This is a genomic window from Streptococcus sp. HMSC072D03, from assembly GCF_001812855.1.
In the GTDB taxonomy this organism is placed as follows: Bacteria; Bacillota; Bacilli; order Lactobacillales; family Streptococcaceae; genus Streptococcus; species Streptococcus salivarius_D.
Genome location: NZ_KV810607.1, coordinates 1 through 51,505 on the forward strand (window position 1 = coordinate 1; position 51,505 = coordinate 51,505).

Below are 51,505 nucleotides of genomic sequence, written 5' to 3' on the forward strand. Positions count from 1 at the left end.
GAAAGTATGCACTTAATTTGACAATTCAAGATCTAAAAAAGCAGTCCATATTGGACTGCCTTTAGGGGTTATTGTTGTTCCGTTGAAGAGCTGCTTGGCTCGGATTCACCCGAACTTGAGCTAGAGCTTGATTCGGATTCAGCAGGATGTAGCTCCTTGTAAGATGGGGTCTTGAATAGATCAGCTGTTGATTTATTGCCTTTTTGCTTGTAGAGGCTAGTTGATTTATCTTTCAGCTTTTTGTTGATCTGTTTCAGTTGATCCATCTGTTTAGTGTAGGAAATTTTGCTAGAATCAACAGGTTTCAAACCATTTGGTGTATAGAAACGAAGGAGGTCACCTGTTTGAACGGCGTCACTCATTGAAAGCTGAGTGGCTACTGCCTTACGAATGGCTTCGTTATCCTTTTTAGTCGTTTCATCAGGGTTGGTAATTTCTTCCCCTGTTTGAGTATTATAGAGTCGACCAGAATAGCTAGTGTATTGAGGAGTAACATATTGACCTGAGGTTCTAAATGCGACAATTTGCTTGTTATCAGGAGATAGGAGGTCTTGTCCCATCTGGATATATGAGCTAGTGTCAACACCAAGAATGTGAAGAAGAGTTGGAAGGGCATCGACCTCACCGCCAAAGGTGTTAGAGATGCCACCACCAGTATATCCTGGAATATGAATCATGTAAGGAACACGTTGAAGCATGGCCTTATCATAGTTTGACCAAGTTTCAGGGTTCTTACCGAGAAGTTCAGCAAGATTGCTGCTTCGTGTATCTGAGATACCATAGTGGTCACCGTACATGACAATAATTGAGTTGTCGTAAAGACCAGTTTCCTTAAGGTAATCAAAGAAGTCTTTGATTGCTGAGTCAAGATAGTTAGCTGTTGCAAAATATCCGTTGACTGTTTCGTCTTTTGTTTCAGCGAGTGGGAAACCTTGTTCCTTTTCATCGCCTGAGAGTGAAGTGTATGGGTAGTGGTTAGATACTGTAAGGTATTTAACGTAGAAAGGTTGTTGCATTTGTTCCAGATATTTGATGGAATCTGGGAACATGTACTTGTCATTTAGACCATACTGGAAGGAGTTTTCATCAGTTTTTTCAGTGAAGGCTGATGAGTCAAAGAAGTAATTATAACCCCATTGTTTATAGGTATTATTACGATTCCAGAAGGATCCAGTGTTTCCGTGGAAAACAGCTGACGTATAGTCACCTGTTTGAGCTAGGATAGATGGTGCCGCATAGGCTGTATTGGTACCACCATAGTTTACCATGTATGATCCTGTACTTAGTCCAAAGAGAGATGTTTCCATCAAGGTTTCAGCATCAGAAGTTTTCCCTGATTTAACTTGGTGGAAAAAGTTTGAAAAGGCTAGCGTCTCGTTTGAGTGGTAGATGGAATTGATGAATGGAGTAACCTCATAGTCTTTACCGTCTACTTGGAGCTTGTAGTCTATGAGGAACTGTTGAAAGCTTTCCAAGTGAATAACAATGACGTTTCTTCCTTTAGCAATGCCATAATACTTAGGATCAGGTGCTGCGTAATGCTCTTTAACGTAAGCTTCAACCTTTTTCATATCCTCAGCTGTTGCAGATGAACGAGCCTGTGAGGCCTGATAAGTTAAGTTACCAGAATAGGCTGTGAAGAAGGGAAGTCCCATAGCACGAACAATATAGTTATTTGAGAAACCACGTGTCAACAACTCGCCACGGTTAACTTCCGCTAAGAAGAGGTTAACTGAGAGAAGGAGTGTCGACAGTGCAGTGACGGCAAAACTAGCTCGTTTGTTAAATGGCTTGCTGTCCATCTTAAGCTTCTTCCTGAAACCAGCATAGATGAAGAAAGGTACATCAATCAGGTAGAAGAGATAGCTTGGCTCAAGAAGGTTCTTGGCGGAGTCTCCTAGTCCTGCTGCTGAACTAGAACTTGCTAGTATGGTATTTACAGTGATGAAGTCTGTAAACTCTCCAAAGTAAATCACATTAGCAATAAGTAAGAGGTTGAGGATGACATAGATAGCAATGGTAATACTATAAAAGAAACGTCGTTTCTTGAAGTATAGTCCTAAACCTAGAAGCATTAATCCTAGTGGAATAGGGTTAATCAGCGAAAGCATAACCTGATATCTGCTTTCCAACTCAAGATTAATGTTGACGTAATAAGCGAATATGGTTTTTAGCCAGTAAAAGAAGAGTAACAAGAGGATAAATCCAAGTCTTGATGAAACTCCTTTCCAAAAGGCTTCATTAATTTTTTTCAAAGTAATACTTCCTTTGATTCTATATTATCTTAATCATTATACCAAATAAGATAATGACTCTCAAAAATTTACTGCCATTGAGTGTGATATTCCTTGACATATAATTGATAAAATCTAGTTACGAAACAGAAATAATAGCATTTTTTTGGTATAATAGTAACATGAGTATATTGACGGTAAGTCCCTTTGCGGAGAAAAAAATCAAACAAGGAAAACAGCTTCTTTTAGCGGAAGATTTTCCAAATATAACTGAAAATAATCAGTTGGTTTACCTTTATAGCCAGTCCAAAGATTTTTTAGGAACGGGCTATTTGTCAAGTCAAAATAAGGGGATAGGATGGTTTCTGTCCCCTAATAAAGAAAAATTGACAGTGACTTATTTTCAAGGACTTTTTGAAAGGGCTAAGGCCAAACGTCAATCCTATTATGATAATGAGTTGACGACAGCTTTTCGTCTTTTCAACCAGGATGGTGACGATTTTGGTGGTCTCACTATTGATCTATATGGCGATTACGCCCTCTTTTCATGGTACAATGCCTTTGTTTATTCCTTGAAGGATGTTATTGTAGAGGCTTTCCAAGCGGTCTTTCCTGAGGTTTTGGGAGGCTATGAGAAAATTCGCTTCAAGGGTCTTGATTTCGAATCAGACCATCTTTTTGGGCAAGAGGCGGCCGATACCTTCACCATTTTAGAAAATGGGGTAACTTATGAAGTTTTCCTCAATGATGGGCTAATGACGGGGATTTTCCTTGATCAGCATGAAGTGCGTGATGGTTTAGTTAATGGCCTAGCTTTGGGTAAATCAGTTCTGAATATGTTCTCCTATACGGCAGCTTTTTCAGTTGCTGCGGCTATGGGGGGAGCGGTTGAAACGACATCGGTTGATTTGGCTAAGCGTTCACGTGAATTATCGACGGCTCATTTTGAAGCTAATGGTTTCAGTATGGGCAATCATCGCTTGGTCGTGATGGATGTCTTTGATTATTTCAAATATGCAAAGAAAAAAGGCTTATCTTATGACCTTATCGTCATTGATCCGCCAAGCTTTGCTCGAAATAAGAAACGCACCTTCTCAGCAAATAAGGATTACCACAAGTTAATTGCACAGAGTCTTGATATTTTATCAGAGCATGGGACAATCATTGCAAGTACCAATGCTGCTAATATGACCGTGCAACAGTTTAAAAAACAACTGCGTAAGGGCTTGGGAGATGTTTCAGCGGACTTCGTTAACCTGCAACAATTACCAGCGGATTTTACCGTCAATCCTAATGATCCAACATCAAATTATTTGAAAGTATACACAATAAAGGTAAATAAATGAAAATTGTAGTTCCGATTATGCCAACTAGTTTAGAGGAGGCACAAGAGCTTGAACTGTCTCGTTTTGAGGGGGCAGACATTATAGAATGGCGTGCAGATTTTTTAGATAAGGATAGTATCTTAACGGTTGCTCCAGCTATTTTCGAGAAATTCGCAGGCTTTGAGATTGTCTTTACCATCCGTACGACGCGTGAGGGTGGCAAGCTTGAGTTAACGGATGCGGAATACGTCGCACTAATTAAGGATGTAGCTGCTATCTATTCGCCAGATTATATTGATTTTGAGTATTTCACACGTAAGGCTGTCTTTGACCAAATGCTCGAATTTTCAAACTTGGTTTTGTCTTATCATAACTTTGAGGAGACACCTGAAAACCTTATGGCACTTTTATCTGAGATGGCAAACTTGACACCAAGAGTGGTAAAGGTGGCGGTTATGCCTAAGCATGAGCAGGATGTTATTGACCTTATGAACTTCACACGTGGTTTCAAGGCCTATAATCCTGAACAAGAGTTTGCAACTATATCAATGGGTAAACTTGGTCGTATGTCACGTCTTGCTGGCGACTTGATGGGTTCATCATGGACCTTTGCTAGTCTTGATAATGCCAGTGCTCCAGGACAAATTAGTCTAGCAGATATGCGTAGAATTAGGGAGATTTTAGATGCAGATTGATGGACACACACGCCTAGCAGCTGTTGTCGCCAATCCCATCAAGCACTCTATTTCGCCATTTATTCATAATTCGGCCTTCGAAAAGACACAAGTTAATGGTGTTTATGTGGCCTGGGAGATTCCAGAATCAGACCTAGCCGAGACAGTTGAAAATATTAGACGTTACAACATGTTCGGTATCAACTTGTCGATGCCATATAAGGAAGCAGTCATTCCTTTTTTGGATGAGATTAGTCCTGCAGCTCAACTGATTGGTGCTGTCAATACAGTTGTTAATCGTGATGGTCATTTGATTGGTCATAATACGGACGGTTTTGGTTTCTTTGCTAGTCTAAAGAACTTTAGCCCTAGAGACGCTCATCTGATGATTTTGGGTGCTGGTGGTGCCGCTAAAGCTATTGTGACGCAGGCAGTTCTTGATGATGCAAAAAAAGTCAGTGTCTACGTTCGCCCTCAGTCATTGGATAAGGCAAAAGAAAGTTTTAAGTCCTTACTTGAACAGGCAACTTGCCAATTGGAGTTTCATGCTTTAAATGATTTTGAGTATTTTCAAGAGGAACTAGGCCAGGCTGATTTATTGGTGAATGCGACGAGTGTTGGGATGGATGGCGAATCCTTGCCCATTCCTACAGACACAAAATTTCCTAAGGGACTCTTGGTTGCTGATATCATTTATCAGCCTTTTGAAACACCTTTCTTGGCCTTGGCTAGAAAACAGGGAATCGAGGCTGTAAATGGACTTGGCATGTTGCTTCATCAAGCAGCAGGTGCCTTTAAATTGTGGACCGGCAAGGACATGCCAACAGACGCCATTTGGCAGGAATTAGAAAATATTTACAATAGCTAGGAGGGGACGACTATGAAACTAGAGGTAAATTTAACACATAACCCTTATGACATTATTATTGAAAAAGGAGCCCTTAAGACCGTCGGTCAATGGGTGAAGTCACTTTGGGAACCACAAAAGATTGCACTTATCACGGACAATCATGTGGGGGCTCTATATGCAGAAAAAGTTAAGCTTAGCTTGGAGCACGAAGGTTTTGAGGTAGTCGTTTTTGATTTCCTAGAAGGTGAAGCAAGTAAAAATCTTAAAACTGTTAATAAGGCTTATGAGTTTTTGATTAAGAATGGCATGACTCGTAGTGATGGCATTCTTGCTCTTGGTGGTGGCGTTGTTGGTGATTTGGCAGGCTTTGTCGCTTCGACCTATATGCGTGGCATTCACTTCGTTCAGGTTCCAACTAGTCTAACTGCCCAAGTGGATTCATCTATTGGTGGTAAGACAGGTGTGAACACACCATTTGCTAAAAATATCGTGGGAACTTTCGCTCAGCCTGATGGTGTCTTGATTGACCCTAATGTCCTTGAGACACTTGGTAAACGTGAATTGATTGAGGGTATGGGTGAGGTTGTCAAATACGGTTTGATTGATGATCCTGAGCTTTGGCACTTGCTTGAAAGCATTGATGGTTCAGTTCACAGTATCCTAGAAAATTCAGAAACTATCATTTATCGTTCATGTAACGTTAAGCGTAAAATTGTGGTTGAAGACGAGTTCGAAGGTGGCGTCCGTATGTATCTAAACTTTGGTCATACGATTGGGCATGCCGTTGAACAAACAGCTGGTTACGGTAAAGTCATGCACGGTGAAGCGGTGGCTATCGGAATGGTTCAGATTTCACGAGTTGCTGAGGAAAAAGGCCTCATGCCTAAGGGGATCACACGTCAAATTGCTGAGATGTGTGTCAAATTTGGCTTGCCAGTAGACTATGAGCCATGGCGTGTTGAGGAGCTTTATACAGCTCTCACACATGACAAAAAAGCCCGTGGTAATAGCATTAAGACGGTTATCGTTCCAGAGATTGGTAAGGCAGCTATCAATCAAATTCCTTTAGTTGAAATGAAAGAGTACTTGGAGAAATAAATGAGATATTTAACAGCAGGTGAGTCTCACGGCCCACGTTTAACAGCAATTATCGAAGGTGTTCCAGCAGGTCTTCCCTTGACGGCTGAAGATATCAATGGCGATTTGAAACGTCGTCAAGGTGGCTATGGTCGTGGTGGCCGTATGAAAATTGAGTCTGATAAGGTTGAAATCACTTCTGGTGTTCGTCATGGGAAAACAACAGGGGCTCCAATCACCCTTCATGTTATCAATAAGGACCATCAAAAATGGTTGGATATCATGGCTGTGGAAGATATTGAGGACCGTTTGAAAACCAAACGTAAAATCACTCACCCACGTCCAGGACATGCTGACTTGGTTGGTGGAATGAAGTACCGTTTCGATGACTTGCGTAATTCATTGGAACGTTCTAGTGCGCGTGAGACAACTATGCGTGTGGCAGTAGGTGCTGTCGCTAAACGTATCTTGGCTGAGCTTGATATTGAAATTGCTAACCATGTTGTTGTCTTTGGTGGTAAGGAAATTGATGTGCCTGAGAATTTGACAGTCGCTCAAATCAAGGAATTGGCTCAACAATCAGAGATTTCAGTTGTTAACCAAGAACGTGAACAAGAAATTAAAGATTACATTGACCAAATCAAAAAAGAGGGAGACACAATCGGTGGTGTCGTTGAAACTGTTGTTGGCGGCGTCCCTGTTGGTCTTGGTTCTTATGTCCAATGGGATACCAAACTTGATGCTAAGATTGCTCAAGCTGTTGTATCCATCAATGCCTTCAAGGGTGTAGAATTTGGACTTGGTTTCAAGGATGGCTACCTCAAGGGCTCTCAAGTAATGGACGAGATTCTCTGGAATGAAGAGGACGGCTATACACGTCGCACTAACAACCTTGGTGGTTTTGAAGGTGGTATGACCAACGGGCAACCGATTGTGGTCCGTGGGGTTATGAAACCTATTCCAACCCTATACAAGCCATTGATGTCAGTAGATATCGAAACACATGAACCATACAAGGCAACAGTCGAGCGTTCAGATCCAACGGCCTTGCCTGCAGCGGGTGTCGTTATGGAATCCGTAGTCGCTACAGTCGTAGCCAATGAAATCTTGGACAAATTCTCTTCTGACAACATGGAAGAATTGAAAGAAGCGGTAGCACGTCACCGTGACTATGTGAAAAACTTTTAAGCAGCATCAGACAATAGATGGGAGTAGTAATGAGTAAGAAAACTATTTATATCGCAGGATTGGGCTTGATTGGTGGCTCCTTGGCCTTAGGGATTCAAAGGGACCACCCTGATTATGAGATTCTTGGATATAATCGCTCTGACTATTCTCGAAATATTGCACTTGAGCGTGGCATCGTTGACCGTGCAACAAGTGATTTCAAAGAATTTGCTCCCCTCGCGGATGTTATTGTCCTTGCAGTGCCAATTAAGCAAACGGTGGCCTACTTGAAGGAGTTGGCTGACCTGGATCTCAAAGATGATGTCATCATCACAGACGCAGGGTCTACTAAGTTGGATATCGTTGAGGCAGCTGAACGTTACCTAACTGGTAAAAATGTTCAGTTTGTGGGTTCTCACCCTATGGCTGGTTCCCATAAATCAGGGGCTATTGCAGCTGACGTGACACTTTTCGAAAATGCCTATTATATTTTCACACCGACGAGTCTAACAAGAGAGACAACTATCCCTGAACTTAAGGACATCTTGTCAGGGCTTAAGTCACGATTTGTGGAGATTGATGCGGCTGAACATGACCGTGTAACCAGTCAAATCAGTCATTTTCCACATCTTTTGGCTTCTGGTCTTATGGAGCAAGCTGCTGACTACGCGCAGGCTCACGAGATGACCAATCACTTTGCGGCTGGGGGCTTCCGAGATATGACCCGTATTGCAGAAAGTGAACCTGGCATGTGGGCTTCCATTCTCATGACCAATGGGCCAGCTGTTTTGGATCGTATTGAAGATTTCAAAAAACGTTTGGACCATGTGGCCGACTTGATTAAGGCTGAAGATGAGAATGCCATTTGGGAGTTCTTTGACAACGGTCGTAAGAAACGTAAAGAGATGGAAATTCACAAAAAGGGTGGCGTGGAAAGTGCCTTCGATATTTTCGTGGATGTGCCTGACCGAGAAGACGTTATCCTTAGCATTATGGAATTGCTACGAGGAACGTCTTTGGTTAACCTTCGTATTAATGAGGAAAATCGTGAGGATATTCACGGTATCCTCCAAATTACTTTTAAAAATGAAAAAGATCGTACACATGCTAAGACTGTTATTGAAGCCAATACGGATTATCATGTGGTGATCGCCTAGGAGAATAAAATGACAAATATTTATGATTTAGCAAATGAGTTGGAACGTGGCATTCGTGCCCTTCCTGAGTACAAAACTTTGGTAGAGAAAAAAGAAGCAATCGCAGCTGATGCTGAAGCTAGCGCTCTTTTCAAAGAGTTTACTGATTTCCAAGAGGATTTCTATGCTAAAATGCAAGCTGGTACAATGCCAACTGCAGAAGAACAAGCAGCTGTTCAAGAATTAGGTCAAAAAGTAGAAGCTAATGCACTTTTGAAAGAATACTTGGCTGCACAACAAGGTTTGTCTGTTTATTTGAATGATATTGAACGTATCATCTTCAAACCTTTGCAAGAATTGAATAGTTAATCAAAGAGGGTGTGTCAATTGACAGGCCCTTTTCTGCATTCAAAAGAGATTGTCTAAGGAAGAAGCTAGAAATATTAAGGAGGAAAATGATGAGTCGTAAGATTGGAATTATTGGTATGGGAAATGTTGGAGCTGCAGTAGCTCATGGAGCAATTGCTCAAGGCTTGGCTGATAGTTATGTCTTTATAGATATCAATGAGAAGAAGGCCGAGGCAGATGCCCAAGATTTTAAGGATGCTATGGCAAATCTACCTAGCTATGCAAACATTGTTGTCAATGATTATGCAGCACTTGAAGATGCTGATGTGATTATTTCATCTCTTGGAAACATTCAGTTACAGCATAATGCTGGTGAGGACCGCTTTGCTGAATTTCCATTTACTCGAGAAGCCGTTTATCAGGTTTCTCAGGAACTTAAAAAATTGGATTTTAAAGGCATACTCTTGGTTATCTCGAATCCTGTAGATGCTGTATCAGCCCTCTATCAGGAATTCACAGGCTGGCCAAGAGAACGTGTGATTGGGACAGGGACTCTACTCGATACTGCGAGAATGAAGGCGGCGGTAGGAGATGATTTATCAGTCAATCCAAAATCAGTATCTGGCTACAATCTTGGCGAACATGGGAATTCCCAATTTACTGCCTGGAGTCAAGTCAAGGTTAAAGGGCAAGACATTACAGAATTGACCAGCGAAGAAGAACGTCAAAATCTCTTTATGGCTTCCATGAAGGGTGGTCATAAGGTTTTTTATGGTAAGGGCTATACTTCATACGGTATTGCCAGTGCTGCTCTTCGTTTGGTGACTATTATCCTTTCGGATGCTCAAGAAGAAGTGGCAGTATCAAGCTATCAAGAAGCCTATCAAACCTATCTTGGCTATCCAGTTATTTTAGGACGTCAAGGGGTGGCTGCTCCCGTTCACTTGTCTTTGTCTGCTGAGGAAAATCGTCTTTTGGAGGAGTCTGCTAACTTGATTCGGAACCGTGTTCAAGAAGCAGTTGCCTTTCTAAGAGAAAAGTATGGCAATACAAGCGAGTGAATATTTTGACAATTCAGTCTATGGTTAGGCTTTCAAATATGGTATAATGGGAATAACTATAAAATTTTTAGGAGTAACCTATGAAACTAGAAACCAAGGCCCAAGGTCTTCATGGCAGCTTGCGCATCCCTGGTGACAAGTCAATCAGTCACCGTTCGATTATGTTCGGAAGTCTTGCCAAAGGTGTGACAACTGTTCGTGATATTTTACGAGGTGAGGATGTCCTCTCAACTATGCAGGTCTTCCGTGATTTGGGTGTGACTATCGAGGATGACGGTGATGTGGTTCGCATTCACGGTGTTGGTTTTGATGGTCTCAAGGCTCCTCAAAACAAGTTGGACATGGGGAACTCTGGAACATCGATTCGTTTGATTTCAGGTGTGCTTGCAGGTCAAGATTTTGATGTGGAAATGTTTGGAGATGATTCCCTTTCAAAACGTCCGATGGACCGTGTGACCATTCCATTGCGTCAGATGGGTGTAGAGGTTTCTGGTCAAACAGACCGTGATTTGCCACCATTGAAAATGCACGGTAGCAAGTCCCTTAAACCTATTCATTACCAATTGCCTGTGGCCTCTGCTCAGGTAAAATCTGCTCTTATTTTTGCAGCTCTTCAAGCTGATGGCGAATCTGTCATCATTGAAAAGGAAAAAACACGTAATCATACGGAAGATATGATTCAGCAGTTTGGTGGTCAGCTTCAAGTAGATGGTAAGGAAATTCGTATTTCTGGTGGCCAAAGCTTTACTGCTCAAGAAGTCGTGGTTCCAGGGGATATTTCTTCAGCGGCCTTTTGGTTGGTAGCGGGACTCGTGGTGCCTAACTCTAAGATTGTCTTGGAAAATGTCGGTATCAATGAGACGCGTACGGGTATCATTGATGTGATCAAAGATATGGGTGGTAAAATTACCCTTTCAGATATTGACCAAGTTGCCAAATCTGCGACTATTACGGTTGAAACTTCAGAACTTAAAGGAACTGAAATTGGTGGCGATATCATTCCACGTTTGATTGATGAACTTCCGATTATCACACTCTTGGCGACACAAGCCCAAGGTAAGACTGTGATTCGTGATGCTGAAGAACTTAAGGTCAAAGAGACCGACCGTATTCAGGTGGTGGCAGATGCCTTGAATGCTATGGGGGCTGATATTGTACCAACTGAGGATGGTATGATTATCACTGGTAAGACGGCTCTTCATGGGGCAGAGGTCAATACCTTTGGAGACCACCGTATTGGTATGATGACAGCTATTGCTGCCCTCTTGGTTCAAGACGGTGAGGTTGACTTGCAACGTGCGGAAGCTATCAATACAAGTTACCCAAGCTTCTTTAGTGACTTGGAAGGATTGCTCAATGGCTAAAGTTTTATTGGGCTTTATGGGAGTTGGTAAGAGTTCCGTCGCCCCATACCTGGATGGTCGTTTCGTTGATATGGATCAGGTCATCGAGGATAAAATCGGCATGTCCATTGCTGATTTTTTTGCAAAAGAAGGTGAAGTAGCCTTTCGTCAGATTGAGTCTGAGACTTTAGAAGAACTTCTCCAAGAGGGAGATGATGTCATTATCTCTACTGGAGGTGGTGTCGTTGTGACTGAGCGCAATCGTCAGCTCTTGGCCAAGAATCGTAAGCATAACGTTTGGCTCCACGCTTCTTTCGATGTGGTCTATAATCGCATTGAAAAGGATACCAAAAATCAACGCCCACTCTTTCTCAATCATTCAAAAGAGGATTTTAAGGCTATTTATGACGGTCGAATGGCACTCTATCAAGATTTAGCAGATTTGGTTGTCACAGTTGATAACCGAACGCCAGAAGAAGTAGCAAGGTTTATCAAATGTATGTAGGTTATTTGGGCCCAAGTGGGTCGTTTACACATAATGCAGCCTTAAAGGCTTTTCCTGAGGCAGAATTGGTTTCATTAGGTACCATTACTGAGGTCATTAAGTCTTATGAAGAGGGACGTGTGGATTACGCGGTCATTCCGGTGGAAAATTCCATTGAGGGCTCTGTTCATGAGAGTTTAGACTATCTCTTCCATCAGGCCGATATTCGTGCTGTGGCAGAGATTGTTCAGCCTATCAAGCAGCAGTTGATGGCGACTAAGCATCATGAGAAGATTGAGAAAATCTTCTCACACCCACAGGCCATTGCCCAAGGGAAAAAATATATTAAACAGCATTTTCCACATGCCAAGATTGAGACAACAGCAAGTACAGCCTTTGCGGCGCGTTTTGTCGCTGATAATCCAGATCAGCCTTATGCGGCAATCGCTCCTCACGCAGCTGCTAAGGAATACGGTCTACAAATATTGGCTAAGGATATCCAAGAGATTGAAAAGAATTATACCCGTTTTTGGGTGCTGGGGAACACTGTTCCTGAGATTCCGCTCAATCAGATTGATTGTAAATTAACGCTGGCCTTGACCCTGCCTGACAATATGCCAGGGGCACTTTACAAGGCCCTATCGACCTTTGCCTGGCGAGGCATTGACTTGACCAAGATTGAAAGCCGTCCGTTGAAGACGGTACTTGGCGAGTATTTCTTCATTATTGATTGTGATTATACAAAGGAAAAGTTGGCTCAGTTCGCTCTTGAAGAGCTAACTGCAGTTGGAATTGGATATAAAATCTTGGGTGCTTACCAAGTCTATGAAATTTAAAGGGAAATCTTATGACCAAATCTAACAATGGGCCGTTTACACATCATGAACGGTTACGTTACAGCTATCTTTTAAAAAATCTTGCTCACCTGAATGGACAGCAGGCTTCAGAATTCAATTATCTACAAGGAAAGTTAGATGCCTATGAAGCTGAGCGGAGGTATCAAGCGCAAAGAGAGGACTATCAAGCAGCGTGGCGCCAGCCTTATGATAATCGTTTTGACTACTATCAAGAGCGTGATTATGAGGCTGCCAATCAGCTAACGGAGGAAGGACTACCCATCTATCGAGAGGAAGTTGCTCAAAGTAAACCTAAACGTAAAAAGGTTCAAAGACAAGCGTCCCCTTCAGCAACGTCGGCTCCAAAGTCCAAGTCGCAAGTAGCCAAGAAGAAGCGACCAAAGAAAAAGAGAAGGCTCAAGAAGGTTGTCAAGCTAGTACTTAGTTGCTTGAGTCTTGGAGTTGTGTTCCTAGTGATAGCCATGGCTTATCAATTTTACAAGGGAACAGACCTTTCTGCTGCGGGTAATAATGGTAAATCCTACCAGCCTGCCATAGTTGAGACCTTTAATGGCAAGGATACCAAGGATGGGGTCAATATCCTTATTCTTGGTTCTGACCAGCGCGTTAGCCAAGAATCTACCGATGCTAGAACAGATTCCATTATGGTGGTCAATGTGGGCAATAAAGAAGGTAAGATTAAGATGGTTAGCTTTATGCGAGACACCTTGGTCAATATCAAGGGGGCCTCAGAAACCGACTATTCTCAGGACTTGAAACTCAATACGGCCTTCAATATTGGTGAGCAAAATAATCATCAAGGGGCAGAGCTCATGCGTGAGACGCTCAAACGAAACTTTGATATTGATATCAAGTACTATGCCATGGTTGACTTTGAAACCTTTGCGACAGGGGTTGATACCCTCTTCCCAAATGGTGTAGAAATCAATGCGAAGTTTGCGACCATCGATGGTAAAAAAGTATCTTCGGTTCAAGTTCCAGATGATTTGAAGATGGACAAGAACGGTCACGTGCCAAATCAAACCATTAAAGTTGGTAAGCAAGATATGGATGGCCGCACCCTTCTGAATTATGCCCGTTTCCGTAAGGATGATGAGGGAGATTATGGCCGTACCAAGCGCCAGCAACAAGTGATGCAGGCTGTCATGAAACAGCTTAAGAATCCACTTAGCCTCTTCAAAGGGCCTGAGGCTTTGGGGAAGGTTTACTCTCTAACCTCAACCAATATGAGTATGACAGACATGTTGGACTTGGGTCTTTCAAATGCCGGTAGTTTCAAAAAAGGTATTAATTCGCAAACCATTCCTTCGGATGGTGATTGGATTGACAGCTATGATTTGTATGGCGGTCAAGGAATTGAAATTGATTTTGACACTTATCAGGCAAAATTAAAAGAACTAGGATTTAGATAAGAAAAGAAGCAGGTTCACACTGAACCTGCTTCTTTTTTGGTATTAAGAGCTTGTATAAGCGCCTTGTATAAGAGTTTTAGAAAATGATAGAGCAAATAGGTCATGATAAGAAGAATAATGACGAACTCTACCTTATAAATCAATTGGGTAGCAAGATTGACTAAACCAAGACTGGTGGTAGCTGCCTTAAAAGCATTGACACTATTGACCAAGGGAAAGCTAAAAGCTGCAAAAAGTGGTATAAAGCCTTTTCTAACCAGTTTTACAAAGAGATTAAGAGCATAGAAAAAGAATACTTGTGAGAATAAAAGTAGGACAAGTAAAATGATAGTTGCAGGTCTTTGATTACTCTTGATTGAGCTGGTAATGAGAAGGGCCAGAGGTGCTGCTAAAATGGCAAGTATAGGCTGATATAGGTGAGGGATGGCTATCTGTCTCATTCTCCATAAAACAAGTGGAAAAAGGGCCAGGGTGGCTAATCCCGTTATACCCAGAATAAGTCCCTTGATGCTAGTAGGAACACTAGCCGGTACTGTCACAAGACTGATAGCAGGGCCAACGTAGACCACGAACCAGCTTGGAAAGACTTGGTTCAAAGATAGGGGGCGCATAAAACGCAGACTGAAAAAAATAATATAGGCAATATAAAGTCCAAGGAGTCCAATCCAAGTCACACTTAAGCCTGTTTGAGCTAGTGGGAGGCGGCTGCCAAAGAGAAAGGCAGCCATAAAGAAGCTAGCAAAGGCCGAAGCAATGACTGGATTTCGCAAATCTTCCCTTACTTGTTCAAATCCAAGAATCAAGCGACCTAGTATAAGTATAAAACCGATACTGGCTAGAAACCAAATGCCCTGAGCAATCAGGGCAAAGTGGCTTATTTGATTGGATAAACTAAAGAGGGCAAGAACTAGACTAGATAGGGCCAAGGGAATTTTCTTAAAAAATACCTTCATTGGTCCACCGGCCTTTCTAGCTAGCTGCAAGAATGTGACGAAGCTGCACCGCACTCGGAGATACAATTGGAAGGAAGACGCCTTCATTCCAACGACGGATAAAGCTTGATTCTGATTCTTTCAAATAGCCACGGCCACCACTAGCCTGAAGTTCGAGGAGCAGGCTGTTGGCTACGACGTCGACAATATCGATACGCAATTGGAAAAGTTCACGTGGTTTGTCAATGAAATAATCGGCATCATTAAGACCTGCAAAGAGTTGGTCTTGGATAGCAAGAAGATTTTCACGTGTAGCTTCAAATTCTTCACGAAGAACGCTACGGTTACTGTTTAGACTAGCTTCAACCTCATCAAGAGAACGTTTGGCCAAACCAAAGGCAAGACCAAATTGGAAACCAAGGAAGTTTGGACGTGTTTTGGCAATATAGTCCGTACCTTCTTTTGAAAGGATCCAATTAGGATCTAACTTAACGTGATCGAAAGTAAGAGAGGCAGTGTTAGCACCCTGAAGGGAAACAAATTCCAAATCTTCAGAACGGCTGAGGCCTTCAGCTTCAGATGGAATAGTGATAATCCAAGGTTGGCTACCGTCTTTAAAGTCAGCAGCAAAGAGAGCAGCGAATTTATCAGAACGTAGGTTAGTCACCCAAGGCAAACGACCATCAAGATAGTAGTCATCGCCTTCTTGACTGATGGTAACATTCAATTCTTCAATATCTGACAAGAATTTGACCGCATTTGACAAGCCAGTTCCACCAGCACGCTCACCGGTATACAATTCTTTCAACCATGTTTCACGAGGGTAAGCATTGTCACTCGCAAGGATATACTCGATGAAAGTACGGTGCCCCCAAGAAATAAAGGAAGCTGTCAAAGAGTGTTGTGCCAATTCATCAAGCACATCAACGACTTGAGTAGGACCACCACCTAGGCCATCAAACTTAGCAGGTACGCCGATTTTAAAGACGTCGTTTTCAGCAATTTTTTCAAGAAGCTGGTCCGCAATGGGTCCAGACTCTTGGTCAATATGGTCAGCGTTGGTATCCAACCAAGTAAGGAATTCTTTTGAAAAATGTGACATAGGCTTAGGTCCTCCTCTAGTTTATCCTTCGGTTTTGAATTAAGCGAATTCTTGAAGTTCAGGGTTAATCGGTGTTTGTGCGAGATTGTTAGCGTAGTTACACAAGCTAGCAAGGCTGACACCCAAGATAACGTCAAGGGCATTTTGAGCAGTGTAGCCAGCTTCCAAGAAGTCATTGTAGGCTTCGTCACCAACAGCACCTTTAGTATTAATCACGGCAATAGTGAATTTAGCAAGGGTATCAAGTTTTGGATCGTCTTCGATTGGTGTACGGTTACGAAGGGCTTCTAAAAGTTGAGGTGTCATTTGGATTTGCTTGATTGAAAAGGCTGTGTGACCTGCCACACAGAAAGCACATCCGTTAGTAACAGCAGCTGTAATTTGAACAACCTCACGTTCAGTTGGTGTCAATGAATTGCGACGGTTGATTTCACCGACAGTACGGTAAGTTTCAAGCGCAGTTGGCGCATTAGCAAGGAGACCAATCAAGTTTGGAATGTATCCCCCATTAGCATCTTTGACTGTTTGAAGGACGTCTTTGACTTCTTCTGGTGCAGTTTCGATTGTATGAATAGTAATATCTGGCATGATTATTCTCCTTTAGATAGAAACGACATCTAGCCAAGTTGCTGAGTCGTTTAATTTTTTGTCATGGACATATGATAGCACTGTATGACTTTTCTGAAAAATCTATATTATTTATGGCCAGCCATAAATTTAATTTATATGTGCTATAATGGAGGATAGTAAAAGGCTTTTGAAGGTATGTTTAAGCCCCATAAAAGTAAAGAAAGTTGAATTATGTTAAATAAAAACGATATTGTAGAAGTTGAAATTGTCGATTTGACACATGAAGGAGCAGGTGTTGCCAAGGTGGACGGCTTTGTCTTTTTTGTGGATAATGCCCTCCCAGGTGAAGTCATCAAGATGCGCGTGCTTAAGCTCAAGAAAAATATCGGCTTTGGAAAGGTTGAGGAGTATGTGACCCTTTCACCAAACCGCAATCAGGACATTGATGCAACCTATCTGCGTTCAGGGATTGCTGATTTTGGCCATATGACCTACGAGGAGCAGCTCAAGTTCAAGCGTAAACAAGTTGTGGACAACCTCTATAAGACAGCTGGTATCTCAGACGTAGAAGTCGCTGAAACATTGGGGATGGAGACGCCTTACGCCTACCGTAATAAGGCGCAGGTACCCGTTCGCCGTGTTAAAGGTCAGCTTGAAACAGGTTTCTATCGCAAGAATTCGCACGACTTGATTCCAATTGAAGATTTTCTCATCCAAGACAAGGAAATTGATAAACTCATTGTCTTTGTACGTGACCTTCTCCGTCGCTATGACCTTAAACCTTATGATGAGAAGGAGCAGACAGGGTTGATTCGTCACTTGGTGGTTCGTCGTGGCCATTATTCAGGTCAGATGATGTTGGTCTTTGTCACGACCAGACCAAAAGTTTTCCGTATTGATCAAATCATTGCTAAAATTACAGAAACCTTCCCAAATGTCGTTTCTATCATCCAAAACATCAACGATAAGAACACTAACGCCATCTTTGGTAAGGAGTTCCGCACACTTTATGGTCAAGACACCATTACAGATAGTATGTTGGGTAATGACTATGAGATTTCTGCCCAGTCTTTCTATCAGGTTAACACCGAGATGGCTGAAAAACTCTATCAAACAGCCATTGACTTCTCAGACCTAAACAGCGATAGCATTGTTATTGATGCCTATTCAGGTATCGGGACAATCGGTTTGTCATTCGCCAAACAGGTCAAGGAAGTCTATGGCGTTGAAGTCATTGAAACAGCCGTCGAAGATGCTAAGAAAAATGCAGAACGCAACGGCATTACTAACGCCCACTATGTGGCTGACTCAGCTGAAAATGCTATGGCCAAGTGGAGTAAGGATGGCATCAAACCAGACGTTATCATTGTGGACCCACCACGCAAGGGCTTGACAGAAAGCTTCATCAAAGCCAGTGTTGCCATGAAACCTGAAAAAATTACCTACGTCTCATGTAATCCAGCAACCATGGCGCGTGATATCAAACTCTATCAAGAATTGGGCTACGAATTGAAAAAAGTACAGCCGGTGGATCTGTTTCCTCAAACGCACCATGTTGAGACGGTAGCACTTTTGTCCAAACTCGATGTCGATAAGCATATAGACGTTGAAATTGAGCTGGATGAGCTTGATTTGACCAGTGCTGAAAGTAAGGCAACATATGCTCAAATCAAAGAATATGTTTGGAATAAATTTGAATTAAAAGTTCCGACATTATATATTGCACAGATAAAAAGGAAATGTGGAATAGAATTACGAGAACATTACAGCAAGTCTAAAAAGGAGAAACAAATTATTCCACAGTGTACACCTGAAAAAGAAGAAGCTATCATGGATGCCTTGAGACACTTCAAAATGATTGAATAGAAAAGAATGACAGCATATGACTTTCTGCATTTATGACATTCCTACTTGGTATAGGAACAGCTATTATTCCTTTCTTGCAAGGTATCAATGAGAAAATAGGCTCAATATAAAGATTGATAGGATCATTTTTATATTTAAAGGAGCGTTGAAATGATTGATAAAAGCAATAAAAAATTTTGGGATAAATTTGCTAAGCTATATGCTCCTTTCATGAAAAAAGACAAAGGAGTATATGATAAAGTTTGCGAATACATTCGTCCTCATTTGAATAAAGACATGGAGGTGCTTGAACTTGCTTGTGGCTCAGGACAATTATCGTTTAATCTTTCAAAGCATACGAAAAGTTGGATTGGCACAGATTTTTCCGAACAAATGATTAAGGAAGCTAAAAAGCGTGGGGAATACGAAAATCTTACATTTGAAACAGCCGATGCAGTAGCATTATCCTATTCGCATGAAAAATTTGATTGTGTGTTAATTGCTAATGCACTTCATATTATGCCTAAACCGGATGAGGCGATGAAAGAAATATATAGGGTGTTAAAACCTAATGGGACTTTGTTCGCCCCCACTTTTCTATGGAAAGAGGGAAAACAAAGAAAAATGATAAAAAGTTTGATGTCTATTTTAGGATTTAAGATGTATCAAGAATGGGATAAAAAGGAATTTGAAGATTTTATTAAAGAATATGGATTTTCAGTAGTTGAAATGAAATTGGCACATGGAGGTCTTGCACCGATTGGTGTGATGATTGCTCAAAAAGTGGCTTAACAGATTCTATTCTTATGATTTAAAAAATTTCATCAAAGTGGTGCAAGGCTTGCTCCATTTGATATTAGGGAACTTAGGGACTTGATGAGTGAAGATGAACTGGAGCTTGATACACTGGGGGATAGAAAAACGGCTCTCTTTGTTATTATCTCTGATACAGATGATACCTTTAACTTTGTAGTATCCATTATGTACTCACAACTTTTTAATCTCTTATGTGATAAGGCAGATGATGTATATGGCGGTAGGCTTCCTGTTCATGTAAGATGCCTTCTTGATGAGTTTGCAAATATCGGCTTAATTCCAAAGTTTGAAAAGCTGATTGCCACAATCAGAAGTAGAGAGATTTCAGCAAGTATCATACTTCAAGCACAATCTCAGTTAAAGGCAATCTATAAGGATAATGCCGATACAATCGTAGGTAACTGTGATAGTACCTTGTTTCTTGGTGGCAAGGAGCAAACTACACTAAAAGAATTGTCTGAAACACTGGGAAAAGAAACGATAGATTTATATAACACATCGGAAACAAGGTCAAATCAAAAGAGCTTTGGTTTAAACTATCAAAAGACAGGCAAAGAACTGATGAGTCAAGATGAGATTACTGTAATGGACGGTAGTAAATGTATCTTTCAGCTTAGAGGTGTCAGACCTTTTCTTTCAGATAAATACGATATTACAAAGAATAAGAACTATAGATTACTTGAGGACTATGATAAGAAGAATTTGTTTGACATAGAAAGCTATATGAAGCGAAAAGGAAAAGGGTTGCCTTTGCCGTGTCCGTCCCAAGAAGGGACCTAAATTAGGGAAGCCTTACCATGTAACAGACAATAAGCTGGATCGTGATTTCCAGGCAGGCAAGCCTATGGAGAAACTTGTCACAGACATCACCTACCTCTATTTTGAAAACTGTAGACTTTATCTATCTTCGATCATGGATCTCTATAATCGTGAAATTGTAGCTTATACCATCTCCGAGTGCCAAGATACGGACTTTGTACTCGACACACTTAATCAACTTGAGCTACCTCAAGGAGCACTTTTCCACAGCGACCAGGGCTCTGTCTACACCTCAAAAGCCTACTATCAGGCTTGTACAGAAAAAGGCATCACCCGCTCCATGTCCCGAAAAGGAACACCAGCAGATAATGCCTGTATCGAATGGTTCCATTCTGTTCTCAAGTCTGAAACCTTCTATCTCCATAAGTGGAGAAACCTAACTAAGGATAGTATAACAGATATTGTTAAAAATTACATCCTATTTTATAATGAAACTAGAATTCAACAGAAATTAAATGACCAGTCTCCTGTAGAGTACAGAAAACTGGTCGCATAAGAGGTTTTTCTCTTGTCCCATTATTGGGGTGCAGTGCCGAGAACAGCAGATAGCCGAAACGTTTGGAAGTAAAAGCGATTGAGAAATCATAGCGTCTTTTTAATTGATAAGGAAATCTACCATATAATTAGAGAAACGATATTGGCAAAGGGTAACGATGGATTTAAGGTGCAGTTAATAATTCAGAATTAGAAATAACGGAGATAGAAAGAGGAGAAAATTATGAATGAAAGAAAAGTATTTAAAGAATTAGATGGAAAAGATTTGATAAATATTGGCGTTTTCACTGCAATATATTTCGTAGTTGTTTTTGCCGTTGCAATGCTCGGGATGATACCGATTTTTTTGGTCCTTCTTACTGTTTTTGTACCACTTGTCGGAGGCGTTATTTTTGAATTATTTTTAACAAAAGTAAAGAAATTCGGAATGATAACAATTATGGGATTCTTATTAGGCTTAATTATGCTGTTAACAGGCATGGGATACATTCCAATTATTACAGGAACATTTTTTGGCTTTTTGGCTGATATTACTTATACAAAAGGAAGATTTACAAGTGCTAAGTTAGCTGTTTTGGCAAATGGCTTTTTTAGTATTTGGTGTTGGGGTAACTATTATGAACTGTTCTTTAACCCAGATGCATATTGGTCAACACGTCAAGTTTATGGAGAAGGATATATTAATGCAGTACGAGCGCTATTTCCTACATATATGGCGCCTGTATTGGTTGCAGTTTGTTTTGTGAGTGGTATATTTGGCGGACTTCTTGGCAGAGTGCTACTGAAAAAACATTTTAAAAGAGCGGGAATTGCGTAATGAATAGGAAATTTTTTAAGCTTGATCCTAGAACAAAACTATTTCTTATTATCATAGCAGCTTTGGTTGTTTTGAGCCGATTAGGTGGAGAAAAATTGTGTGTCTTTCAAGTGATTTTGACAGTTGTACCATATATTTTGCTTTGGGCAGAAAAAGAATATTCATATTGCCTGAAAAGCTTAATAGGGCTGCTGATTAGTTACTGCATTTTATATATTCCTTATGTTTGGGACAATATGTTGGTTGGAACATTGGCTATAGTTGTTGGCAGTATTTTTTCAAGAATGATACCTACAGTAGCAATTGGTTACTATGTGGTAAAGTCGACTAAGATCAGCGAGTTTGTAGGCGGAATGGAAAAAATGCATGTTTCTGAAAAAATAATCATTCCATTGACAGTTATTTTTAGGTTTTTGCCGATGTTAAAAGAGGAATTTCAATCAATAGATGATGCAATGAGAATGCGTGGGATTTGTTTTGGAGGAAAAAAAACATCTAAAGTTTTGGAGTACAAAATGATTCCGATGCTCATTTGTTCAGTGCGAATTGGCGAGGAACTATCAGCAGCAGCTATCACAAGAGGACTAGCTTCAGGAAACAAACGTACCAATATTTGTAAGATTGGATTTGGAATTTTAGATTATGTTTTTTTTGTCTTTTTTGCAGTGGGAATAGCTAGATTAATCATGAGTTTAGTAGGAGTATAAGGATGATTGAGATAAAAAATTGCACAGTTACTTATGCTGCTGAACCAAATCACAGGGTATTGAAAGATATTAGTTTGACTATAGAGGATGGAGAATTTGTTCTCTTAACAGGGGAATCAGGTTGTGGAAAAACAACGATTTTAAGGCTTATGAATGGGCTTATTCCATATTTTTATGATGCAAACGTGGAGGGAGAAATATATATAGATGGTCTCAACGCAGAGCAATCTACTATTTACGATCTGGCAAAGACGAGTGGCACAGTTTTTCAAAATCCAAGATCTCAGTTTTATACCTGTGAGGTAAAAAGCGAGCTTGTATTTGGATGCGAGAATGAGGGAATTCCAGAGGAGGAAATAAATAATAGACTCGGTGAGACGGTTAAAAGATTTTCTATCGAAAAGCTACTAGACAGAGGGATGTTTGAACTGTCTGGTGGAGAAAAACAGCAGGTTGCCTGTGCATCAATAGACATGGAAAAAACCAAGATCATATTGCTCGACGAGCCATCGGCGAATCTTGATTACGAAGCTGTAAAAAGATTAAAGGAACTAATCTCTATATGGAAAACAGAGGGGAAGACTATTATTGCTTCAGAGCATAGGATAGCTTACCTTTGGGAAATGTGTGACAGAACTATTATTATTAATGATGGACGAATAATAAGAAATCTTGATAAAGAAGAAATGAAAAAGATCACGGAGGAAGAGGTAAGAGATTTCGGAATCCGAAGCTTTGTTGAAAGGAACCCTTTTAAGCTTGATATAGATGAAGCTACAGATAGTGATAATATATTAGATTTTAAAAATTATAAATTCAGATATAAAAAGAGCGACAGAATCTTTGAGGCAGATGATGTAAAAATTGCCAAAGGTGAAATTACTGCTCTGATAGGACATAACGGAGCGGGAAAGACCACTTTTTTAAAATGCTTATGCGGTATTAGAAAGTGCAAGGGCGATTTAGTAATAGATGGAAAACCTCTTGATTGGAAGCAACGAAGAATGAAGATGTTTATGATTATGCAGGATGTAAGTCACCAACTATTTACCGATAGTGTATTAGAGGAAGTTCTATTAGGAATGGAAGAAGATAGAGATAATGCCCTTACTATCTTGAAAAAACTAGATTTAAGAATGGTAGAGGAAAGACATCCACTAAGTCTTTCTGGAGGGCAAATGCAACGAGTTGCTATAGCCAGCGCTATAGCTGAAGATAATGATATAATTCTCTTGGATGAACCAACAAGTGGCTTGGATTATAAGCATATGATGGATATATCAGAAATCTTAAAAGAACTTCAATCAATGGGAAAGACGATTATTGTGGCAACTCACGATGGAGAGTTTATCGAAAGTTGTTGCAGTAGAAAATTGATAATTTGAATAATTAAAAAAGGAATTTCCATTTTTTCGGACAAGCATGATATCAAAAAAATAGCACCATCAACAGAGATGATTTCCGATTTTACAATGCCGGAATCAGTGACATAAAGCATAAGTGTAGAAAAATCAATATTTGGAATGATATATTCCGCCCTCCATAGAATATGATTGAATTTCAATCATATTCTATGGAGGGATTTTTTATACACACGATAATTTAAAGCGCTAAGAAAAACAGTTGACATTTAAACTATGAAATGTTACAAATATAATTGATAACCGAATTATCGGTAATCAAATTATCGTAATATCTTGAGGAGAAAGTAAATGTCAAACCGTGATACAAGCATTGATTCAAGGCTTATTGAAAGTGCTCGTAAAGAGTTCATTGAAAAGGGATTTATAAAAGCCGAACTGAAAACGATATGTGAGAATGCAAATATAACAACTGGGGCTGTTTATAAAAGATATAAAGGGAAAGAAGAACTGTTTAGAGCAGTTGTTGAAAAGGCTGTAGCAACTTTAGATAGTTTTGTTTCGGAACGAACAGATGTGGATTTCTCCTCTATGAGCGATGAAGAAGTAAGAAATACATGGATTATGAATGAGAAATACATCTTAGATGTGTTTCGAATCCTATGGGATATTCGAGAAGAATTTGTATTACTTTTAGAAAAATCCGCCGGGACAGTACATGAGAACTTCGGGCATGATTTTGCTTATCGCATGACGCATGCCTATAAGCAATATTATGAAGAGGCAAAAAAGAGAGATATCGCTAAAGCGGAGATTACGGATGAGGAAATGCATGTTCTCTGTACGATATTCTGGACATCTGTTTATGAGCCTTTCATTCATGAAATGTCTTGGAAAGAAATTGAAGAGCATTGCAAAGTTGTATGCAGATTCATGGATTGGAAAAATGCAGTGGGAATAATGGATTAATAAATTTCAGACTGTCGAAAGACGGTTTAAAATAAACAATAGCATTAGTTTGAACTAACTCGAAAGGAGAGCGAAATGTTTAAAAAAGTAGCTCCCTATATGGGAGAATACAAGAAATACACTTTCAGAGCGGTAATGATGATGTGTATTGGAATTGTGGCAAAAATAATGCCCTATTTTTTTCTGTATCAGATTGTTTCACCATTGACAAAGGGGCAATCGATTAGTTTGGAATATGTGATGCTGAGAGTGTTCGGGATACTTTTATCTGAAATCATTTACTCTTTTGCCTATGTGAAAGGACTGATATTTTCCCATATCAGTGCATACAATACCCTAAAAAATTTAAGAATATCTCTGCAGGGAAAACTGGAAAAACAGCCTCTCGGAAATATAGAGAGCCTTGGTACAGGACGTATAAAAAAGGTATTTACAGAAGATATTGATATGATTGAGCTTTTACTTGCTCATGCGATTCCGGAAGGGATTGCCAATATTTTGATTCCGTTTGCCATCCTCGTTCTGATGTTTGCGGTGGATTACCGCTTAGCTTTGCTTTCCTTTATTCCCATTCTCGTAGGGATCTTTGCCATGGGCATGATGATGAAGCAGGGCAACTCGAAGATGGATGCCTACTATGAATCCGCTGCAGTGATGAATAACACGATTATTGAATATGTAAATGGAATGGAAGTGGTGAAGGTATTCAATAAGGACGGCGATTCTTATAAAAGATTTAGAGAAGTCGTAAAGAACTACAGAGATTTTACACTTTTATGGTACAAAGCTTGTTGGCCCTGGATGGCCATGTATTCCAGTGTTTTGCCGAGTCTTTCGCTTTTCATTATTCCGGTAGGGGCATTTTGGGTTATCAGTGGAAGTCTTGCCTTAGATAAACTGATTTTAGTGCTTTGTATGTCTTTCGCAGTCGGTCCGTCTTTTATGAAGGCGATGAATTATGCAGGAAAGTTTCCTCAGCTGAATTATAAAATCACAGAGCTGGAACATCTTATGGATAAACCGGCTCTTAAAGAGGGAAGTGCAAAGTTTAGTGGAGTGAATAGGGATGTTCAGTTTGAAAATGTCAGATTCGCTTATGGAGAGAAAGAGATTCTTCATGGGGTAAGTCTCGAACTGAAGCAGGGAACGACAACCGCTCTGGTGGGAGAATCGGGAAGCGGAAAATCTACACTGGCTAAGCTTTTAGTACATTATTATGACTTGAATGAGGGAAAAATCCGGATCGGTGGACAGGATATCACAGACATGTCTCTGGAAGCACTGAATAATGAGGTCTCTTATGTTTCGCAGGAACAATTTTTATTTAATACAAGTCTGTATGAAAATATTCTTATCGGAAAGCCCGATTCGAAAAGAGAAGAGGTGCTCAAAGCGGCAAAGAGAGCGCAGTGTGATGAATTTCTGAAGAGACTTCCGGATGGAATAGAGACCATAGCGGGAGACGGCGGAAAGCAACTGTCCGGAGGGGAGCGCCAGAGAATTTCTTTGGCACGTGCGATTTTGAAGGATGCGCCAATTATTGTTTTGGACGAGGCTACTGCTTTTATGGACCCTGAAAATGAAGAAAAATTAAATGCTGCTCTTGATGAAATCACAAAGAATAAGACGGTGCTTGTGATTGCGCACAGACTTTCCACGGTAAAAAATGCGGATAAGATTTGTGTGATAAAGGAGGGCAAGTGTATGGCAGCCGATAAGCATGAGAAGCTCTTGGAAGAATGTCCGGAGTATAAGAAATTCTGGGATGCCTCTGTAAGTGCAAGTAACTGGAAGATTAAGGGGGAGAAGGCATGTTAAAGATACTGCATAGAATTGTTTGTATGACAGGAAAATATAGCTCCAGGATTAGAGCTTCGTATCTAACTTCTTTCATCAAGGGGATTATGATGAAGGCACCGTTAATCTTCAGTTTTTTTGCAATCAGTCTGTTTATGAAAGGGCAGATGAATGAAAAGATATGCCTTTATCTCGGAATTGGTCTTGTTATTTGTATAGCGGTAGAAGCTGTTTTTGAACACATCACGAATGTTCTTCAATCCGCAACAGGATATGAGGTGTTTGCGGATATGCGAATGAGACTCGGAGATCATCTCCGGAAACTTCCTATGGGATACTTTACAGAAGGAAATATGGGAAAAATAAGCACGGTTCTATGTACAGACATGGTATTTATTGAAGAGTGCTGTATGGGTGTTTTGTCGGAACTTGTGACTTTTATGATTTCCCAGGGGCTCATGACACTCATGATGTTTGTCATGGATATACGATTAGGGGTTGCTGCATGCGTAGTCATTATTGCCTTTTTCATCGTTGGAAATTGCATGATGAAAACGACTCTTGCGCATTCCAAGACGAAGCAAGAGGGAAGTGAATCGCTTACGGAAGAGGTTTTGGCTTTTGCCGAAGGAATAGGAATTATCAAGTCATTTAATATGCTAGGGGAAAAATCAAAAAGTCTTTCCGCTGAGTTTGATAAAAGCTGTAGGGAAAGTATTGATTTTGAGAAAAGTTATGGGCCGTGGGCGAGGGCTTTATACCTTACTTACGGGATTGGCACATCCTTCATGCTTGCTGTAGCAGGCCTGTTATATGCGAAAGGTGAAATGGCGTCGGACAATATGGTGGGAATGGTATTGTTCTTATTTGATCTATTTATTTCCATAGAGAGCTATTATGGACAAATTACCAGACTTACCGTAACAGCGGCATCTTTAGACAGAATAGAAGAGGTGTTTGAAGCGGAAGAACTTCATGATTTTGCTGATATTGCATTATCTAAAGATGCAGGGGGAAATGATTCTCTTGTTGAGTATAGCGATGTAAGCTTTGGCTATACAGGAAAGAATGTGCTGAATCATATCTCTTTTACTATGAAAAAGGGGGAAATGACTGCTCTTGTAGGACCCTCAGGTGGTGGAAAATCTACAATAGCCTCTCTTCTTGCGAGATTTTGGGATATCAAGGATGGAACGATTAAAGTTGATGGCAAAGATATAAAAAATGTTTCCTTGGGAAGCCTTATGGATAAAATCAGTATGGTGTTCCAGAGGGTTTATCTTTTTAAGGACACGATATACAACAATATCATAATTGGTAGACCTGATGCTACAAGGGAAGAAGTAATTGAGGCTGCAAAGAAGGCAAGATGTTATGACCTTATTATGTCGTTTCCAGAAGGATTTGATACGGTAATCGGGGAAGGCGGAGCATCGCTTTCCGGCGGAGAAAAGCAAAGACTTTCCATTGCTAGATGTATCCTGAAGGATTCGCCCATCGTTATTTTAGATGAAGCAACAGCAAGTGTTGACGCAGATAATGAACGTGCGATACAAGAAGCGATTTCGGAACTATGCAAGAATAAGACGCTTCTTGTCATTGCCCATAGATTAAAGACGATAAAAGATGCAGACCAGATCCTTGTTATATCTGACGGGAAAATCATAGAGCGTGGAAATCACGAGAAACTCATGGAAAAAGACGGTGTTTACGCACATATGGTCTCCGTTCAGGCATCTTAAAAATGCAACATGAGAAAAAAAGAACTGTCCCGTTTTGTACGTGATAAAGCTTATCATTATAGACAAGTCTTTTCAAATCCAGTTTTGGGGTAGGAGCTAATGGAGAGATGTTGATGCATCTAAGTTTGAAATAATAGCTTAGTCAAATTTCACGAATAAGGATTTAGGTATTGAACAAGAGCAGTAATCCAACCTACTTTTAAAGTATCACAACAGCTTAAAGGGTAGCTTGTCTAAAGAGTATCTTGCAGATGTTAGATTGTATATACGGGTGGTGTGCTCCACATAATACATTTGGAGAGAATAGAGAGAAATCCCAGTTTATCTGTCTGATACTTTTTAACGATAGACTTTATCTATCGTTAAAAGGGTTATAGACATGTTCCCACATACAGACATAACTACTTGACGTACTTAGCGAGCACTCGTTTCACGTTGAGTGTGTATGTTTGTTAGTAAAATGTAGTCAAACATCTCGCATTTACATTTCTAGGCGAGACGCTTCAAAGCTCCACCGGAGCTTTGAACTTCCACAAGATGCACCGTGTGGAGTGTGTTTCTCTGCTTAAAATCTTAGAAACCTTTGAACGAAAGGGATAATGAAAAGCCTTGATTGTAAACTGGCCCCAAAAGTTAGATTTTTTCTGTCTAACTTTTGAGGTTATTACAGTTTCAAGGCTTTTTATCGTTAGTCATTTCTATTTTTAGTTTAATACTTTTTCTTTTATATGTTAAAATGTATATACAAAATGTATTTACAAAAGAAGTTGTTAGTATGGCAAAGACACAAGCGGTAAATTTTCGAGCAGATTCGGTATTTTACCAAAAAACGAAAGACATCTTAGCAGATGAAAAAATTACGGTATCAGATGTCCTAAATGCAGCACTTAGAAAAATTGCCAATAGGACAGTTGATGCAAGAGAATTTGTTTCTAGTGATTTTCAGGCTACACAGTATCAAGTGGCTTTTGAGGATTTAAAGAAGGAAATTTTAATCGGGCATCAGGAAATTGCGCAAGGTAAAGTTACTTCTGTAGCCGATGTGAGAAAGGAATTTGGCCTTGATTAAGTTGAAACGCTATCAGGTTTTTCTTGCGGATCTAGCTAAGCAGAACTTACGAGAAATTCATGACTATATCGTTATGAATTTTTATAGCCAGCAAGCTGCAGATGGCAAAGTAGATTTGAATTTGACTGCTCTTGAAACCTTAGAAATATTTCCAGAAGCGTGTCCACTTGTGTCTAGTAGAGGTTATGGTGAAATGACGGACGATGGGGAACCCTATCATTATATGCCAATAGTGAATTATCTCGCATTTTATTATATTGAGAAGCATAGAGTGTATGTTGCCCGTGTACTCAGTGAAAAACAGGATTGGGTGAATATTTTTTTATAAGTAGATTGAGGAACCCCCATGTTAAAATCGAATAAGCTGATTATTTTTTTTAATTTCCCTACCTTTTCTGATGGTCTTTGTTTTCTATTCTCTTAGTGAGCATCCTGGATACAGTGATGATGGGAATTTCGTCAGAAATCATGAGGCTGCTATTAAGAGTGAGATCATCGTACACTTAGCCAAGGAAAATCTGGGTATAGAATCTATCACCTTATTGCCAAATACTGCTAGAGGAGAGTATGATAATGGTGGTGATGTAAGTGGACATTATCATATCTATTTTACAGCCTACATCAATCATAATCGCGAGCGAACGATAAACGTAGAACTATTCTTCCCAGATGCCAGTATTCCACCTTTCACCTTTTTTACTCCCAACCCTTATAAAGACAAGGGCAAAAAGATGTCCAGGGGAATATTGAAGTATCGGAAGAAACCTCTAGATAGTATATAAAAGAAATCACAACGATAGCTACAGAAGTCTATCGTTTTTTTCATTATCAAAAAACTTGTATTTTATCATTTAAAATGATAAAATACGTACAAAATGATAAAAAGGAAAAACAATGAATGTTCAAAAGATAATTTCTATTTTTCAATCGTTTTATATTAATGTAAGTGTTGAAAAAATAGCTTTAACTTTACCAATTAGTTTTGAAAAAAGATTTCAATATGTCCAAATGAAGTTTCATAAGGAGTCATTTTTATTGATTAAAGAAAAGAGAAGAGGAAGTTTAGACTCATTTGTTACTCAAGCTCGTATTATGGGTGAAAAAGCTAGCATGGACGTTATTTTGGTATTTTCAAAGCTATCTGACATTGAAAAAAAACAACTCCTTCAAGCTAGAGTTCCTTTTGTAGATTTCAAGGGAAATCTCTTTTTTCCTCCATTGGGATTAGTATTGAATGCTAATGATGATGTTGCAACATCTAAAGAATTAACACCTAGCGAACAATTAACTTGGATTGCCTTTTTATTGACAAAAGGTCAAAAAGTAGTAGATGTTGATATGCTTTCACAGGTAACTGGACTTCCAAACTCAACGATTTATAGATGTTTGAGGACTTTTAAAGCTTTAGATTGGTTAAATAAGCCAAAAAAACTTTACACCTATACTGCATCAAAGAAAGAATTATTCTTAAAATCAGAGTCCTATTTATTTAATCCCATCAAAAAACGGCTCTTGTTGCCCAATGTAGATCTAGAGAATATAAAATCTGCTTCTAGTCTTCTATACGGTGGTACGTATGCTTTATCCTATTTGACTTTTTTAGCTGAATCGGATGAAAATAGTAGCTATGTCATATCACATAGACAATTCAATAAATTATCCTTGCCATTATCTCAGCATGTTTTAGAAGGCAAGGTATTAGAGATATGGCGATATAGTCCTTTTGTATCTGGATTTTGGAACGATTTTAAAGAAAATCAAGATAGACAGTTTGTAGATCCTATTTCTCTTTATTTGACCTTAAAAGATGATGATGATCCACGTGTGGAGGAAGAGATTGAAGTACTAAAAAATAATATATTACAGTATCTAGGAGAAGATGATGCCAGCTAATACGAAAGCTATTTTTCAAGAAATGTTTGCGAATTTTCAAGACTATTATGTTTTGATTGGAGGGACTGCAACCTCTATTGTATTGGACTCGCAAGGGTTTAAAAGTCGGACAACAAAAGATTATGATATGGTCATCATAGATGAATTAAAAAATAAGGAATTTTATGATACCTTGAATCACTTTTTAGAATTGGGAGAATATCAAGGAAGTCAGAAGGATGAAAAAGCGCAATTATTTCGATTTACAACAAATAAACCTGAGTTTCCTTCTATGATTGAACTATTTAGTATTTTACCAGAATACCCATTAAAGAAGGAGGGGAGAGAAACACCCTTACATTTTGATGAAGATGCTAGTTTGTCGGCCTTATTATTGGATAAGGATTATTATAATATATTGGTGCATGAAAAAGAATCCATTCAGGGATACTCGGTGTTGAGTAATCGTGGTTTAATTATTTTCAAGGCTAAAGCTTGGTTGGATATGAGAGAACGCTCCGCCACTGGTACTCAAGGTTTAAGTAAAGCCATTAAAAAACATCTGAACGACATTACTCGATTAACAGCTCTATTAGTAGGGAGTGAAAAGCTATCAAATATAACCTCTAGTGACACGGTAAAAGCAGATATGCACCGTTTTGTGATAGAACTTGAGTCTGTGATATCAACTATTCCTCAAAATGATGATATTTTGTTGAATCAAAATGAAGTTTTTGAAATTTTGAAAGATTTTCTAGATAGTTAAAATAATTGTAGAAACAATAGTAAAGAGATACAACAAGTATACAAGTTAGCAAGTAAATTTATTAAGTGACAATTAGAATTCATAGAAGGTAACGATGAACAAGATTACTTGTATTTGTTTAGGTGTTAAAGATATGGAAAGGTCAATCAAGTTTTATAGAGATGGCTTAGGATATAAGACTGATTGCAGAGAAAATAATCCGCTGGTATGTTTTTTTTGATACCCTGGGAACAAAGTTTGAACGATTTCCTTTGGAACAATTAGCAAAAGATATTGATGAAAATAATCCACCAAAAGGGAATGGATTTTCAGGAATTACATTAGCCTACAATGTTGAACATAAAGAAGATGTAGAGACTGTAATTGCATTAGTAAGAAAAGCAGGTGGAAAAATTGTAAAAGATCTACAGGAACTTTTCTGTGGTGGTATCACTCGTATTTTTCGGATTTAGATGGATACTATTGGGAAGTTTCATGGGGACCGAATTTTCAATTTGATGAAAATGGATTGCTGAAATTTTGAGGATAAATAGGGAAAGAGTATGCCATAAAGTAAGGTATATTTGATTTTGAAGGAGGTAATCATGGTGAATGAATTTATTGAATTTGTTCGTGAGATTTTTTCCGCAGCAGGTGATATTGTCATAAGATCCATGATGGGCGGATACCTTATATATTTTAACGGTAAGCTGATAGGTGACATTTGCGATAATGAACTATTTTTAAAGAGAACGCCGACATCGGACAAACTTCTTGCAGACTCAGAATTGCGTTATCCGTATGAGGGTTCAAAGACATTGATGTATGCATTCGACAGATTTGAGGATATGGATTTGATTACTGAACTACTGAAAGGTATGTATGCGGAACTGCCAGAAAAGAAACCCAAGAAAGCTAAATGAGACAAACAAGCTTCAGTTTGTTGAACTTAGCAAGGTATAAGTTTCTATGAGATGAAGCCTATAAAACTTGTACGGATGTTGTAGGGTAAGAAAAGAAATTTTCCTCTATACTAAAATAAACTGAAGGAAAGGGGGAATCGAAATGAATATTATCAAGTCGTTTAACGATACGATTGATTATCTTGAAACAGTTCTTGATGATGAAATTGATGAAAAGAAAGTAACTCAGTTATCCGGATATTCGTATTCAATGTTCAGTCGCTTGTTCTCTATTCTGACTGAAACAACGCTTTCAGAATATTTAAGAAGCAGAAGATTGACGGAAGCAGCCGTTATATTAAGAAATACGGATGAAAAAATTATTGACGTTGCTTTCAAATTTGGATATGAGTCATCAGATTCATTTGGAACAGCTTTTAAAAATTTTCATGGATTTACTCCTTCTGAGGTAAGAAATGGAAAACCATTCAAATTAGTATCACGAGTGCAGTTAGCACTAAGTGTAAGAGGAGGAAGAAGCATGAACATTACAATTCAAAAGAAACAAGCATTTACAGTTGCAGGGGTAAATGAACAAAGCATCAATTCATCATTATGTCCGAGTGTATGGAATAAGCTATATAAAAAATATAGCCACGGTGAACTTGCAAGTTTGGGAAGCGATCAAAGTATGGGCGTTTGTCATGATGTGGAAAATTCAAGCACAATAAATTATATGGCTGGTTATATCGTTAATGATGTAGATAAAGCCACAAGTATGGGCTTAGATGTTTTGGAAGTGGAAGAAGCAGAGTATGCAGTTGTAGAATTAGTAGGAAGTGTTCCGGAGTGCATTCATAACGGGTGGAAATATGCAATGGAAGTATTCTTCCCTGAGCATGGCTATATTCATTCAGAAAAACCTGACTTTGAATATTACTATGAAGGTGATATGCACAGCAAAGACTACAAAATGGAACTTTGGATTCCGATAACTAAAGCTTAAAAAACAGCTTGTCGAGCTGGAAAATTCCAGTTTGCCGAGGTAATACCTTTTAACGATAACCTCAAGCTATCGTTAAATAGTTTAGTGGATATGTTTCCGCATACAACTCAACTACTTGATATACTTGGTGTTCACTCGTTCCATGTTGAGGCGGTATCACTACTTGTAAGAGCTGAGGCATCAGCAAAGTAGAAGCAGATGTTCTGCCCATGGGATAGGACTCGTAGAATGAGGAGGGAAACCGACGAAATGATACGGTAAGTCCGAACCGCCGAGTGCATGCCTCTGCTCTTCCGATTTGAGACAGTGAAAAGTAGAAGGGGATGGTATTAGTATCAATCAATGAGTAACAAAGTAACAGCATGATTCGAAACATTTGCTTGTAACTTGCGGAGGAACATCAATATGGATGGAATAACAAAAGATTCTATAAAAACGGCTAGACTAATGAAACAATTATGGCCCCAATTGACCGATAAAGAAGCTATTGATGAAGTAAAAAGATATACGAATGGCAAAAATACTGCAATCTTTACTGAAGTTGAAGGTGACACAATTGTAGGTCTAGCACTATGTTCACTCAGATTTGATTATGTTGAAGGTTGTAAATATAGTCCTGTTGGATTCTTAGAAGGGATTATTGTCGACGAGGAATATCGTTTAAAGGATATTGCTAAAAATCTCTGTACAAAATGTGAGGAATGGGCGAAAAATAAAGGATGTAAGGAATTTGCAAGTGACTGTACTTTAACGAATACGGATTCTATAAGATTTCATCTCAATATTGGATTTCAGGAGGCAAATAGAATTATTCATTTTAAGAAGAAATTATAATTTCAGAACGTGGTCAAAATTTATGTATCTTTAGGAAGTGTGAAAGAATGGACGGACTACGAATTACTTTTCATTAGTTAAGAATATAGTAATGTTGTAAAGTTAATCGAGGAGTTATTGATGGATTTTAGTAGTAAGATAGCTATAAATAAAGGCTGGTCAGATGATAAAAAATATTGTGTGACAGATCAAAATCAGCAAAAATATTTCTTGCGTGTTTCTGATAAGGAGAAGTTAGATTCTAAAAAATTTGAATTTGATATGATGGAGAAAGTAGCTTCTCTTGGAGTTCCAATGTGTAAACCAATTAGCATTGAAGTCTGCGATGACGAAGTATATTCTTTACACGAATGGATAGATGGGAAAGATGCAAGAGAAACCATTTTAACTTATTCGAAAGAACAACAATACACTTATGGACTAGAAGCAGGAAGAATCCTTCAAAAAATTCATTCACTCCCTATAACAGAAGTTCGTGAAGATTGGCAAAGCTTTTTTAATCGAAAAATTGATGACAAAATCTCCAAATACAAAGAATGTCCCGTTCAATATGAAAATGGTCAGATATTCATTGATTTTTTAAATGAAAATCGAGAATTGTTGAAAGATAGACCTCAGGTTTTCCAACATGGAGATTATCATATAGGGAATTTCATGATTGGTGAAGATTGTAAAATTTATATCATTGACTTTGATCGATTTGATATTGGAGATCCTTGGGAGGAATTCAATCGTATTGTATGGTCTGCTCAAGTCTCTCCCTCTTTTGCGTCTGGTATGATAGATGGATATTTTGATCATAAGGTTCCGGATTTATTTTGGAAGCTTCTCGCTATCTATATTCTAAATAACTTAGTTGGATCACTTTCCTGGGCTGTACCTTACGGACCTGAAGAAATATCAGTAATGCAAAATCAAGCTAAGGAAATTTTAGAATGGTATGATGATATGAAGCAAATCATTCCTAGTTGGTATTTGATTGAGAAAAAGGCTTAATAATAAAAGAGTTTAAATATCAATTTGAAAAAATGTCAAGATTATTTGCTCAAATTCAAACACATCTAACTATTTTTAATACAAATGATTTTTATCACTACAGGTTGGAGTGGTACAGTAAGGAGTTTAAATATGAAATTCCATGAATTTGGTGATAAGAATTTGCCTCCTATCTTACTGATACATGGCGGTGGCAGTTCTTGGTGGAATTATCTTCGTCAAGCACGGATCCTATCAGAAGACTACCGTGTTATTCTACCCACTTTGAATGGTCACGGCGAAGAATATCAACTCGATTATATTTCTACGGAAGATTCTGCTTTGGAGATCCTAGACTATGTCAAAGCAAACTGTGGTGGAAAGGTGTTTGCGATCGGTGGCGTTTCACTTGGTGGTCAAATTGCTATGGAGCTTTTGTCCTTAGACAGCGAGATAGCTGAGAAGGCCATCATAGATGGAAGCCTCTGTATTCCTCAACCAAGGTTAGCTAAAATCAGCATCTTTCTAGTTGCTCTATTTGGTAAACTGATGTTCAGTAAATTTTCTTGCAAACTTCAATTAAGCATGATGAACAAACTCTATCCTAAACTGGCTTATCCAGAGGAAATAAAAGCTTATTATTTGGAGGATTTGCCAAGGACACCTATCAAAACATTGGTGACCATTTACAAAACTTATATGGGGCGTTACAAGCTCAAGGACACAATTTCTGCTAGTAAGGCTCAGGTTCTGTATATCTACGGTGAAAAAGAATTAAACGGTGTGAAAGCATCGGCGAAATTATTTCAGCAGCTACATCCAAATACGATCCTTTATGAAGCAAAGGGCTATAATCACGGTTTTTTATCAGCTTACCTGCCTCAAGAGTGGATTGATTTGGTTGAGCCGTTTTTAAAGAGTGATCCATTGGAAATCTGATATGCTGTAAGGAGGAATCTTATGCTAGGAGCAATTGTAGGAGACATTGTAGGTTCTGTTTACGAATGGGGCAATATTAAAACGAAAGACTTTCCATTATTTCGTGAGGATTGTTTTTTCACTGATGACACTGTTATGACCTGTGCTGTTGCTGAAGCTATCATGAACGGTGGTCAGAAGGATGACTTTATTGATGCCATGAAGAAATATGGTAGAATGTATCCCGATGCTGGGTACGGGCCTAGGTTTAATACATGGATTCAAAGCAATGATTGTTCCCCTTATAATAGCTTTGGCAATGGCTCTGCCATGCGTGTTTCTCCTTGTGCTTGGATCATGGATTGTGGTTTCTTTGCAAGAACAGGTACTTGGCCATCTAGTAGAAATCTTGCGAGAATTTCTGCAGAGGTGACTCATAACCATCCAGAGGGTGTCAAAGGAGCTATGGCGACATCTGATGCTATCTTTTTGTGTCGTTATTACTTTGGAGGCTACTGTGGCGACCACGAGCAACCAATCAATGATGATCCGGCAGAATGTAAGAGACGCATCAAGGAATACATAGAGAAAGAGTACGGATATAACCTTTCTCAATCACTCGATGACATTCGTCCTAATTATCATTTCAACGAAACCTGTCAGGATACGGTACCTCAAGCCATCATTGCTTTTCTTGAAAGTACAGATTTTGAAGATGCTATTCGAAATGCCATCTCTCTTGGTGGGGATAGTGATACTCTTGCTGCTATCACCGGAAGTATAGCAGAAGCAGCTTATGGCATACCTGATTAGATTAAAGACAAGGCCTATAGCTATCTTGATGAGCCTTTAAAAGATGTGCTTAGCCGATGGGAGCAAGAAGTTTCAATAACATAACAGAGATTAGATAAAGACAACCAAAAACACTAAAGCGACGAGATAAGTAACAATCTCGTCGCTTTTGCTTAAAAGTTAATGTTGCTATGGATTTATTCAGGCACCTAGTTAGATTTTTGCTGATTCAAGAGGAAGATACAAGTCATTACTGAGATACAGGATACAAGAATCAGATACCAAAGATTTTCAAGACCAAAACCATGATCTAGCATCAAGCGGTATCCCCAAGAAGCGGGGAAAAGACGCCCGATTGCTTGAAGAAAACCAGGTAGTAAGTTGCTAGGAAACATGATTCCTGAGAGCATAATTGAGGGTAAAAAGACAAGTTGCGCTATCATGGTGAGCTTTGCTTGATTTTTTACAGTAAGGCCCAGTATACTTCCGATACTTAACGATACGAAAATGTAGATTGCCAGTGCGAGAAAGAATAGGGGAAGTTGATTCGGTAGACTTGCTTTAAATAAAATTGGAGCAAGTAGTAGGATCAGCATGCAGGTCATCATCAAATGAACAAAGGCAGAGAGAACTATGGTCACTAATCCTATGTGCATAGGCACACCATTTGCTTTATAAATCTTTTTTATGTCGCTTCCGTATGTTTCAATCAAGGAAGGCGGTAAGCCGAGAAAGGCCCCCATGGAAACACTCATGACAATCATTGACTGTATGAGTGTACTACCCATTTCAGGCATAACGGAAGTAAAAATACCACCTATGAGAAGAAAGAAAATAAGCGGTACAATATAGTAAGTAACCAAGAGAGACTTACTTCGTATGTCCAATTTCCACTGTAATGCTAGGCTATATAAGAATCCATTCATTCCGACCCCCTCCTTGCCATTTCGATAAAATGCTGCTCCAGTGTACCACGATCCACCTTAATATCCAATACCTGGATATTTTTCTGTTTGCATTCTTCCAATAATGAAATCAAAGTGTCCTCGATCGTATCTGTTTCAAAAGATTCCTCTCCGTCCCGGGTCTTTAAATGGATGAAATATTTTCTTCCCAACCTGTCTGTCAGTTCTGAAGGAGTACCACAAAAGACAATCTTTCCACTATTCAAAATAGCAATGCGGTCACATAAGGTTTCAACTTCGGCCATATCGTGGCTTGCCAAAACAATTGTCTTGCCCTGTGATTTGAGATTTCGGATTTGTTCATGGAGGGATAGTCTTCCTTCAACATCAAGTCCCGCTGTCGGTTCATCGAGAAAAATAATATCCGGCTTACTGATAAGTGCAAGAGCAAGATGTAATCTTCTTTTTTGACCGGTGGATAATTCTATGTATTGCGACTCCTTCATTTCTTTTATGCCAAGGGCCTTTAGCATAGCATCATCAATGTATGTATGATTCCATTTTGCAAAGAGCTTTATGGCTTCCATTGGTTTGATGTGGGCGGGTAGAGAGGAGGACTGTAGTTGAATTCCGGTTTTCCCGTTTACAACGATAGTGCCTTCGTCATATTTTCTCAGACCTTCGATACATTCAAGCGTTGTTGTTTTACCAGCTCCGTTCACTCCGAGCAAAGCAAAGATTTCTCCTTGTTTGATTTGAAAATCGAGACCTCTAAGAACCATATTGCTACCATAACTTTTCTTTAATCCAGAAACCTCTATTGCGTCTTTCATGCTTCTACCTCCTCAAAGGGATTGGTTCCAAGTCTTGAAAAATAGACTTGTAAAGCAGGTCCTAAATAATCATTGACGATTTTTTGTTTTTCTTCCCAAGCGTTTGTAGCGATGCCAATATTCCCAATCTCCATCAACTTAGGAAGCATGCTCATATCACCATTTGTAAACTCCATAATCAAGCTCCAGTATTCTTGCACAACTTGTTGGCTTTGTTCGCTTTCAACTGGCACGTTTTCTTTTTGAAGCTCCACGATTTGATCACTTAGTCGGTTCAACCTATCCATAAAATCTTGCCCGCTTTTTTTGTCAAATCGACTGCGTATCTGGTCGAGCGTATCATCATCAAAGCGCTTAATGAGAGAGTAGGCGTCATTCTTCATCTGTAGATTGACAATAATGTCTGCATATTTCTTAAAATTGACCGTTTGTATTTGTAAAACTTCTGCCTTTAACTGCTCTATTGCGACCAAAGAATCCTTGAGTTGTTCTATATTTTTACGAAGAACATCTGCCTGCTCTGTAAGAGCTTTAGCAACATCATCAGGTGTTTTTAAAGAGATCAAACGGCTCTTTATATCCTTGAGAGAAAAGCCCAGTGATTTTAAAGATAGAATCTGATGGAGTAGCACTATATCTTTATCGGTATAAAGCCTGCGACCTCCCTCACTTTCTGCCGATGGGGAAAGTAGCTTCTCTTTATCGTAATATTGTAGAGTACGGATGGTAACGCCCATTTTCTTAGCAAGTTCCCCAACTGTCATAAATCCTTCCGGAATTGCTCTATATTTAGCCATAATTACTCCCCTCCTCATACCTATTATACATCGTTACGTAACGTCATGAACAAGATTATTTTAAAATAATTTGATTGAAAAAGACCTTTTCATTTTCGAGAAAAGAAATAGAGGTAATAGATAAAATGAAGCATGTGACAAAATATTGACATAATTCCTACCCTTTAGAATATTATTGATGAGTATGTGTCATGATTTAGAAAAGCAAAGCACAATTACAAGATGATCAATAGCAAACACAAGGTGATAGACAGAACAATCTATCACCTTTTTCTGTCAAAACTATTTATCAACAGTTATGAACTCAGCTTTCTTATCTATTGCAACTTATATTCGGTGAAAGAAGAATCTATTTTTCACTTGAATCCCTTCTCTTTCGTATGGTAGAATGTATATACAAATTGTATGTACAAAGGAGAGGTAGAAATGGCAAACACGAAAGCAGTGAATTTTCGCGCAGATGCGATGTTTTATCAGAAAACAAAAGAAGTACTTGCAGATGAAAAAATTTCTGTGTCAGATGTCCTGAATGCAGCACTTCGAAAAATTGCCAACGGGACTGTGGATCCAAGAGAATTTGTTTCAAGTGATTTGCAGAACACGCAGTATCAAGTGGCCTTTGAGGACTTAAAGAAGGAGATTTTAGTGGGGCACCAGGAAATTGCTCAAGGAAAAGTCACTTCTGTAGCCGATGTGAGAAAGGAATTTGGTCTTGACTAAGTTGAAACGCTATCAGGTCTTCCTTACAGATAGAGCTAAGCAGGACTTGCGAGAGATTCACGACTATATTCTTGTGAATTTTTATAGTCAGCAAGCTGCAGATGGCAAAGTCGATTTGCTATTAAGCGCTCTTGAGACCCTAGAACTGTTTCCAGAAGCATGTCCTCTGGTATCAAGCCGGGGGTATGGTGATATGACAAATGATGGAAAACCCTATCGTTATATGCCAATAGAGAACTATCTCGCATTTTATTATATGGAGAAGCATACAGTGTATGTTGCTCGTATCCTAAGTGCAAAGCAGGATTGGGTCAAGATTTTTTATAAGTAGGATGAGGAACTTTGTGTTGCACTTCATTTTACAACGTGGCTCTTATAAAAAAATAAGACTGAAACCAAGGTGAAAACTATATGGTTCAGTCTTTTATCCTATTTATGTAGTATAATGAAGGGAGTAGAGGTTCTACTTTTTATTAGATTTTTTCCAAGCTGATATTAGTCATTCTATTAAGTTAAAATCCAGATTAGAGATAAGAAAGTTGAGTGAATTCGAGAGATTATTTCTTATTTTATTTTAGAGAATTATCTTATCAGGGAACCATTTCCCTACACTTGGATGACAGGGCTTTTTTAGGTGTGGGATCTCTTTATCTGTCCATACTTTGGGTGATCCTTTATTTTAGTGCTTTTGTCATCGAATAGGCCCAAAGGAATATCTGGCTATGGATTGTTATCGGTATAGTTGTTATGGCATCTATAGTAGCAACTCCAATAAGGAGATACTACTTTGATTTATAAGTCATTTTTAATTTTAAGTTAGTTTCTGATGGCAATTATGTAGAAAGAGGAAAAGCATGAAGCAATCACTTGAATTTTTAAAAGATAGAATCACTGATAAGATGCCTTTAGAGGATATGGTAGAAATCTTTGAAGATTTGTGTAGTGTTCCTATTGAGGATGAGATGATTTTATTTGAGACAGGGGCATATTCAGCTATATCTAATAAACCCTTGTTTCAACTATCGTTAGTAAGGCAAGCTCCAAATGAAGATGAAGAGTTTTATCAAGTTCACCTTGATATTTTCTATGAAGCTAGTCAAGACAATCAAATCTTTAGTGAATCAACCTGGGATGAAGATTTAGAGGAAAATATTTTTGATTATATTAGAGCCTCAGATGTATTTGCTTATGCTAAAAAGCAAGAATACCTAGCAGTCAATATTTATCTGGATGAAACTTAAGAAGAGTAGTAAAGGAAGGAAATCTGGTGGAAAAAAATGAACATTCTTGATCTTAATTCTAATCAGAAGGAGACGATATTATTAATCCATCCAATGTTATCTTCTGCACAAGGGATGAAATCGCTGATTGCAGATCAGATGGGACAAGAGTTTAGATATATCATTCCGGATTTATCTGCACATGGGCAATCAGCTTCGACCATTTACGAATCGGCTCTTAAGGAAAGCCAAATGATTTATGAATATTTAAAGGATCATCATATTAAAGACTTGCGTTTAGCGTTCGGTGCTTCCTTGGGTGGAGTCGTTTTACTAAAATTATTGAAATATAAGGATATCGGGTTTGGTAAGGTTGTTTTTGAGGGGGTAAGTTTATGGACAAAATCAGCTTTGCTTGATGTATTTACTAGGTACCTATTGTTAAAAAAACATAGAAAAGCTATACGCAACAGAGATCTAGCTGTTCGAAAGATGGTTTCACTTTATGGAGAAAACGGAGTGATGATGGCAGATTCTTTCATTGCTATGAATGAAGAAAGCATCAAACATATTTCCCATGATTGTGCATTTGTGGATTTGCCCAACCTTACGCCAGAGGAACAAAAAAGTTGTGTATTCTTTTATGGTTCAAAAGAATTCGACTTGATAGCTGCTAAAAAAGTTCTCCCCCAAAAGTATCCTCAAGCCAAATTTCATATTTGGCAAGGATATGGTCACTGTCGCAAGATCACTGAAAATCCTAGAGTCTACTCTAAGATTCTGCGAAATGAAATATTAAGTTCGAACTGTTGATTGGGTAAGCTTGTTACTGAAACAGTAATAAAGTGAAATAGCGATAGATTAAATAATGACTAAACTAAGGAATTTGCAAGTGATTTCATTTTAAAAGTTAATTGTTGGACTTTTTCTCAGAATAGGCTCGAAATTTTGTACGGTTAATGGTGGATTTTTCCCATTATAATCTCTCCACAGTTTTATTACGTATATGAATTGCAATCGGTGTGATAAGTAGGTATAGCAAGGTCAAAATGATAAAAAATCCGATATCAGCATCCAAAAATACATAAACGATATTAAAGCCAAAATGCATGAAAATAGAATAAATCAGGTTATTATATTTTTCCAAAATAATATTCATACAAATAGTAATAGATGTAATCACAACTATATTAGCAATAATATAAGGAACGGCCCGCCAGTCCGTAAATTTTGAATCTACAACCCACAGAAGTGTATGCCAGAAACACCAGACTAGGCCTTGGTAAATAGAGGATTTTAAAAAATGATATTTTTTATTAAATTCTTCTCTCATATAACCACGCCACCCTAATTCTTCACCAGTCGGACCTGATGTAAATGATAAGAATATACTTAGTGGCAATGATACGGTTCCTAGATTGATGTAGGAGAACATTGTTTTTGGGGTCATAAGTGAGTAGAGGAAGAGTGATAAAATACTGAGCCCAAATGTAAGACCAAATGAAGATAGAAGTGGGAGTAACGACACTTTAGCAGAGAAACACCGCTTAAGGAAAGTTGTTCTTTTCTCATCAGTCCTGAAATACTTCCATCCAAATAAAAGCAGGTATGATGGAGACCATGCAACGATATTTCGTACCATCCACATGATAACAGGTGAAACCTTAAATATTAAACTTGCAGGAGCTGCTACAAAAATAATGAGTGCCCAAACAAGTACATAAGAACTGATGATGTATCTTTTTAAATAATTTACATTCATTTAGTTACCCTCTTTCTTCAGCTGTATAGATAACCAGTTCACTCTTAATTCCATTCAATTCAATTATATTATCTGCATCGGGTGAATCGAATGGTTCAGATTTTTGCCCATTTTTTTCATAATAAATATTTGTTCCAATCCCTTTGGTAACAGCAGTAAATAGGCTGTTTTCAGGAATACGAATTCTGGATGTTGCTGAAATCTGGTTAATGTCAACTTCACCGTTTAATGAATGACATAATACTTCCATATCAAGATTACAGTTTATTTTTACTTTACCTGAAATATCTTCTAGGGTAATACGAGATGTTTTAAGGTCAAGTTCGATATTGTCACATTCTAGGGAGTGAATTTCTACAGACTCTGCACGAACCGCGCATTCAATGTGACTAATATAGCGAGTTGGGATTTGCACAAAGATACTGACCGTTTCTTTAGCCGTTGCCTCTGTTACACCATTGTAACGTTTTACATCTAGGTCAATTCTTTTTCTACTATCATCAATTTTTACTTTAAAATCATTTTGAAGTGTAGAAAGAAGATTGGATACCAGACGAACTCGAATCTTTTCTCCCTTGTATCCGGACAATACAAACTTTTCTGCGCCTCCAAATTTCATATCATAGCTCTTGATCTTATCGATATCATACTCTGTGATACTCTCAAAAAGATATTCGCTTGTCTTAAGACTAGTTCTTTCATTACAGATTAGCTCATCGATAGAGATGTTAAATAGGTTTGAGATGGATATCATATTTTCTATATCTGGAATTCCAGCACCTGTTTCCCACTTTGTTACAGCCTGTCTTGATACACCGATTTTTTCAGCTAAAAGTTCTTGTGACATCCCTACTTGTTTACGTATGGATTTTAATTTTTCAGCAAATGTCATGTTGTATGACCTCCTCTATATTCTATGATGTAATTTGTCATAAAGTAGCAATATGACTGATTTTAGTATAGAATAAACGAAGATTACAGCACAAGCAAGTATCGGTTGCATTCTCATTATTTTTGCTACTTTGCGTGGCATTCATTGTTCTGACGCGGATTTTTAGCGTTTTTTATCATAGTTTTATTAAAATATAGATGTATACTGAAATCATACGTTGTGGTATTTTTACAGTTTGAACGTGATAAGTCTTAATTGAAGGATCTAGTAGAAGTCTACAGTAAGGAGTTCAAATATGAAATTTCATGAATTTGGTGATAAAAATTTGCCATACATTTTATTGATACACGGTGGGGGTAGTTCCTGGTGGAATTACCTTAGGCAAGCTCGTATCTTGTCTCATAAGTACCATGTCATTTTACCAACACTAAGTGGTCACGGAGAGGAGCATCAAAAGGATTATATATCAACGGAAGATTCGGCACAAGAAATTCTGAACTATGTCCGACAGAACTGCGGTGGGAAATTATTTGCTGTGGGTGGAGTCTCACTTGGTGGTCAAATTGCCATGGAGCTTTTGTCCTTAGACAGCGATATAGCTGAGAAGGCAATCATAGACGGGAGCTTCTGTATTCCTCAACCAAGGTTGGCGAGATTTAGCATCTTACTGGTAGCATTATTCGGTAAACTGATGTTCAGTAAACCCGCGTGTAAACTTCAGTTAAGCATGATGAATAAAATCTATCCCCAATTAGCTTATCCAGATGAGATAAAAAATTATTATATGGAGGATATGCCAAGGACACCTATCAAAACATTAGTGACCATCTATAAAACCTATATGGGGCACTACAAATTGAATAGTAGGATTTCTAAAAGTAAGGCGCAGGTTCTCTATATTTATGGTGAAAAAGAATTGAATGGTGTTAAGGAATCAGCTAGATTGTTTCAGCAGTTGCATCCCAACACTATCCTGTATGAAGCAAAGGGCTATAATCATGGCTATTTATCAGCCTACCTACCTCAAGAGTGGATTAATTTGGTTGTTCCATTTTTGGAGAATAATAATTGATTACACACAAAAACCACCCCACAAGCTACAACTTGTGGGGCATTTTCTTATATTATTTTTTCACTTACAAAATAACGTCTGTTTTTTCAACTTTATAGAGGGCAATTCCCATGATTATGGTCAAGACAAGAAGAATTAATACCGCAAGGGTCCAAGAATTAAAGAGTTGTTTACTTGAACCAAACAAGACTGGACCAAGGGCCGCAAAGATATAGCCTCCGGTTTGGGCTAACCCTGATAGTTGAGCTGTTTTTTCAGGGGAGCTAGCCTTCATTGAAAAGACTACCATCATGTAAGGGAATAGGACACTAGCAGAACTTCCGATTAGGAGGTTAAGGACCAACCAATAAACAAAGCTGTTGGTATTAACCAAAAGCATGGCAACTCCGACTAATCCTGCTAGGATGGTAGTTACTAGCATCAAATGACGGTTGCGATCAGAAAGTTTCGTGATTAGGCTAGGAACAATCATAGAAAAAGGAATACTAGTCAGTGTGAAAACTGAAGCTAGGATTCCGGCATTGGCTTCGCCGACACCGGCTTGTGTAGCCATGGTTGGGAGCCAAGTGATAGTGGTATAGAAGAAGAGTGACTGCAAGCCACCGAAAATCATGATGGCCCAGACCTTGCCACTCTTATACCAGCTGCCTGAATTTTCGCTAGTAGAAGTATCTTGTTCTAAGTAATGATTGTGACCTACATTAGGAAGCCAAATTACAAGAGCTAGGGCACAGACCGCTGTCAATACCCAGACCAAGCCCTGCCATGATGTTGCCTTAGTGATTGGAACGGCAACTGATGAGGCTACGGCTGTTGATAAGCCCATAGAGGTAATGTAGAGTGTGGTCAAGAATCCTATTCGATTAGGCTGATTAGCTTGGATGAGGCTTGGGAGAAGGACATTGAGAAAGGCAATCCCTGCTCCGACTAAAATCGTTCCCACATAAAGGAGGGGAAGATTGAAGGTCCGCAAAGCAGAACCGAGTGTCATCACAATCAGAACTCCGAGGAAGAGTCTTTCGATACCAAAGCGTTTAGCCCAGCTAGCTGCAAAAGGTGAGAAAATCGCGAAGGTCAAGAGTGGCAGACTCGTCAAGAGCCCGAGAGAACTTACCTCCACACCTAGACCAGAAGCAATGTCTGATAAGACAGTGGATAGGGTTGTAAAAGGGCTCCGCAAAACAATCCCAAGGAGAATAATCCCAGGGATAAGAAAACGTGAATGTGTCAGTTTCTGTTTCATAAACTATCTCCATCTTTAATAAGAGTATTCAAATTTATAAGCATATGACACTAATGCGTCACTTCCATCTTACCATAAAAGATGGAGGTAATGAAAGCGATTACGCTAGATTGTCGCAAAGAAAAAGAGAGAATCTTTAGTTATAAAATTTTATTCTACTGATTATCTAATAACATCATTTAATTTTAAAAGACCGAACATCTAGTCCAGCCTCTTTTCGATATTTTCTTAAATTTCGTACCCCATAAGGAGTCCGCCTTCTTCGGCATAAAAACTACAAAGTCCAGAAGTAGGAAGGACTTCGATGCTTGCTTGGGCGAATTTTTCACGAATCAATGCAGAGAATTGCTCGATAAATTTGTCATTGTTACGGTGGGCAATCGTAATATGTCCACCTGTATAACCTGCCTTGATCAATTCATCAAAGGCAGCTTTGATAGCTTTCTTTTGACCACGAGCTTTTTGAAGCAACTCTAGGGTACCAGTCTTACTAGCTTCACCGACCATACGGATATTGAGGAGTCCAACAACGGTGCCAACCAGTTTACTTAGACGACCATTCTTCACCAAATTATCAACTTTAGCTAAAACAAAGAGCAACTTAGTCTTGGCTCGGTAAGCTGTGATGGCATCAAGTACTTGGTCAAAATCAAGGCCTTCAGCGACTAAGTGATTGAGCTTACGAATGAGCAGGTCGACCTCGCCACCAGCTGACAGGCTATCAATGACGTGAATGTTGGCATTAGGATGCTCTTCCAGATAGATCTTCTTAGCAATTTCAGCACTATTATAGCTACCAGAAAGGGTTCCGGTAATCGTCACAACGATGATATTGTCCGCCCCTTCAAAGGACTTCATGTAGTCATCAGGACTTGGACAAGCAGATTTGGAAGCAGTTGTAGTCGCATACATCTCCTCCATCATTTGATCAATATTGAGTTGGGCATTATCCCTGTAAATGGTTTCACCCACTTGGATAGTCAAAGGAATACTGACAAACTCCGTATCTGGTGCTAGATTGTCTAAAGAACGGTAGTCACAGCCTGAATCCGCAATAATTTTCCATTTCATAGGTTTATACCTCATATCTGCATAATGTACATTGACAAGTGTTTTGTCTTCTTTTACAATTTTATCATGAAGTGCATTGCTATCATAGCAGATCTCATCAGGTGTGACAGATAGAAAGTGAATGTTATGGCAGAAAGAAAAATCTCAGAGAAATCCTTGGATAATCTGAAACGATTTAACCAAGAAAACAAGGCAATTACACGAGAATCCATCGAAATTTCTCTCCTACAATTGTTGGATAAAAAAGACTTTAAAAAGATTACCATATCGGAACTGGTTGAGCGTGCGGGCGTATCCCGTGCTGCCTTTTATCGTAATTATGGTTCCAAGGAAGAGATTTTGAAGTCTATTTTTGAGTCTAGTATTGCAAAGATTACCAAGTCTTTGGACGGCTATAATCTCAAGACGGATCTTTACCAAGTCTGGGTTTATCTCCTTAAGGAAGTCAAAAAAGAAGCCAAAATCATCAGTCTTGCCATTGATTACAATTTTGAGCAAGTATTGACCAAAGCTGTTTATGATTTTTTGGAAAAACGAAATGGTAGCTCATCAAATGGTGCCGGTAGCTACCTTAATTCCTTCTGGAGCTCGGCTATTGTTTCAGTAATTTCCAAATGGGTCAAGGATGGCATGAAGACCCCAGCAGAAAAGATTGCTAAGCTCGGCCTTCCCCTTTTTCCACATAAGAAGAAGTAGTAATTGCTTACCACTACAACTAATAGGAGGTTCAGTATGCCAATTTATGAATTTTGTGCAGAGAATGTCACTCTCTTAGAAAAAGCCTTTAAAGCTGGTGCTCAACGCGTGGAGTTGTGTGATAATCTGGCTGTTGGAGGCACGACACCTTCTTATGGTGTCATAAAGGCAGCCGTTGAGCTGGCCAAGGATTATCAGGCTAAAGTGATTGTAATGATCCGTCCACGAGGGGGCGACTTTGTCTATAGCCAGCAAGAATTGGCTATCATGCTAGAAGATATCAAGTGTGCGCGTGACTTGGGTGTTGACGGCTTTGCACTTGGTGCTTTGACTTCAGAAAACCAACTTGATACAGAAGCTCTTAAGACCTTACTAGATGCCAGTCGAGGCTTAGAAGTTACCATGCATATGGCCTTTGATCAAATCCCTAAAGCAGACCAGCCTAGTGCAATCCAGTGGCTTAAGGACCACGGTGTGACGCGTCTGCTCACCTGTGCTGGAACTCCCGAGACTGATTTAGAATCACGCTTGAAACGTTATGAAGAATTGCTTGGGTTAGCAGAAGGTCAGTTGGAGATTTTAGCTGGTGGTGGTATCTCCGTGGCTAATCGTGACCAATTTCTTGCCATACCTGGTCTTGAGCAAGTTCATGGAACACGTGTCGTTTTTTAGATTTCAATGGAACCAGCTTCTTGGCTTGGTTCTAGTTTACTATTAAAATGAACTTACCCATATATATCTAGTATTTCCGAACATTTTAATTGTACTGTTCAGAAAGAGTATTAGTAATATTTTTCTTTGACTTCGGAAAAAGTGTAAAATGCAATAATGAATGATAGTAAATATTTTGTTTGTCATAAAACTTGCGAGCAAGGAACTTTCAGTGCTAGGTTATGTGATAGTTTACGCCTCATAGCAGTTGAAGAAATTTTGAATGAATACTTAGTATTGATAAACCAAGTGTAACTAGTAATGATAGAGTAAATAGTGATTAGAAAATATGTATAGTGAGAAGTTAATGAAATCTTATGAATAATACCTATTTTTAGATAGCATTAATGTTTATGGATATGAAATTAATCATGACATTATTTAAAAAGGATTATACAGATAAAAACTAATTGTAGTTATGATGGAGATTTATAAATGAAAAAACTCGTTAGCATTATTGTGCCAGTCTTTAATGTAGAAAAATACTTAAGGCAATGTCTGGATAGTATTTTAGGACAGACTTTTAATCAGTTCGAAGTCATTATTGTGAATGATGGTTCGACGGATAATTCTGGTGCCATTTGTCAGGAATATGAAGCACGAGATAACCGAATTGTTTATCTAGAAAAGGAAAATGAAGGCGTGTCCGAAGCGCGTAATTTAGGATTAGACTTTGCTACTTCTGAATATATTATTTTTATAGACTCTGATGATTGGATTGAACCGACTTATGTTGAAGTCTTATATGAAAAAATTGAAGAATATCAAGCAGATATTGTTTTTGAAAATTATACCAGCTTCAATGATGAAGATTCTAACTTTTACTTCCATATGTCAAATGACTATTATGAAGAAATTTATGACAATTATTCAGTAATGAACTTATTAAATGATTCTAGAGAGTCGAAAAATGCCGCTTTAATTGTTCCTTGGGCAAAAATTTATCGAAAAGAAATTCTTAATGATCTTCACTTTCCATTGGCAAGGATGGGGGAAGATGCCCTATTTAATTTGAAAGTTTTCTTGAAATCAGAAAAAATAGTCTACATCCATAAAGGATCTTATATTTATCGACATCGAGGAGAGAGTTTATCGCGTAATTGGACGGTTGACTGGTTTAATGAGAGTCTTTTAATTCAAGAGGAACGATTATCAATGTTAGCGACTCTGGGATATCCACTGAGAGCCTATAAAAAAGGTTATATGGATTCGTTAAATTTCTTTATTTCAGAAATTGAAAATAGGAAGTTACCAAAGTCTCATATCTTTTACCAAATGAAAGAAAAGAGAGATTTATTAAACTATCTTACACCGATGCATAAAGACAATAAAAAAGCCATTATTTTGGTATCCCACTTTCGCAATCTGTACGAAATTCAAACGACTATTAAGTCCATTTGTTTTCATAATCGCTCACTCCGCTTTTATCTTGTAAATCATGATTTTCCCTGTGAGTGGTTTCAACTAATGGATAGACGTTTGGAGGAATTTGACTCGGAGATTGTAGACTGTCGTATACCTGATAATGGTAATTTGAATCATGAGTGTATTATTTATGATATTAAAAGTTTGTACTCCGTGATAGGAGATTTTGTAGAGGAAGATAAAGCACTATACCTCGGACAAAATGTAATTATTACAAAAAAATTAGATGATCTTTTTGATATGGATATGGGAGAGTATCCGGTAGCTACTGTGAGAGAGCATGATAGTAATATGTCATTGGAACAAGGAAATTTTAGTTTTGATACAGGTGTTATATTGGTAAATATCAGTTCTTTAAAGAAAGAAAAAGCATTTCGGGCAATGACTGATAAACAAGATGAAAGTTCAGCGAAGGTCGAAGGAGTTTGTCAAAATAATCTTGATTGTCTCTGTAAATCTAATTGGTTGGAGTTGGATTCTGACGGTAACTTTTTGAATCATTGTATGTACTTCACTAATGATTCTATGGTTTCAGACCAGGATTTTCCGGGAATTATTAGCTATTCACCTTATAGTGAGTCTCGGGGTGTTCAAAGTAATCAAGAATATCGCAATATTTGGTGGTTTTATCATAATATTGAATGGACAGAATTGGGAGGAAATTATCACCTACATGCTTTACGTAAGCATCATCTAGATTCTTCTCTACGATGAGGCAATAATTTGATAAGTAATAGTACCTTTCTTGTAATTGTAGAGAATTTAAGCTTAATTAATAATTATTCTAAAGACAAACATCGTTTTTGATGTTTGTCTTTTTTATATTCTTACCTAATTCTCCTATAATCCAATATTATTGAGATATTTGGGTAAAATTATAGGTCTTTCCTGTCATCATTTTTACCAATTTTTTGATATTTAGACACGCTAAAGTAAGCCCAACCTTATCTTCCATTTTGGACTTTCCTTTTTCTCTGGTATAACGTAAGTTATGATATTCTTTAGCTGTTCCGAATAACCGTTCTATCGTTTTTTTCCGGTGTTGATACCGTTCTTTCATACTACTTTGATGACGAATATCTTCACAGACTTCTAGGGCATCTTT

Annotated in this window: 48 protein-coding genes and 6 pseudogenes; 42 read left to right on the forward strand and 12 right to left on the reverse strand. The window is 38.6% G+C overall.

The window, feature by feature from the left end; translation table 11 throughout:
* Nucleotides 1-68: 68 nt before the first annotated feature.
* A complete protein-coding gene (locus tag HMPREF2877_RS00005) occupies nucleotides 69-2,255 on the reverse strand; it encodes an LTA synthase family protein (RefSeq protein WP_070577868.1) in 2,187 nt (728 codons plus the stop codon).
* 161 nt (nucleotides 2,256-2,416) lie between these two features.
* Between HMPREF2877_RS00005 and HMPREF2877_RS00010 the strand changes: the two genes are divergently transcribed.
* The 12 genes from HMPREF2877_RS00010 (at nucleotide 2,417) to HMPREF2877_RS00065 (ending at nucleotide 13,968) form a co-directional block, all read left to right on the forward strand.
* Nucleotides 2,417-3,580 (forward strand): class I SAM-dependent rRNA methyltransferase, encoded by a 1,164-nt coding sequence (locus tag HMPREF2877_RS00010; protein WP_013990894.1) that lies wholly within the window; start codon nucleotides 2,417-2,419, stop codon nucleotides 3,578-3,580.
* Nucleotides 3,577-4,254, forward strand: a complete 678-nt coding sequence (gene aroD / locus HMPREF2877_RS00015) for a type I 3-dehydroquinate dehydratase (RefSeq protein WP_070577871.1) — start codon at nucleotides 3,577-3,579, stop codon at nucleotides 4,252-4,254. The genes HMPREF2877_RS00010 and aroD overlap by 4 nt, the downstream gene beginning before the upstream one ends.
* Nucleotides 4,244-5,101, forward strand: a complete 858-nt coding sequence (locus tag HMPREF2877_RS00020) for a shikimate dehydrogenase (RefSeq protein WP_070577874.1) — start codon at nucleotides 4,244-4,246, stop codon at nucleotides 5,099-5,101. The genes aroD and HMPREF2877_RS00020 overlap by 11 nt, the downstream gene beginning before the upstream one ends.
* 12 nt (nucleotides 5,102-5,113) lie before the next feature.
* A complete protein-coding gene (gene aroB / locus HMPREF2877_RS00025) occupies nucleotides 5,114-6,181 on the forward strand; it encodes a 3-dehydroquinate synthase (RefSeq protein ID WP_013990891.1) in 1,068 nt (355 codons plus the stop codon).
* Complete coding sequence (gene aroC / locus HMPREF2877_RS00030; protein WP_003094323.1) at nucleotides 6,182-7,348, forward strand: chorismate synthase; 1,167 nt, start codon at nucleotides 6,182-6,184, stop codon at nucleotides 7,346-7,348. It abuts the gene before it with no gap.
* Nucleotides 7,349-7,377: 29 nt separating this feature from the next.
* Entirely contained in the window at nucleotides 7,378-8,484 is a 1,107-nt protein-coding gene (locus HMPREF2877_RS00035) for a prephenate dehydrogenase (RefSeq protein WP_013990889.1), read from the forward strand.
* A 9-nt stretch (nucleotides 8,485-8,493) separates the two neighbouring features.
* Nucleotides 8,494-8,832 carry a YlbF/YmcA family competence regulator gene (locus tag HMPREF2877_RS00040; protein WP_002890462.1) on the forward strand — a complete coding sequence of 113 codons (339 nt, stop codon included), beginning with the start codon at nucleotides 8,494-8,496 and terminating at the stop codon, nucleotides 8,830-8,832.
* An 89-nt stretch (nucleotides 8,833-8,921) separates the two neighbouring features.
* The gene (locus HMPREF2877_RS00045) at nucleotides 8,922-9,872 is read left to right on the forward strand and encodes an L-lactate dehydrogenase (protein ID WP_045771867.1); all 951 of its coding nucleotides are present in this window, start codon (nucleotides 8,922-8,924) and stop codon (nucleotides 9,870-9,872) included.
* A gap of 80 nt (nucleotides 9,873-9,952) precedes the next feature.
* The gene (gene aroA / locus HMPREF2877_RS00050) at nucleotides 9,953-11,236 is read left to right on the forward strand and encodes a 3-phosphoshikimate 1-carboxyvinyltransferase (RefSeq protein WP_003093644.1); all 1,284 of its coding nucleotides are present in this window, start codon (nucleotides 9,953-9,955) and stop codon (nucleotides 11,234-11,236) included.
* On the forward strand, nucleotides 11,229-11,720 hold the full coding sequence (locus HMPREF2877_RS00055; protein ID WP_014633387.1) for a shikimate kinase: 492 nt from the start codon (nucleotides 11,229-11,231) through the stop codon (nucleotides 11,718-11,720). Before aroA ends, HMPREF2877_RS00055 begins: the two co-directional genes overlap by 8 nt.
* On the forward strand, nucleotides 11,711-12,535 hold the full coding sequence (gene pheA / locus HMPREF2877_RS00060) for a prephenate dehydratase (protein WP_002890467.1): 825 nt from the start codon (nucleotides 11,711-11,713) through the stop codon (nucleotides 12,533-12,535). Before HMPREF2877_RS00055 ends, pheA begins: the two co-directional genes overlap by 10 nt.
* A gap of 11 nt (nucleotides 12,536-12,546) precedes the next feature.
* The gene (locus tag HMPREF2877_RS00065; RefSeq protein ID WP_070577877.1) at nucleotides 12,547-13,968 is read left to right on the forward strand and encodes an LCP family protein; all 1,422 of its coding nucleotides are present in this window, start codon (nucleotides 12,547-12,549) and stop codon (nucleotides 13,966-13,968) included.
* A gap of 14 nt (nucleotides 13,969-13,982) precedes the next feature.
* On the opposite strand, the gene HMPREF2877_RS00070 is transcribed toward HMPREF2877_RS00065, so the two are convergent.
* From HMPREF2877_RS00070 to HMPREF2877_RS00080, 3 genes are read right to left on the reverse strand one after another with little or no spacing between them, the layout of a single operon-like run.
* Nucleotides 13,983-14,921 carry an SLAC1 family transporter gene (locus HMPREF2877_RS00070; protein WP_070577880.1) on the reverse strand — a complete coding sequence of 313 codons (939 nt, stop codon included), beginning with the start codon at nucleotides 14,919-14,921 and terminating at the stop codon, nucleotides 13,983-13,985.
* 16 nt (nucleotides 14,922-14,937) lie between these two features.
* Nucleotides 14,938-16,002, reverse strand: a complete 1,065-nt coding sequence (locus tag HMPREF2877_RS00075; RefSeq protein ID WP_070577885.1) for an acyl-CoA dehydrogenase family protein — start codon at nucleotides 16,000-16,002, stop codon at nucleotides 14,938-14,940.
* 39 nt (nucleotides 16,003-16,041) lie between these two features.
* Nucleotides 16,042-16,590 (reverse strand): carboxymuconolactone decarboxylase family protein, encoded by a 549-nt coding sequence (locus HMPREF2877_RS00080; RefSeq protein ID WP_002885920.1) that lies wholly within the window; start codon nucleotides 16,588-16,590, stop codon nucleotides 16,042-16,044.
* Nucleotides 16,591-16,803: 213 nt separating this feature from the next.
* On the opposite strand from HMPREF2877_RS00080, the gene rlmD reads away from it, so the two are divergent.
* The 22 genes and pseudogenes from rlmD (at nucleotide 16,804) to HMPREF2877_RS00190 (ending at nucleotide 37,158) form a co-directional block, all read left to right on the forward strand.
* Nucleotides 16,804-18,438 (forward strand): 23S rRNA (uracil(1939)-C(5))-methyltransferase RlmD, encoded by a 1,635-nt coding sequence (rlmD, locus tag HMPREF2877_RS00085; RefSeq protein WP_070577888.1) that lies wholly within the window; start codon nucleotides 16,804-16,806, stop codon nucleotides 18,436-18,438.
* Nucleotides 18,439-18,588: 150 nt separating this feature from the next.
* Entirely contained in the window at nucleotides 18,589-19,209 is a 621-nt protein-coding gene (locus HMPREF2877_RS00090) for a class I SAM-dependent methyltransferase (protein ID WP_002890480.1), read from the forward strand.
* A gap of 39 nt (nucleotides 19,210-19,248) precedes the next feature.
* Nucleotides 19,249-20,013: pseudogene (locus HMPREF2877_RS00095) on the forward strand (VirD4-like conjugal transfer protein, CD1115 family); the annotation flags it as partial.
* Nucleotides 19,985-20,548, forward strand: a pseudogene (locus HMPREF2877_RS00100) (IS3 family transposase); the annotation flags it as partial. The pseudogenes HMPREF2877_RS00095 and HMPREF2877_RS00100, both read left to right, overlap by 29 nt.
* A 222-nt stretch (nucleotides 20,549-20,770) precedes the next feature.
* On the forward strand, nucleotides 20,771-21,364 hold the full coding sequence (locus tag HMPREF2877_RS00105; RefSeq protein WP_070577897.1) for an MptD family putative ECF transporter S component: 594 nt from the start codon (nucleotides 20,771-20,773) through the stop codon (nucleotides 21,362-21,364).
* On the forward strand, nucleotides 21,364-22,071 hold the full coding sequence (locus HMPREF2877_RS00110) for an energy-coupling factor transporter transmembrane component T (RefSeq protein WP_070577899.1): 708 nt from the start codon (nucleotides 21,364-21,366) through the stop codon (nucleotides 22,069-22,071). Before HMPREF2877_RS00105 ends, HMPREF2877_RS00110 begins: the two co-directional genes overlap by 1 nt.
* A gap of 2 nt (nucleotides 22,072-22,073) precedes the next feature.
* On the forward strand, nucleotides 22,074-23,456 hold the full coding sequence (locus tag HMPREF2877_RS00115; RefSeq protein WP_070577902.1) for an ABC transporter ATP-binding protein: 1,383 nt from the start codon (nucleotides 22,074-22,076) through the stop codon (nucleotides 23,454-23,456).
* A gap of 327 nt (nucleotides 23,457-23,783) precedes the next feature.
* Nucleotides 23,784-24,401 carry a TetR/AcrR family transcriptional regulator gene (locus HMPREF2877_RS00120; protein ID WP_070577905.1) on the forward strand — a complete coding sequence of 206 codons (618 nt, stop codon included), beginning with the start codon at nucleotides 23,784-23,786 and terminating at the stop codon, nucleotides 24,399-24,401.
* Nucleotides 24,402-24,476: 75 nt separating this feature from the next.
* A complete protein-coding gene (locus tag HMPREF2877_RS00125) occupies nucleotides 24,477-26,219 on the forward strand; it encodes an ABC transporter ATP-binding protein (RefSeq protein WP_070577907.1) in 1,743 nt (580 codons plus the stop codon).
* Nucleotides 26,213-27,940 (forward strand): ABC transporter ATP-binding protein, encoded by a 1,728-nt coding sequence (locus HMPREF2877_RS00130; protein ID WP_070577911.1) that lies wholly within the window; start codon nucleotides 26,213-26,215, stop codon nucleotides 27,938-27,940. Before HMPREF2877_RS00125 ends, HMPREF2877_RS00130 begins: the two co-directional genes overlap by 7 nt.
* Nucleotides 27,941-28,715: 775 nt before the next feature.
* Nucleotides 28,716-29,009: an antitoxin gene (locus HMPREF2877_RS00135; RefSeq protein ID WP_070577913.1), complete on the forward strand. Its 294-nt coding sequence runs from the start codon at nucleotides 28,716-28,718 to the stop codon at nucleotides 29,007-29,009.
* A complete protein-coding gene (locus HMPREF2877_RS00140) occupies nucleotides 29,002-29,337 on the forward strand; it encodes a type II toxin-antitoxin system RelE/ParE family toxin (protein WP_070577916.1) in 336 nt (111 codons plus the stop codon). Before HMPREF2877_RS00135 ends, HMPREF2877_RS00140 begins: the two co-directional genes overlap by 8 nt.
* A gap of 566 nt (nucleotides 29,338-29,903) precedes the next feature.
* Nucleotides 29,904-30,902 (forward strand): hypothetical protein, encoded by a 999-nt coding sequence (locus HMPREF2877_RS00150; RefSeq protein ID WP_070577919.1) that lies wholly within the window; start codon nucleotides 29,904-29,906, stop codon nucleotides 30,900-30,902.
* Nucleotides 30,892-31,356, forward strand: a pseudogene (locus HMPREF2877_RS11020) (hypothetical protein); the annotation flags it as partial. The gene HMPREF2877_RS00150 and the pseudogene HMPREF2877_RS11020, both read left to right, overlap by 11 nt.
* A 30-nt stretch (nucleotides 31,357-31,386) precedes the next feature.
* Nucleotides 31,387-31,647 carry a hypothetical protein gene (locus HMPREF2877_RS11025; RefSeq protein WP_218108086.1) on the forward strand — a complete coding sequence of 87 codons (261 nt, stop codon included), beginning with the start codon at nucleotides 31,387-31,389 and terminating at the stop codon, nucleotides 31,645-31,647.
* 94 nt (nucleotides 31,648-31,741) lie between these two features.
* Nucleotides 31,742-32,170 (forward strand): annotated as a pseudogene (locus HMPREF2877_RS00160) (VOC family protein).
* A 64-nt stretch (nucleotides 32,171-32,234) separates the two neighbouring features.
* A complete protein-coding gene (locus HMPREF2877_RS00165; protein ID WP_070577977.1) occupies nucleotides 32,235-32,549 on the forward strand; it encodes a TfoX/Sxy family protein in 315 nt (104 codons plus the stop codon).
* A 142-nt stretch (nucleotides 32,550-32,691) separates the two neighbouring features.
* Complete coding sequence (locus tag HMPREF2877_RS00170; RefSeq protein WP_070577923.1) at nucleotides 32,692-33,534, forward strand: AraC family transcriptional regulator; 843 nt, start codon at nucleotides 32,692-32,694, stop codon at nucleotides 33,532-33,534.
* 405 nt (nucleotides 33,535-33,939) lie between these two features.
* A complete protein-coding gene (gene aac(6'), locus HMPREF2877_RS00175; protein ID WP_000348731.1) occupies nucleotides 33,940-34,368 on the forward strand; it encodes an aminoglycoside 6'-N-acetyltransferase in 429 nt (142 codons plus the stop codon).
* Between the two features lie 120 nt (nucleotides 34,369-34,488).
* Complete coding sequence (locus tag HMPREF2877_RS00180) at nucleotides 34,489-35,364, forward strand: aminoglycoside phosphotransferase family protein (RefSeq protein WP_070577926.1); 876 nt, start codon at nucleotides 34,489-34,491, stop codon at nucleotides 35,362-35,364.
* A gap of 132 nt (nucleotides 35,365-35,496) precedes the next feature.
* Nucleotides 35,497-36,282: an alpha/beta fold hydrolase gene (locus tag HMPREF2877_RS00185; protein ID WP_070577929.1), complete on the forward strand. Its 786-nt coding sequence runs from the start codon at nucleotides 35,497-35,499 to the stop codon at nucleotides 36,280-36,282.
* 21 nt (nucleotides 36,283-36,303) lie between these two features.
* A pseudogene (locus tag HMPREF2877_RS00190) lies at nucleotides 36,304-37,158 on the forward strand (ADP-ribosylglycohydrolase family protein).
* Between the two features lie 104 nt (nucleotides 37,159-37,262).
* Here HMPREF2877_RS00190 and HMPREF2877_RS00195 read toward each other — a convergent pair.
* The 3 genes from HMPREF2877_RS00195 to HMPREF2877_RS00205 are packed head-to-tail and all read right to left on the reverse strand — an operon-like array spanning nucleotide 37,263 to nucleotide 39,606.
* Complete coding sequence (locus tag HMPREF2877_RS00195; RefSeq protein WP_070577932.1) at nucleotides 37,263-37,979, reverse strand: ABC transporter permease; 717 nt, start codon at nucleotides 37,977-37,979, stop codon at nucleotides 37,263-37,265.
* Nucleotides 37,976-38,791 (reverse strand): ABC transporter ATP-binding protein, encoded by an 816-nt coding sequence (locus tag HMPREF2877_RS00200; protein ID WP_070577937.1) that lies wholly within the window; start codon nucleotides 38,789-38,791, stop codon nucleotides 37,976-37,978. The genes HMPREF2877_RS00195 and HMPREF2877_RS00200 overlap by 4 nt, the downstream gene beginning before the upstream one ends.
* Nucleotides 38,788-39,606, reverse strand: coding sequence for a MerR family transcriptional regulator (locus HMPREF2877_RS00205; protein ID WP_070577939.1), 819 nt, complete (start codon nucleotides 39,604-39,606; stop codon nucleotides 38,788-38,790). The genes HMPREF2877_RS00200 and HMPREF2877_RS00205 overlap by 4 nt, the downstream gene beginning before the upstream one ends.
* 408 nt (nucleotides 39,607-40,014) lie before the next feature.
* Here HMPREF2877_RS00205 and HMPREF2877_RS00210 point away from each other — a divergent pair, with 408 nt between their 5' ends.
* The 4 genes from HMPREF2877_RS00210 (at nucleotide 40,015) to HMPREF2877_RS00225 (ending at nucleotide 42,341) form a co-directional block, all read left to right on the forward strand.
* The gene (locus tag HMPREF2877_RS00210; RefSeq protein ID WP_049497549.1) at nucleotides 40,015-40,308 is read left to right on the forward strand and encodes a type II toxin-antitoxin system RelB/ParD family antitoxin; all 294 of its coding nucleotides are present in this window, start codon (nucleotides 40,015-40,017) and stop codon (nucleotides 40,306-40,308) included.
* Entirely contained in the window at nucleotides 40,301-40,639 is a 339-nt protein-coding gene (locus tag HMPREF2877_RS00215; protein ID WP_070577942.1) for a type II toxin-antitoxin system RelE/ParE family toxin, read from the forward strand. Before HMPREF2877_RS00210 ends, HMPREF2877_RS00215 begins: the two co-directional genes overlap by 8 nt.
* 523 nt (nucleotides 40,640-41,162) lie before the next feature.
* Complete coding sequence (locus tag HMPREF2877_RS00220; protein ID WP_070577946.1) at nucleotides 41,163-41,549, forward strand: hypothetical protein; 387 nt, start codon at nucleotides 41,163-41,165, stop codon at nucleotides 41,547-41,549.
* A 36-nt stretch (nucleotides 41,550-41,585) separates the two neighbouring features.
* On the forward strand, nucleotides 41,586-42,341 hold the full coding sequence (locus HMPREF2877_RS00225) for an alpha/beta hydrolase (protein ID WP_070577950.1): 756 nt from the start codon (nucleotides 41,586-41,588) through the stop codon (nucleotides 42,339-42,341).
* Nucleotides 42,342-42,504: 163 nt separating this feature from the next.
* Here HMPREF2877_RS00225 and HMPREF2877_RS00230 read toward each other — a convergent pair whose 3' ends face one another.
* Nucleotides 42,505-43,290: a CPBP family intramembrane glutamic endopeptidase gene (locus HMPREF2877_RS00230; RefSeq protein ID WP_070577953.1), complete on the reverse strand. Its 786-nt coding sequence runs from the start codon at nucleotides 43,288-43,290 to the stop codon at nucleotides 42,505-42,507.
* 4 nt (nucleotides 43,291-43,294) lie between these two features.
* Complete coding sequence (locus tag HMPREF2877_RS00235; protein ID WP_070577956.1) at nucleotides 43,295-44,182, reverse strand: helix-turn-helix domain-containing protein; 888 nt, start codon at nucleotides 44,180-44,182, stop codon at nucleotides 43,295-43,297.
* Between the two features lie 295 nt (nucleotides 44,183-44,477).
* On the opposite strand from HMPREF2877_RS00235, the gene HMPREF2877_RS00240 reads away from it, so the two are divergent.
* The gene (locus HMPREF2877_RS00240; protein WP_070577960.1) at nucleotides 44,478-45,254 is read left to right on the forward strand and encodes an alpha/beta fold hydrolase; all 777 of its coding nucleotides are present in this window, start codon (nucleotides 44,478-44,480) and stop codon (nucleotides 45,252-45,254) included.
* Nucleotides 45,255-45,318: 64 nt separating this feature from the next.
* Here the strand turns inward: HMPREF2877_RS00240 and HMPREF2877_RS00245 are convergent, their stop codons facing one another.
* The gene (locus HMPREF2877_RS00245; protein WP_070577963.1) at nucleotides 45,319-46,497 is read right to left on the reverse strand and encodes a CynX/NimT family MFS transporter; all 1,179 of its coding nucleotides are present in this window, start codon (nucleotides 46,495-46,497) and stop codon (nucleotides 45,319-45,321) included.
* A gap of 228 nt (nucleotides 46,498-46,725) precedes the next feature.
* Nucleotides 46,726-47,568 (reverse strand): DegV family protein, encoded by an 843-nt coding sequence (locus tag HMPREF2877_RS00250; protein WP_070577967.1) that lies wholly within the window; start codon nucleotides 47,566-47,568, stop codon nucleotides 46,726-46,728.
* 126 nt (nucleotides 47,569-47,694) lie between these two features.
* Here HMPREF2877_RS00250 and HMPREF2877_RS00255 point away from each other — a divergent pair, with 126 nt between their 5' ends.
* The 3 genes from HMPREF2877_RS00255 to HMPREF2877_RS00265 all read left to right on the forward strand — a co-directional run bounded on the left by HMPREF2877_RS00255 (nucleotide 47,695) and on the right by HMPREF2877_RS00265 (nucleotide 51,114).
* On the forward strand, nucleotides 47,695-48,264 hold the full coding sequence (locus HMPREF2877_RS00255; RefSeq protein ID WP_070577970.1) for a TetR/AcrR family transcriptional regulator: 570 nt from the start codon (nucleotides 47,695-47,697) through the stop codon (nucleotides 48,262-48,264).
* Between the two features lie 36 nt (nucleotides 48,265-48,300).
* The gene (locus tag HMPREF2877_RS00260) at nucleotides 48,301-48,936 is read left to right on the forward strand and encodes a copper homeostasis protein CutC (RefSeq protein ID WP_070577973.1); all 636 of its coding nucleotides are present in this window, start codon (nucleotides 48,301-48,303) and stop codon (nucleotides 48,934-48,936) included.
* A 474-nt stretch (nucleotides 48,937-49,410) separates the two neighbouring features.
* Nucleotides 49,411-51,114, forward strand: a complete 1,704-nt coding sequence (locus HMPREF2877_RS00265; protein ID WP_070577976.1) for a glycosyltransferase family 2 protein — start codon at nucleotides 49,411-49,413, stop codon at nucleotides 51,112-51,114.
* A 70-nt stretch (nucleotides 51,115-51,184) separates the two neighbouring features.
* On the opposite strand, the pseudogene HMPREF2877_RS00270 reads toward HMPREF2877_RS00265, so the two are convergent.
* Nucleotides 51,185-51,505, reverse strand: a pseudogene (locus tag HMPREF2877_RS00270) (transposase); the annotation flags it as partial.

Bases quoted from the DNA above. Each gene is read 5' to 3' on its own strand.
- HMPREF2877_RS00010 (WP_013990894.1), top strand. From the start codon at position 2,417: ATGAGTATATTGACGGTAAGTCCCTTTGCGGAGAAAAAAATCAAACAA.
- aroD (WP_070577871.1), top strand. From the start codon at position 3,577: ATGAAAATTGTAGTTCCGATTATGCCAACTAGTTTAGAGGAGGCACAA.
- HMPREF2877_RS00020 (WP_070577874.1), top strand. From the start codon at position 4,244: ATGCAGATTGATGGACACACACGCCTAGCAGCTGTTGTCGCCAATCCC.
- aroB (WP_013990891.1), top strand. From the start codon at position 5,114: ATGAAACTAGAGGTAAATTTAACACATAACCCTTATGACATTATTATT.
- aroC (WP_003094323.1), top strand. From the start codon at position 6,182: ATGAGATATTTAACAGCAGGTGAGTCTCACGGCCCACGTTTAACAGCA.
- HMPREF2877_RS00035 (WP_013990889.1), top strand. From the start codon at position 7,378: ATGAGTAAGAAAACTATTTATATCGCAGGATTGGGCTTGATTGGTGGC.
- HMPREF2877_RS00040 (WP_002890462.1), top strand. From the start codon at position 8,494: ATGACAAATATTTATGATTTAGCAAATGAGTTGGAACGTGGCATTCGT.
- HMPREF2877_RS00045 (WP_045771867.1), top strand. From the start codon at position 8,922: ATGAGTCGTAAGATTGGAATTATTGGTATGGGAAATGTTGGAGCTGCA.
- aroA (WP_003093644.1), top strand. From the start codon at position 9,953: ATGAAACTAGAAACCAAGGCCCAAGGTCTTCATGGCAGCTTGCGCATC.
- HMPREF2877_RS00055 (WP_014633387.1), top strand. From the start codon at position 11,229: ATGGCTAAAGTTTTATTGGGCTTTATGGGAGTTGGTAAGAGTTCCGTC.
- pheA (WP_002890467.1), top strand. From the start codon at position 11,711: ATGTATGTAGGTTATTTGGGCCCAAGTGGGTCGTTTACACATAATGCA.
- HMPREF2877_RS00065 (WP_070577877.1), top strand. From the start codon at position 12,547: ATGACCAAATCTAACAATGGGCCGTTTACACATCATGAACGGTTACGT.
- HMPREF2877_RS00070 (WP_070577880.1), bottom strand. From the start codon at position 14,921: ATGAAGGTATTTTTTAAGAAAATTCCCTTGGCCCTATCTAGTCTAGTT.
- HMPREF2877_RS00075 (WP_070577885.1), bottom strand. From the start codon at position 16,002: ATGTCACATTTTTCAAAAGAATTCCTTACTTGGTTGGATACCAACGCT.
- HMPREF2877_RS00080 (WP_002885920.1), bottom strand. From the start codon at position 16,590: ATGCCAGATATTACTATTCATACAATCGAAACTGCACCAGAAGAAGTC.
- rlmD (WP_070577888.1), top strand. From the start codon at position 16,804: ATGTTAAATAAAAACGATATTGTAGAAGTTGAAATTGTCGATTTGACA.
- HMPREF2877_RS00090 (WP_002890480.1), top strand. From the start codon at position 18,589: ATGATTGATAAAAGCAATAAAAAATTTTGGGATAAATTTGCTAAGCTA.
- HMPREF2877_RS00105 (WP_070577897.1), top strand. From the start codon at position 20,771: ATGAATGAAAGAAAAGTATTTAAAGAATTAGATGGAAAAGATTTGATA.
- HMPREF2877_RS00110 (WP_070577899.1), top strand. From the start codon at position 21,364: ATGAATAGGAAATTTTTTAAGCTTGATCCTAGAACAAAACTATTTCTT.
- HMPREF2877_RS00115 (WP_070577902.1), top strand. From the start codon at position 22,074: ATGATTGAGATAAAAAATTGCACAGTTACTTATGCTGCTGAACCAAAT.
- HMPREF2877_RS00120 (WP_070577905.1), top strand. From the start codon at position 23,784: ATGTCAAACCGTGATACAAGCATTGATTCAAGGCTTATTGAAAGTGCT.
- HMPREF2877_RS00125 (WP_070577907.1), top strand. From the start codon at position 24,477: ATGTTTAAAAAAGTAGCTCCCTATATGGGAGAATACAAGAAATACACT.
- HMPREF2877_RS00130 (WP_070577911.1), top strand. From the start codon at position 26,213: ATGTTAAAGATACTGCATAGAATTGTTTGTATGACAGGAAAATATAGC.
- HMPREF2877_RS00135 (WP_070577913.1), top strand. From the start codon at position 28,716: ATGGCAAAGACACAAGCGGTAAATTTTCGAGCAGATTCGGTATTTTAC.
- HMPREF2877_RS00150 (WP_070577919.1), top strand. From the start codon at position 29,904: ATGAATGTTCAAAAGATAATTTCTATTTTTCAATCGTTTTATATTAAT.
- HMPREF2877_RS11025 (WP_218108086.1), top strand. From the start codon at position 31,387: ATGAGAGAACGCTCCGCCACTGGTACTCAAGGTTTAAGTAAAGCCATT.
- HMPREF2877_RS00170 (WP_070577923.1), top strand. From the start codon at position 32,692: ATGAATATTATCAAGTCGTTTAACGATACGATTGATTATCTTGAAACA.
- HMPREF2877_RS00180 (WP_070577926.1), top strand. From the start codon at position 34,489: ATGGATTTTAGTAGTAAGATAGCTATAAATAAAGGCTGGTCAGATGAT.
- HMPREF2877_RS00185 (WP_070577929.1), top strand. From the start codon at position 35,497: ATGAAATTCCATGAATTTGGTGATAAGAATTTGCCTCCTATCTTACTG.
- HMPREF2877_RS00195 (WP_070577932.1), bottom strand. From the start codon at position 37,979: ATGAATGGATTCTTATATAGCCTAGCATTACAGTGGAAATTGGACATA.
- HMPREF2877_RS00200 (WP_070577937.1), bottom strand. From the start codon at position 38,791: ATGAAAGACGCAATAGAGGTTTCTGGATTAAAGAAAAGTTATGGTAGC.
- HMPREF2877_RS00205 (WP_070577939.1), bottom strand. From the start codon at position 39,606: ATGAGGAGGGGAGTAATTATGGCTAAATATAGAGCAATTCCGGAAGGA.
- HMPREF2877_RS00210 (WP_049497549.1), top strand. From the start codon at position 40,015: ATGGCAAACACGAAAGCAGTGAATTTTCGCGCAGATGCGATGTTTTAT.
- HMPREF2877_RS00220 (WP_070577946.1), top strand. From the start codon at position 41,163: ATGAAGCAATCACTTGAATTTTTAAAAGATAGAATCACTGATAAGATG.
- HMPREF2877_RS00225 (WP_070577950.1), top strand. From the start codon at position 41,586: ATGAACATTCTTGATCTTAATTCTAATCAGAAGGAGACGATATTATTA.
- HMPREF2877_RS00230 (WP_070577953.1), bottom strand. From the start codon at position 43,290: ATGAATGTAAATTATTTAAAAAGATACATCATCAGTTCTTATGTACTT.
- HMPREF2877_RS00235 (WP_070577956.1), bottom strand. From the start codon at position 44,182: ATGACATTTGCTGAAAAATTAAAATCCATACGTAAACAAGTAGGGATG.
- HMPREF2877_RS00240 (WP_070577960.1), top strand. From the start codon at position 44,478: ATGAAATTTCATGAATTTGGTGATAAAAATTTGCCATACATTTTATTG.
- HMPREF2877_RS00245 (WP_070577963.1), bottom strand. From the start codon at position 46,497: ATGAAACAGAAACTGACACATTCACGTTTTCTTATCCCTGGGATTATT.
- HMPREF2877_RS00250 (WP_070577967.1), bottom strand. From the start codon at position 47,568: ATGAAATGGAAAATTATTGCGGATTCAGGCTGTGACTACCGTTCTTTA.
- HMPREF2877_RS00255 (WP_070577970.1), top strand. From the start codon at position 47,695: ATGGCAGAAAGAAAAATCTCAGAGAAATCCTTGGATAATCTGAAACGA.
- HMPREF2877_RS00260 (WP_070577973.1), top strand. From the start codon at position 48,301: ATGCCAATTTATGAATTTTGTGCAGAGAATGTCACTCTCTTAGAAAAA.
- HMPREF2877_RS00265 (WP_070577976.1), top strand. From the start codon at position 49,411: ATGAAAAAACTCGTTAGCATTATTGTGCCAGTCTTTAATGTAGAAAAA.